The 57,671-nt window shown below is 70.9% G+C and carries 41 protein-coding genes (1 of these 41 running past the window's edge); 18 read left to right on the top strand and 23 right to left on the bottom strand.

The features are described 5' to 3' along the window. The 4 genes from ppgK to Manayef4_RS05380 all read left to right on the top strand — a co-directional run. On the top strand, positions 1–152 hold the 3' end of the coding sequence (ppgK, locus tag Manayef4_RS05395; RefSeq protein ID WP_011437870.1) for a polyphosphate--glucose phosphotransferase. 685 nt of this gene lie to the left of the window's left edge; only the last 152 of its 837 coding nucleotides appear in the window; its start codon lies off the left edge, out of view; its stop codon occupies positions 150–152. A gap of 264 nt (positions 153–416) precedes the next feature. Beyond that, a complete protein-coding gene (gene sepH, locus Manayef4_RS05390; RefSeq protein ID WP_070130848.1) occupies positions 417–2,207 on the top strand; it encodes a septation protein SepH in 1,791 nt (596 codons plus the stop codon). 158 nt (positions 2,208–2,365) lie between these two features. Then, on the top strand, positions 2,366–2,566 hold the full coding sequence (locus tag Manayef4_RS05385; protein ID WP_011437872.1) for a hypothetical protein: 201 nt from the start codon (positions 2,366–2,368) through the stop codon (positions 2,564–2,566). Positions 2,567–2,799: 233 nt separating this feature from the next. Then, positions 2,800–3,858: a YihY/virulence factor BrkB family protein gene (locus Manayef4_RS05380; protein WP_254665474.1), complete on the top strand. Its 1,059-nt coding sequence runs from the start codon at positions 2,800–2,802 to the stop codon at positions 3,856–3,858. Here the strand turns inward: Manayef4_RS05380 and Manayef4_RS05375 are convergent. Continuing rightward, the gene (locus Manayef4_RS05375) at positions 3,852–5,312 is read right to left on the bottom strand and encodes an LCP family protein (RefSeq protein WP_011437874.1); all 1,461 of its coding nucleotides are present in this window, start codon (positions 5,310–5,312) and stop codon (positions 3,852–3,854) included. The two genes, Manayef4_RS05380 and Manayef4_RS05375, sit on opposite strands and share 7 nt — an antisense overlap. Before the next feature lie 1,126 nt (positions 5,313–6,438). On the opposite strand from Manayef4_RS05375, the gene Manayef4_RS05370 reads away from it, so the two are divergent. After that, positions 6,439–7,845 carry an aminopeptidase P family protein gene (locus Manayef4_RS05370; RefSeq protein WP_070130883.1) on the top strand — a complete coding sequence of 469 codons (1,407 nt, stop codon included), beginning with the start codon at positions 6,439–6,441 and terminating at the stop codon, positions 7,843–7,845. A 221-nt stretch (positions 7,846–8,066) separates the two neighbouring features. Here the strand turns inward: Manayef4_RS05370 and Manayef4_RS05365 are convergent, their stop codons facing one another. Continuing rightward, entirely contained in the window at positions 8,067–8,408 is a 342-nt protein-coding gene (locus Manayef4_RS05365; protein WP_011437876.1) for an Lsr2 family protein, read from the bottom strand. Between the two features lie 664 nt (positions 8,409–9,072). Between Manayef4_RS05365 and Manayef4_RS25695 the strand changes: the two genes are divergently transcribed. Beyond that, positions 9,073–9,399: a hypothetical protein gene (locus tag Manayef4_RS25695; protein WP_049760977.1), complete on the top strand. Its 327-nt coding sequence runs from the start codon at positions 9,073–9,075 to the stop codon at positions 9,397–9,399. Positions 9,400–9,859: 460 nt separating this feature from the next. Here the strand turns inward: Manayef4_RS25695 and Manayef4_RS05355 are convergent, their stop codons facing one another. From Manayef4_RS05355 to Manayef4_RS05340, 5 genes are all read right to left on the bottom strand, one after another. Next, the gene (locus Manayef4_RS05355) at positions 9,860–10,684 is read right to left on the bottom strand and encodes an ABC transporter ATP-binding protein (protein WP_011437878.1); all 825 of its coding nucleotides are present in this window, start codon (positions 10,682–10,684) and stop codon (positions 9,860–9,862) included. Positions 10,685–10,887: 203 nt separating this feature from the next. Next, positions 10,888–12,282 (bottom strand): ATP-binding SpoIIE family protein phosphatase, encoded by a 1,395-nt coding sequence (locus Manayef4_RS25690; RefSeq protein ID WP_349257425.1) that lies wholly within the window; start codon positions 12,280–12,282, stop codon positions 10,888–10,890. Further along, entirely contained in the window at positions 12,177–14,294 is a 2,118-nt protein-coding gene (locus Manayef4_RS25685) for a PAS domain-containing protein (RefSeq protein ID WP_254665472.1), read from the bottom strand. The genes Manayef4_RS25690 and Manayef4_RS25685 overlap by 106 nt, the downstream gene beginning before the upstream one ends. A 590-nt stretch (positions 14,295–14,884) precedes the next feature. After that, the gene (locus Manayef4_RS05345) at positions 14,885–17,503 is read right to left on the bottom strand and encodes a bifunctional GNAT family N-acetyltransferase/acetate--CoA ligase family protein (RefSeq protein ID WP_070130845.1); all 2,619 of its coding nucleotides are present in this window, start codon (positions 17,501–17,503) and stop codon (positions 14,885–14,887) included. A gap of 47 nt (positions 17,504–17,550) precedes the next feature. Beyond that, a complete protein-coding gene (locus tag Manayef4_RS05340; protein WP_083282287.1) occupies positions 17,551–18,843 on the bottom strand; it encodes an acetoin utilization protein AcuC in 1,293 nt (430 codons plus the stop codon). 150 nt (positions 18,844–18,993) lie between these two features. Here Manayef4_RS05340 and Manayef4_RS05335 point away from each other — a divergent pair, with 150 nt between their 5' ends. After that, positions 18,994–21,087, top strand: coding sequence for an acetoacetate--CoA ligase (locus Manayef4_RS05335; protein WP_070130881.1), 2,094 nt, complete (start codon positions 18,994–18,996; stop codon positions 21,085–21,087). A gap of 189 nt (positions 21,088–21,276) precedes the next feature. On the opposite strand, the gene Manayef4_RS05330 is transcribed toward Manayef4_RS05335, so the two are convergent. Continuing rightward, positions 21,277–22,545, bottom strand: coding sequence for an RNA polymerase sigma factor (locus Manayef4_RS05330; protein ID WP_083282285.1), 1,269 nt, complete (start codon positions 22,543–22,545; stop codon positions 21,277–21,279). 575 nt (positions 22,546–23,120) lie between these two features. Between Manayef4_RS05330 and Manayef4_RS05325 the strand changes: the two genes are divergently transcribed. Beyond that, entirely contained in the window at positions 23,121–24,458 is a 1,338-nt protein-coding gene (locus tag Manayef4_RS05325) for a trehalase family glycosidase (protein ID WP_070130844.1), read from the top strand. A 113-nt stretch (positions 24,459–24,571) separates the two neighbouring features. Here the strand turns inward: Manayef4_RS05325 and Manayef4_RS05320 are convergent, their stop codons facing one another. The 3 genes from Manayef4_RS05320 to Manayef4_RS05310 form a co-directional block, all read right to left on the bottom strand. Further along, positions 24,572–28,417, bottom strand: a complete 3,846-nt coding sequence (locus Manayef4_RS05320) for a vitamin B12-dependent ribonucleotide reductase (protein WP_070130843.1) — start codon at positions 28,415–28,417, stop codon at positions 24,572–24,574. A gap of 324 nt (positions 28,418–28,741) precedes the next feature. Continuing rightward, entirely contained in the window at positions 28,742–29,287 is a 546-nt protein-coding gene (nrdR, locus tag Manayef4_RS05315; RefSeq protein WP_070130842.1) for a transcriptional regulator NrdR, read from the bottom strand. A gap of 329 nt (positions 29,288–29,616) precedes the next feature. Next, on the bottom strand, positions 29,617–30,015 hold the full coding sequence (locus tag Manayef4_RS05310; RefSeq protein WP_035909704.1) for a LysM peptidoglycan-binding domain-containing protein: 399 nt from the start codon (positions 30,013–30,015) through the stop codon (positions 29,617–29,619). A gap of 304 nt (positions 30,016–30,319) precedes the next feature. On the opposite strand from Manayef4_RS05310, the gene lexA reads away from it, so the two are divergent. Beyond that, positions 30,320–31,090, top strand: a complete 771-nt coding sequence (gene lexA, locus Manayef4_RS05305; protein WP_070130841.1) for a transcriptional repressor LexA — start codon at positions 30,320–30,322, stop codon at positions 31,088–31,090. A 65-nt stretch (positions 31,091–31,155) separates the two neighbouring features. Here lexA and hflX read toward each other — a convergent pair whose 3' ends face one another. Further along, positions 31,156–32,616 (bottom strand): GTPase HflX, encoded by a 1,461-nt coding sequence (gene hflX / locus Manayef4_RS05300; protein ID WP_070130840.1) that lies wholly within the window; start codon positions 32,614–32,616, stop codon positions 31,156–31,158. A gap of 238 nt (positions 32,617–32,854) precedes the next feature. Here hflX and Manayef4_RS05295 point away from each other — a divergent pair, with 238 nt between their 5' ends. Next, positions 32,855–33,733, top strand: coding sequence for a helix-turn-helix domain-containing protein (locus tag Manayef4_RS05295; RefSeq protein WP_011437890.1), 879 nt, complete (start codon positions 32,855–32,857; stop codon positions 33,731–33,733). Here Manayef4_RS05295 and Manayef4_RS05290 read toward each other — a convergent pair. From Manayef4_RS05290 to miaB, 6 genes are all read right to left on the bottom strand, one after another. After that, complete coding sequence (locus Manayef4_RS05290) at positions 33,664–34,107, bottom strand: VOC family protein (protein WP_049761117.1); 444 nt, start codon at positions 34,105–34,107, stop codon at positions 33,664–33,666. The genes Manayef4_RS05295 and Manayef4_RS05290 overlap by 70 nt on opposite strands. Before the next feature lie 52 nt (positions 34,108–34,159). Beyond that, positions 34,160–35,035 (bottom strand): diaminopimelate epimerase, encoded by an 876-nt coding sequence (dapF, locus tag Manayef4_RS05285; protein WP_035941213.1) that lies wholly within the window; start codon positions 35,033–35,035, stop codon positions 34,160–34,162. Between the two features lie 59 nt (positions 35,036–35,094). Next, positions 35,095–36,003, bottom strand: a complete 909-nt coding sequence (locus Manayef4_RS05280; protein ID WP_011437893.1) for an EAL domain-containing protein — start codon at positions 36,001–36,003, stop codon at positions 35,095–35,097. A 109-nt stretch (positions 36,004–36,112) separates the two neighbouring features. Then, on the bottom strand, positions 36,113–37,024 hold the full coding sequence (gene miaA / locus Manayef4_RS05275) for a tRNA (adenosine(37)-N6)-dimethylallyltransferase MiaA (RefSeq protein WP_023840375.1): 912 nt from the start codon (positions 37,022–37,024) through the stop codon (positions 36,113–36,115). Next, positions 37,021–37,821 (bottom strand): class III extradiol dioxygenase subunit B-like domain-containing protein, encoded by an 801-nt coding sequence (locus tag Manayef4_RS05270; protein ID WP_011437895.1) that lies wholly within the window; start codon positions 37,819–37,821, stop codon positions 37,021–37,023. Before Manayef4_RS05270 ends, miaA begins: the two co-directional genes overlap by 4 nt. After that, positions 37,818–39,440, bottom strand: a complete 1,623-nt coding sequence (gene miaB, locus Manayef4_RS05265) for a tRNA (N6-isopentenyl adenosine(37)-C2)-methylthiotransferase MiaB (protein WP_011437896.1) — start codon at positions 39,438–39,440, stop codon at positions 37,818–37,820. Before miaB ends, Manayef4_RS05270 begins: the two co-directional genes overlap by 4 nt. A gap of 455 nt (positions 39,441–39,895) precedes the next feature. On the opposite strand from miaB, the gene Manayef4_RS05260 reads away from it, so the two are divergent. From Manayef4_RS05260 to Manayef4_RS05245, 4 genes are all read left to right on the top strand, one after another. Next, positions 39,896–40,630 (top strand): amino acid ABC transporter ATP-binding protein, encoded by a 735-nt coding sequence (locus Manayef4_RS05260; protein ID WP_070130839.1) that lies wholly within the window; start codon positions 39,896–39,898, stop codon positions 40,628–40,630. A 199-nt stretch (positions 40,631–40,829) separates the two neighbouring features. Continuing rightward, on the top strand, positions 40,830–41,786 hold the full coding sequence (locus Manayef4_RS05255; protein WP_082456635.1) for a glutamate ABC transporter substrate-binding protein: 957 nt from the start codon (positions 40,830–40,832) through the stop codon (positions 41,784–41,786). A 176-nt stretch (positions 41,787–41,962) separates the two neighbouring features. After that, positions 41,963–42,610: an amino acid ABC transporter permease gene (locus tag Manayef4_RS05250; protein WP_070130838.1), complete on the top strand. Its 648-nt coding sequence runs from the start codon at positions 41,963–41,965 to the stop codon at positions 42,608–42,610. Next, the gene (locus tag Manayef4_RS05245) at positions 42,607–43,488 is read left to right on the top strand and encodes an amino acid ABC transporter permease (RefSeq protein WP_011437900.1); all 882 of its coding nucleotides are present in this window, start codon (positions 42,607–42,609) and stop codon (positions 43,486–43,488) included. Before Manayef4_RS05250 ends, Manayef4_RS05245 begins: the two co-directional genes overlap by 4 nt. On the opposite strand, the gene rny is transcribed toward Manayef4_RS05245, so the two are convergent. The 4 genes from rny to Manayef4_RS05225 all read right to left on the bottom strand — a co-directional run bounded on the left by rny (position 43,434) and on the right by Manayef4_RS05225 (position 47,728). Further along, on the bottom strand, positions 43,434–45,374 hold the full coding sequence (gene rny, locus Manayef4_RS05240; protein ID WP_011437901.1) for a ribonuclease Y: 1,941 nt from the start codon (positions 45,372–45,374) through the stop codon (positions 43,434–43,436). The genes Manayef4_RS05245 and rny overlap by 55 nt on opposite strands. 343 nt (positions 45,375–45,717) lie before the next feature. Continuing rightward, positions 45,718–46,326 (bottom strand): recombination regulator RecX, encoded by a 609-nt coding sequence (gene recX / locus Manayef4_RS05235; protein WP_011437902.1) that lies wholly within the window; start codon positions 46,324–46,326, stop codon positions 45,718–45,720. A gap of 3 nt (positions 46,327–46,329) precedes the next feature. Continuing rightward, complete coding sequence (gene recA / locus Manayef4_RS05230) at positions 46,330–47,367, bottom strand: recombinase RecA (RefSeq protein ID WP_070130837.1); 1,038 nt, start codon at positions 47,365–47,367, stop codon at positions 46,330–46,332. Between the two features lie 166 nt (positions 47,368–47,533). Beyond that, positions 47,534–47,728, bottom strand: coding sequence for a DUF3046 domain-containing protein (locus tag Manayef4_RS05225; protein ID WP_070130879.1), 195 nt, complete (start codon positions 47,726–47,728; stop codon positions 47,534–47,536). Positions 47,729–47,885: 157 nt separating this feature from the next. Between Manayef4_RS05225 and Manayef4_RS05220 the strand changes: the two genes are divergently transcribed. Continuing rightward, a complete protein-coding gene (locus Manayef4_RS05220) occupies positions 47,886–52,589 on the top strand; it encodes an ATP-dependent helicase (protein WP_083282284.1) in 4,704 nt (1,567 codons plus the stop codon). Here the strand turns inward: Manayef4_RS05220 and Manayef4_RS05215 are convergent. Next, on the bottom strand, positions 52,567–53,064 hold the full coding sequence (locus Manayef4_RS05215; protein ID WP_232235020.1) for a sigma-70 family RNA polymerase sigma factor: 498 nt from the start codon (positions 53,062–53,064) through the stop codon (positions 52,567–52,569). The genes Manayef4_RS05220 and Manayef4_RS05215 overlap by 23 nt on opposite strands. Before the next feature lie 661 nt (positions 53,065–53,725). Here Manayef4_RS05215 and Manayef4_RS05210 point away from each other — a divergent pair. The 3 genes from Manayef4_RS05210 to Manayef4_RS05200 all read left to right on the top strand — a co-directional run. Continuing rightward, complete coding sequence (locus Manayef4_RS05210) at positions 53,726–55,645, top strand: lantibiotic dehydratase (RefSeq protein ID WP_175443327.1); 1,920 nt, start codon at positions 53,726–53,728, stop codon at positions 55,643–55,645. Next, positions 55,642–56,925 (top strand): lanthionine synthetase LanC family protein, encoded by a 1,284-nt coding sequence (locus Manayef4_RS05205; RefSeq protein WP_070130834.1) that lies wholly within the window; start codon positions 55,642–55,644, stop codon positions 56,923–56,925. The genes Manayef4_RS05210 and Manayef4_RS05205 overlap by 4 nt, the downstream gene beginning before the upstream one ends. A 76-nt stretch (positions 56,926–57,001) precedes the next feature. Continuing rightward, positions 57,002–57,671: site-specific integrase (locus Manayef4_RS05200; protein WP_175443326.1), on the top strand; the 670-nt coding region annotated here is incomplete at its 3' end.

Below are 57,671 nucleotides of genomic sequence, written 5' to 3'. Positions count from 1 at the left end.
CCCGAGTGATCCCCGCGCAACTCCAGAACGAGGCAGGCATCGTCGGCGCCGCCATCTCCGGCCTGGTCGACCAGAACCGGCCCCGACCGGCTGCCCGGCCCGCCCGCCGCCGAGGTCCCGCGACCCGCCCCCCGGGCGGCAGGCGACCATAATCCACCGGTCGCGAGTCCACTCGTCCCGGATCCGGACGTTCCGGGACTGCCCGAACAGGCCCAACACGGTCAGACTGTGCGTGTCGCCCGCCGCCACGCCCGCGACCGACGCCATCGATGGCAGGCTGTCAGCTACCGGGACGCACAGGCCGAAGGCGGGTTGACGCATCATGCTGACATCCGCTCCCATGCGCGTCCGGCGCAACGGTCCGCCCGCCGCGGCACGGCGACAAGCGGTACGGCTTCGACGGAGGAGGAGGCGCCATGCGCGAGCTGCGGGCGGTCGCACTCAGCGAGGACGGCGGCTACCTCGTGCTCACCGACGCGAACGGCAGGACGGACGGCGAGCAGTTCCGGGTGCCCGTGGACGACCGGCTGCGCGCGGCCCTGCGCGGTGTGCGTCGCAGCGAGGTGCGTACCGAGAGCGCGCTCACCCCACGGGAGATCCAGGCCAGGCTGCGCGCCGGGGAGACCGCGGCGGAGGTGGCCAGGGCCGCCGGGATCCCGGTGGAACGGGTGGAGCGCTATGAGGGTCCCGTCCTCGCCGAACGTGCCAGGGTCGTGCAGGAGGCGCGGGCCGCGCTGCTCCCCAAGGATCCGGGGGGCGTGCCGGGACGGCCGTTGGGCGAGGTCGTCGACGCGCGGCTGATGGGAGCCCAGGACAATCCGGCCGCGGCGCAGTGGGACGCGTGGCGCCGCGTCGACGGCATCTGGCTCGTCCAGCTCACCTCGGAAAGCCGCTGCGCCCGCTGGACGTGGGATCCGGTGGTGCGCCGGGTGCGCCCACATGACGACGCGGCCCGCACTCTTGTGGCGCCGGAGACGGCAGAGCAGCCGGCGCCGGTGCCCGCACCGTCATCCGTACCATCATCGTCGGCGGYGCTGCGGGCGGCGGGGCCAGCGCTCACCCTTGTGCACGACCAGGGCATCCCCGCCACCCCGGCCACCCCGGTCCAGCCGATGGTCGCTGCGATGGCGGAATCGGGCCTGCCGCCGGGAACACCGGCCCCGCAGCACGGCCTCCCCGAGCGACAGTACCCTCCGCCCGCGGCCCTGCCCTCCCACCCGGCCGCGTCGTATCCCGGGGATAACGCATATCCCGGGGATAACGCGTATCCCGGGGACACCGCGGGCGGTGGGATCGCGCCCGGGGCACCCGGGTYGCCCGGGTCGCCCGGGTCGCCCACCCGTCCGGAGACGATCCAGGCGGCCGAACCGCAACCCGTGGTCGCGGACACCCGATCCGCGGACACCCGAGCCGTGACCCCCTGGTCCGTACCTGCCCGGTCCGCAGACCCAGCGGCCCCGGGAGACCCGCGCGCGGTGGAGCGGAAGGCCGCCCGGGCCGAGGAAGCCGAGTCCCTGGATCGTCCCGTCCGGCCCGAACCGATCCGCGGCGAGGTCGCTCGCCGGACGGCCGCGACGGGGCGAGGCGTTCCCGGCAGCCGCCCCAGGGTGGGGTCCGCGTCCGGGACCGGACGATCAGGAGTGCATTCCCGACCGGCCGTCGCGCCGGCCGGTCCGCAGCCCGTGACATCCGCCACGTCTCCCACCGGGGCAGCCGCCAAGCTGCCGGTCCCGGGCTCGGCGCAGGTGCCTCCCGTCGCCGGCGGGGAGCGGGGCGGGACAGCCGCCGCGGCCCCGGCCGGACCGGAGCCGTCGGCCCCAGACGTCGGTACGGCAGCGCGATCCGCTCCCGCCGAACCGGCCGCGCTAGCGGGCACCGATGCCGCCGCAGCCGCCGCGGCCGCCGTGACCTCGGCACCAGCCGCCCGAGCCGCCGGATCCGGCACAGATTCCACGCCCGGGGCGCGCCGCACGGCAGCCCGGCGGGAAGCCCGGCGGGAAGCCCCCGCCAAGGCTCCCTCCGCGCAGACGGAGGATGCGCCGGACGGGACCGACGAGATGACCGTAGACACATCGAGCGCCTCCGCTGCGTCACGGGCACGCCCGAGTAACACCGCCCGTGGGAACGAACGTCCGGCAGGCGGTCGACGCGGACGCAAGTCAGTGCCAGCATGGGACGACATCGTCTTCGGTGCCCGACGTCCCTGATCAGACGACCGGGCGTCCGAGACGGGTACCCGTTCGTGGTATGGAGGACCACGGACACCACGCCGCTCTGGATGCAACGACGCCACGAGAGCCGGCTGTGAGTAAACCGTCACATGGTCAGTTGGAACGTCTGACCGCCTAACACAGTTGGAGTAGATGTGACAGGGACTATCACGAAGCCGACKCTGACCAATCTTGATCGTTGCGACCGGTGCGGTGCCCAGGCCTACGTGCGGGTCGTGCTGCCCGGGGGCGGCGATCTCCTGTTCTGCCGGCACCACGCGAAGTCGCACGACTCGAAGCTGCGTGAGATGGCTGTTGAGTATCACGACGAGACCGACAAACTCAGCGTGTCCTGAACTCGGCCGCCCAGGCACCCTGAAGGGGCACATCACGATCTAGCGATGTGTCCCTTTTGGCGTATCCAGGATCCCTGACCACTTCCCTCGCCGCTGGCCGGCGGCCCATCCGTTACTCCGGGCGGCCTCCGCCGCGATCATCCACTCCGTTCCCGGGTGCCCTTCGGCACCCGGGAACGCCAGGCCATACGGTGGGGGCCGTGTCCGCCGCGGGAAACAAAACACCGGCTCCCGTGGCATCGTCCCCGGTGAGCGGCCGCTGGATGGTGTTGCTGCGCAGGGTGGTCGTCGAGGTGAATCCCGGGCTGCTAACGCGGGCCAGAGACCGTCACGCCGCGACCTGGACCGCCATCCGGCGCAGCACGCTGTTCCACCGGCTGGATCGCCAGCGCCGCCGGCTGCCCCGAGGACCCCTGCGACTGGCCCATCGGACCATCACCAATGCCTGGCGGCACCGGGTCCTGGGGCTTGYGGCCGAGGCGGGATTCTGGCAGCTGCTGTCCCTGCCCCCACTCCTGCTGTCGTTGTTGGGAACGCTCGGCTACGTCGGTGACGCCATCGGAGCCGACGCCCTCGACAGCGCCCGGCAGAGCATCCTTCACGGCGCCGGYGGCCTGCTGACCGAATCGGTGGTCGACGACGCGGTGCGCCCGACCATCGACCAGATCCTCTCCCGTGGCCGACCGGATGTGATCTCCATCGGTTTCGTGCTGTCCCTGTGGACCGGGTCGACCGCGATGGCGACCTTCGTCAACACCATCACCATCGCCTACGGCCAGCGCGAGCTGCGCTCGGCGGTACGCAGCCGGCTCCTGGCGCTGTGGCTGTTTCTCGCCCAAGTGGCCAGCGGGGTCATCCTCCTGCCGGCGCTGGTCCTGGGGCCCGAACTGATCTCGCGGATCTTCGACGCCAGTCGCCATCCCCTCGTCAGTACCCTGATCACACTGCTTTACTGGCCGGTCGTGGGACTCGTGGCCCTGGCGATGCTGACCTCGCTGTACCACCTCTCGCTGCCGGTACGCCGACCCTGGTGGCGGGCGCTGCCCGGAGCGATCCTCGCGCTCGTCTGCTGGCTCGTGGGCAGCGGCGTGCTGCGGTACTACCTGGAGATCGTGTTCAGTCACGAACTGGTCTACGGCTCGCTCGGATCACCGGTGGCGGCGCTGCTGTTCTTCTACATCACCGCGCTGGCCGTGTTGTTGGGCGCGGAGCTCAACGCGGCGCTGGACGAGCAGCCACCGCGCCGCCGGGGCAGCCACTCGGCGCTGAACGCCTTGAGGCCGCCTCAATAGGTGCAGGACACCCCGCCCGCGTCACCCGGGACGGACCTTCCCGCCGCGCTGGTCGGGGACCAGACCACCGGTACCGCGGCGGACACCGGTACCGCGGCGAAGGAGCCACCCCCCGCGCCGGCCGGGAGTGCGCCGGTGGAGCTCCCGTCGGCGACACGACCGCCGAAGGGCTTGAGGAAGGTGCCCAGCTGGGCTGGATCAGGAACTAGGACGCTCTGCCCCCCGCGGGTGCCAGCTGCCGCCGGCACCGTCGTGAACGCGACGCCGCCCGATCCGATCGACTGCATCCGCACCGCGAGAAACCGGAGGTCGGCGAGGGAGGTGGCCTCGTCGAGCGTCAGCGCCGAGGTGGCGGAGTCGACCACCCCGAGCAGCTTCGCCGGGTTGAGCAGGGTGTCCGTCGACGCGATCCGCTGGAAGACGGCACCGAGGAACTGCTGCTGGCGGCGGATGCGGTCGATGTCGCTCTCGGGTAGGCCATACCGCTGCCGGACGAAGGAGAGGGCCTGCGCCCCGTTCAGCGTGTTCTCGCCGACCTGACCGGAAAACCCGGAGTAATGGTCGTGCAGGTTGTCGAAACCCCGTGCCTTCAGCTCGGGGGGAAGCTCCTTGATGCAGACGGTGACCCCGCCGAGGGCGTCCGTCATCCCCTGGAAGCCGATGAAGTCGATCTGAACGTAGTGGTCGACCCGGATCCCGGTGAGGTTCTCGATCGTGGCCACGAGCAGGGACGGCCCGCCGTAGGAGAAGGCGGCGTTCAGCTTGGACCGCTGCGCCGCGTGCTGCGTGCCCGCCGCGTCGGTGTACGCGGGAATCCGCACCCACAGATCCCGGGGGAAGGAGATGAGAGTCGTCGAACCGTCGCCGTCGAGGTGGGCGAGGATGGTCGTGTCCGACCGCTGCCCCTCGACCTGGCCGAACTCGCCGTTGGTCCCCGTCCGAGTGTCCGACCCCACGAGCAGGATGTTCTGCGTTCCGCCCGATGCGGACGCCGGCCGGTCCGCGCTGGCGGAGAAGGCCAGCGGGATGTGATGCACCCTACCGTCGTAGTGCTTCAGCACGGCCCAGCCACCGGTCGCCAGGATCAGGACGAGGGTCGCCAACACCGCGGCCATGGCGGTGAGACCGCGCCGTAAGCCGCCCTGCCCGGGTGCCACGGGACCCTCCGGGGCCGGCCGGTCATACCGGGGCTCGGCCGCCGGGTGATCGATGGGGTACCGGCCGTAGGGATCGGGGTAGGCGCCGGGGGGTACGCGCGGCTCGTCATCATCGTGACCCCGCGGAGCGGGCCGGTGCTCCCGGCGCGGCCACTGCCCGACGGGCCAGTCCTCCTCAGGGGCCCGGCGTGGGTCCCGCGGGTCACGGACGGACCGGCCAGGCCGCTCGCCGTCCCGGCGTCCCGCCGTCGGCCCGTACCGTTCCGGACGATCCGGACGATCCGGAGGCCAGGTCATGGCCGCGTCCTCCTCCCTCATCCACCGGGATGAGATCATCCGCGCCAGTGGCGCCGCCCGGGGTCGGCACCGTCCACCACCGGCGCGAACCCGCCGGACCACCTTGGCACGACGTGGGCGCGGACGGACCGGAACCCTCCCGGACAGTCTTTTCGATGGTGACGGGTGACGGGCGTCATGGCATTCCCGAGGGGTTGTCGGATGTACGACCTCGCAGGCCCCCGGCAGGCCCGCGGACCGTGCGGACTCCGACGGTGCCGCCCGGACCGTCCCGGCCGAGCCGAGCGGCGGCGGACCCCGGCTGACGCCGAGCATCGAGACCGGTCGCGGGCCCGATCCCGATCCTGCGATCCCGACGACAGCCACCGGTATCGGGATGCGCAACAATGATGCCGGTACCCGATGGTGTTCGCGACACGCAGTGCAGTACCCGAATCGAGTGCAGTACCCGAATCGTGCACAGCACCCGAATCGAGCACAGCACCCGAATCGCACGATGCCGGTGGCTATCGGACCGGCATTACGGCACACCGAGGACGTCCGCCCCCGGACCGACTCGATCCGTGCAACGTGGACCCGCCTTCCCCGCCGACCGGCAGATGAGTTAACAGTCCACGACGGAAGGTCACAACCGATCGGATCCCCCAGATCTCCCACAACCGATTGCGTGCCCTCGTTAACTCACCCGAGGTGGGAGGAACAGTCTTCATGGAAGGGTCCGAAGGCGGCGAAGTGGGTAGCGGCGTTCGGGCCCAGGTCGCGACGCGACCGCCCACATCGGCCCGGCATCACCGCGGCGGCGCGATGCACCAAATGCCCGGCGGACCAACGACGAGAAGTCCGGCCAACGCGCCGGGCATGGCGGTGCGCCTCGCGCTACCCGCCGTCCGCAACGGGGCCTACCGTTAACGGTATGAGTGCCCAGTCCCACCAAAGCTCACCTCCACCGACCGGCACGGGGGTGCCCGAGAGCGCGCCGGCCGGGCGTGATCCGAACCTCATCACGACCGACGAGCCGGGCGTTGTCCCCACCGGGGCCAGTGAACCTCCGGCATCGGATGATTCCGTGYGCGAACCCGGACAGGCCAACCACGACGAGGAACCACACGCGGCGTTCCGGCGATTTATGTCGACCGGGTGGGCGCCGATTGACGACGCTGTGCCATCCCGCGATGACTGCGCACCCTACACCACGAAACGTCGCGCCTTGTTGGGTTCGCGGTTCCCGGCGGACGCGCTTGTGGTGCCGAGCGGCGGTCTGCGGGTACGGGCAAACGACACAGATTTTCCGTTCCGTCCCGGAAGTGACTTCTTCTGGCTGACCGGCTGCCATGAACCCGATGCCGTGTTGGTTCTGCTACCCAACGCGGCCGGTGAGCATGATGCGGTGCTCTATGTCGCCGGGCGGTCCGACCGGTCGAGCTCCGCCTTCTACACCGACCGGCGATACGGGGAACTGTGGGTCGGTCCCAGACCGGGGGTTCGGGAGACCACGGCACAGCTGGAGATCGAATGCCGGCCGCTCACGGAGCTCGCGGACGCGCTCGCGCGGTTGGCACCGGGAAACACCCGGGTACTACGCGGAGTCGATCCGGTCGTGGACGGTTCGGTGCTGCGCTGRTCCGGCCGGGGTGGACCAGGAACCGACCGCGATCTGGCCCTCGCACAGGCCCTTTCCGAGCTGCGGCTGCTCAAGGACGACTTCGAGATCGCCCGATTGGACGAGGCGATCGCCGCGACCGTGCGTGGCTTCACCGAGTGCGTGGGAGAAATCGGTCGGGCGATGGACCTGCCCAACGGAGAACGATGGTTGGAGGGGACGTTCTGGCGGCGGGCCCGGGTGGACGGCAACGACGTGGGATACGGTTCCATCGTCGCCTGTGGCCACCACGCCACGACGCTGCACTGGGTCCGCGACGACGGGCCGGTACGCGCCGGTGATCTCGCCCTGCTCGACATGGGGGTCGAGGGACGGTCCCTCTACACGGCCGACGTCACCCGCACGCTTCCGATCAACGGACGGTTCACCGAGGTGCAACGCCAGGTCTATGACGTGGTTCTTCGCGCCCAGCAGGCCGGGATCGACGCGGTCCGGCCGGGAGCGTCCTTCCTGGAGCCGCACCGGGCCGCCATGCGGGTCATCGCCACGGCGCTCGACGACTGGGGGCTCCTGCCGGTCAGTGCGCAGGAGTCGCTGACCGAGGACCCACGCTCCCCGGGAGCGGGCGTCCATCGCCGCTATACCCTGCACTCCACGTCGCACATGCTCGGATTGGACGTGCACGACTGCGCGCAGGCGCGCGACCAGACCTATCGCGACGCGGCGCTGGAACCGGGCATGGTATTGACGGTCGAACCGGGCCTGTACTTCCAGCCGGACGACCTGATGGTTCCGCCGGAACTGCGAGGCATCGGCGTCCGGATAGAAGACGACATCCTGGTCACCAGGGATGGAAGGCGGAACATGTCCGCCGCACTTCCGCGAACCGCGGAAGACGTCGAAAACTGGATGGCCCGGCAGCTGCCGAACTGACGGAACGAACAGATCTGGCGACGGACTGCGTCAGCGGCAACGCCAATAGTTCCTGCCACACCGGCCCGGTCGGTGTGGCAGGAACCTGACCATGCAAAACCTGATCACACGATCTTCGGTCCGCCGGATCGCGCGGCCCGTCGTCCAATACCACGGGCACTACCGCTACAAGGGGTTCCACTGCTCCGGTCCCTACCCCGGAAAAGCAGTCAAGACCAGGATCAGTGGGCCTTGTCGTACGCCTCGACGATGTTGGAAGCGATACGCCCCCGGTCACTCACCGTGTAACCGTTGCTGCGCGCCCACTCACGAATGTCGGCGGTACGGTCGGTTCCGCCGGTACGGCGCGAAGCGGCACGCACACCACGCCGGCCACCCGCCGCCCGACCGCCGGAACGGCGAGCCGCGGTGACGAACGGAGCCAACGACTCACGCAACTTCGTGGCGTTCTTCTCCGACAGGTCGATCTCATACTGCGCACCGTCGAGTCCGAACCGGACGGTCTCGTCGGCCTCTTCTCCACTGAGATCGTCAATCAACGAGACGATGGTCTTCTGGGCCATGCCACTCTCCTTCAGGTCAGCGGACCGCAGAACTCACGCGTCTATTATTACCACGAGAACGCGGGGAACTGTCACGCCTGGTTCGTCGGGCTCGCAGGCTTGGGTCGCCGAAGACGAAGTCAGCGCTCAACGCACGCCGCCCTGGCAGTCGGAGTGCGGAACCCAAAGACAGGGAGCAAGCTCCACATGATAGAGGGATGATCATGTTCTGCGAATCACACCTTCCCAGTCGAAAGGCCGACCGCAAGCGGACAGTTGGGCAGGCGTGGACCGAGCGGCGTCCATGTCCTCCGACCTTGGGACACCGATCGTGTTCGTCTACCGACTCCCGTGGACGATTGCCCGGCAAACGGCGGGCAACAGCCGCCGGCGCCTTTGGGGTGGTGGTGCCGCGAGCGGAACCGACCGGTACGAATGCCAAAGGGGATCGCCGCGCCGGATGAGTACCCCTGATTCCGGCGCCGCCGGTATGAGCCGACCCACGGACGAGTACCCGCGCACGTGGGTGKTAGACGGTGCCAACGTGATTGGCTCCCGGCCCGACGGGTGGTGGCGGGACCGCCCAGGAGCGGCCGGACGGCTGGTCGACGCTATTTCGGCGCGGATCACCCGTCCCGGCACGCACCCGCGGCCATCATCGAGGCCGGAATGGCCTGAGCGGATCGTGGTCGTTCTCGAGGGTGCGGCACGGGCCGGAGTTCCCGAGGGAACCGTACGGCCCGGAAAGATCACACCCGAAAAGGTCCGGCCCGCGGACGTCGCGCCAGAGAAGGGCCGCCACGTTCCAGCGAGGGCGGACCGCGCGGCACCGACCATCGTCGTCGTGCACGCCCCCGGGCACGGCGACGACGCCATCGTGGCGGCGGCGCGCGACGCGGTCGCGCCCGTGGTCGTCATCACCTCGGATCGGCAACTTGCCGGCCGGCTGAGGTCGCTCGGCGCGGGTGTGCGACGGTCGGGATGGTTGTGGGAGCTGCTCGACGAACGATGAACGACGGCCAACCAGCGACGGGTCCGGGGGCAACCGGCGGTCAGCGTCCGTCCGGGTCGCCGGCCGGCCCACGAACGGACGAGCCTCGGAGAGGGAGCACGACGGCCGCCGCGAAAAAATACACCGGCGATACCGGAAAAGGCGCGCTACGACGGGCTGAGGCCGCTTGACGGGGATGGACGGCCCACCGGACCATACGCGAAACGCCGGGACCGAGCGGTGACTCGGGACCGGATCACGTCGGGACGGTCACCGCACCCCGCCGATCGTGGTCATCCGACCATCGACCGACCCCGTCCGACCATCGACCGACCCCGGTCACGGCCGATCGGCCCCTGAACGGACAAACACCCCGCGGCACAGACTCAGCCCCGCGGCACAGACTCAGCCCCGCGGCACAGACTCAGCCCCGCGGCACAGACTCAGCCCCGCGGCACAGACTCAGCCCCGCGGCACAGACTCAGACCGAGGCGGATACCGGATGCCGGGGAGGCGGTCCAGCGGCAAGCCGGGCGGTGTAGCGACCGGCCGCCACGCCGACCTCCAACGGAATCCCGAAGCAGGAGGACAGCGCCTGCGCGGTGAGGACCTGCGCGACCGGACCGGCCGCAAGCGCCTGGCCGCCGCGCACCAGCAACGCGTGGGTCACCCCGACCGGGATCTCCTCCACGTGGTGGCTGACGAGGACGAGGACAGGAGCGATGGGGTCGGCCGCGAAGCGGGTGAGCCGCCGCATCAACGCCTCCCGCGCACCCAGATCGAGCCCGGAGGCGGGCTCGTCGAGCAGGAGGAGTTCCGGGTCGGTCATGAGGGCCCGGGCAATGAGCACGCGCTTGCGCTCTCCCTCGGAGAGGGTTCCGAACCGACGGTCGACCAGTCCACGGCACCCGAACTGGGTCAGCAGGCCGGCCGCGCGGGTGAGATCGACCTCGTCGTACTCCTCGTCGGCGCGGCCCAGCACGGACCAGCCGGCGGTCACCACCGCGTCGAGTACCCGCTCGTCGGCGGGTGGCGTCTCCACCAGCGCCGGGCTGACGACACCCACCCGGTATCGTAGATCGAGAAGGTTGACCTTGCCGAGACGGGCGCCGAGCAGGTCGACCGTGCCCCTGGTGGGAAACAGCCGGCCCGAGGCCACCTGCAGCAGGGTCGTCTTCCCGGCGCCGTTGGGACCGAGGACCACCCAGCGCTGGCCAGGGAACACCGCCCACGACACGTTCCTGAGCAGGTATGACCCATCTCGCACGACATTGACATTGTCGAGGCGCAGCACCGCGTCCGGCATGCAGCTCACGTTACGCGACACCAGACTTCCTGATGCCGCCGGGACGGCCGGTCCACCCGTATCAGGCCGTCTCGTGCCGTAGCCGGCAGGTCAGCCCGTCACCCGGGCAGCCCCGCCCCGGCCGTCCGGACGGATTCACCCGCCGGACTGAGGTAAATCGGACAGATATAACAGACCACGCAATTGACCCTCTGGCCATGGCGTCAGTCCGGTTCGGGCGGGGTCGTCCCGGTCAGGTCGATCTCGGCCCACACGGCCTTCCCGTCGGGGACCGGACGGACGCCATGCCGAACGGCGAGCTGGGAGACCAGGCCGAGCCCGCGGCCGGCCTCATCCTCGGCCGCGGCGTGGCGCCGCCGCAGCACCCGGCCGCCACCGTCGGCGACCTCGACGACGGCCCGGTCGCCCAGCAGCCGCAGCCGCACCGACAGTGGTGGGCGACCGTGCCGCACCGCGTTGCTCGCCAGCTCCGACAGCACCAGAACGATGGTGTCGACGACTTCCGAGGCCAGCGGCGCGTTCTCCAGCGCGAGCCTGGCCTGAGCCCGCACGGCGCGCAGGCTCGCCGCACCGTCGAAGGTGACGTCCAGGAGGGCCGCCGCGGCCGTCGGTTCAACGGGCAACCGGGCGAACAGAAGCGCGACGTCATCGGCCGCCACCTCGTCGGCCGCCCCGTCGGCCGCCCCGGAACCCACTGGGCCGGGGGCGACGGCGGGACCGAGACCGGCACACGCCGTGGTGACCAGGTCGTCCAGATTCGCGGTGAACCTGTCGCTGGCGCGGGCGAGCGCGGCCGCGAGCTGCGAGACCCCGGCGTCGAGGTCGCGCGCACGTCCCCGGACGAGCCCGTCGGTGAACAGGGCGATCAGATATCCCCGTCCCAGTCGCACCGTGTACTCGGTCACGTCCGACCGGGCCACCCCGAGTGGAGATCCCACCGCCATGTAGAGCCTGGAGACCAACCCGTCCGGCGCGACGACCAGGGGCGGCGGGTGCCCGGCACTCGCCAGCGTCAGCACCCCACTGTCGATCTCAACGACCGCGTAGATGCAGGTGGCGATCTCCTCCCCGGGCAGGTCCGCGACGATGCCGTCCAGCAGCGTCAGCACCTCGGCCGGGGGAAGATCGAGACGGGCGCAGGTGCGGGCCGCCGCGCGCAGCTGCCCCATCACCGCGGTCGCCCGGATCCCTCGGCCCATCACGTTGCCGATCATCAGGGCGACTCGCCCGRCTCCCAGGTCAATCACGTCGAACCAGTCGCTACCGGCGTCGTCATCGACCCCGCCGGGCAGGTAACGGGTGGCCACCTCGAGCCCGGACGGGACGGCGGGTGGAGAACCGCGCAACGCCTCGCGCAGTGCCAGCGCATTGCTGCGCTCGGCGGCCCCCCGATCGATCCGGTCCAGGACGACCCCCACCCGGGCGGCGAGTTCGGTCAGCAAGAGCAGATCCGCTTCGGTGAACGGAGGTCGATCCGCAACGGCGGTCACACTCAGTACGGCGACGACGTGGCCGACCCGTACCACGGGTACGACAGCCATCGTGTGGGCCCCCACCTGGCGGATCCACCGCTCGGCGTCGGCCGGCGGATCCCCCACTCGCCCGCTGTCAGTGCGACGATCAGCCGTTCGCCCCGGCGGGCGGCCCGGGCGAACGGACTCGCCGGCGACGTCGCCGCGCCGGCCCCCGAGGCGAACGGAGGCACCGTGCCAAGCCCGTCACGGGCCAGGACGACGAGTGGACGCAGCTCGGGCACCGGCTCTGCCGCCCGGTCCCCCGCCGTCTCCTCGGCCCCGGCCTTATCCCCGGCCGCGTCCCCGGCCTTATCCCCGGCCGCGTCCCCGGCCCGGACGGACACCGCGGCAGCGCTCCAGGACGCCGGGACGGGAGCGGGTGTGCCAGTGACGAGCTGGACAACACACAGGTCGGCGACCTCCGAGACGATCAACTCGGCCAGGGAGCGCAGGGCGACGGGAGGCTCCACGGCCGCGGCCACGATCCCGGTAGCTCGCCCCAGCAGCTGAAGGCGTCGATCGGCGAGTGYCAGGGCGGCCTGCGCCTCGCGCGTCGCAGCCAGGGTCCGATGACCGCGCGCGGCGTCGGCGGCGAGCTGTTCGTAGCCGGTGGCCCGTTCCAGGGCCTGCGCGCAGGCGTCGGCGATCGCGATGAGGGACGCCTGATCAGCGGCGGTGAACTCCCGCGCCTGGCGGAACCCGAAGGTCACCACGCCGAAGGGGGCGCCGCCCCCGACGGCCAGCGGCAGCATCGCCCAGGCATGCTCACCCGCCGCGGCGGCGACGTCGGCGACCTCCGGCACCGGCCAGCGGGCGAGCAGCTCGTCGCGGTCGACGAGAAACAGCGCACGACCGCCCCGCATGACCTCCGCCACCGGATGTACCGCCCCCAGCGCCACCTCCGACCAGCGGGCGAGGCCGTCGGCGGGACCCGGCGGGGCGTGGAAGAGCAGCCGGTCGTGCGCCTCGTCCACGAGCGCGACGCCCCGGCCGGCGGCCCCGGCCATCCGCCCCCCGACGTCGAGGACGGTGGCGACGACGTCGTCCACGGTCAGGGTCCGGGCGAGCGCCACGGCCAACGTCGCGGTCTGTTCGGCCCGTTCCGTCGCGATCCGGGCCCGCTGGTCGGCCGTGGCCCGGTCGGCCTCGGCGGCGCGTACCTCGGTGAGGTCGCGGATCACCCCGAGCCACTCGCTGGGCCGGCTGTTCGGCCGGCCGGCCGCCGGCATGGGAACGATGCGGGCCTCGACCACCCGCATGGCGGTGCGGTCGCCTCCGCCACCGGAGATCCGGAACTCGGCCTCGAAGGTCTCACCGTGCTCGATCGCCCCGTGCCAGGCGCGCCCGACCCGCTCCCGGTCGTCGGGGTGGACCACGCCGAGCCAGCCGAACCCGGCCAGCTCCGCCGGATGCCGCCCGGTGAAGGCCCGCAGGCGGGGCAGATCGGCATCGAGTGCCCCGTCGCCTTCGGCGTGGAACACGTCCACCGCGGCGGCGTCCACGAGGCCGAGGTAACGTGCGTCGGCCCGCGCCCGCTCCCCCTCGACCGCCCGCGTCCCGCTGGCGTCGATCGCGACGAACGCCACGCCCACCAGCCCGACCTGAGGGTCGTTCACCGGATACCAGCTGGCGAGCCACGTCTGCGGCGGCCCGGAACCATCGGTGGCGACCATGACCTCCAAGTCCACCACCGGCTCGCCGGTGCGCAGTACCCGTGCCAGCAGAGCGTCGAGTTCCTGGCCGGTGTCGCCGAGGAGCTCGGAGACGGTACGGCCGAGGTGCTCGTGGACCGGCCGGCGGTCGAACCGGGCAAGTGTGTCGTTGACCCGCAGGAACCGCCCGGCCCGGTCGAGCAGGGCGAGACCGACCGGGGCCCACGCGAACAGCGCGTCCAGCATCACGAACGTGGCCGCGGGGTCGGTTCCCGGGGCGTGTCCGGGCAGGGGGAAAGCGGACCGGACACGCCCCGGCAGCCCCGCCGGATCGGACCGGCGCATCCCTGGCGCCTCCGGCGCGCGGCGCGGCTCGGTGCCGTCGATGACGTCCCGCGTGACCGGCTCGGCGGTCACGGCCGAAGCGGCCGGCCGGGCGACCATGGGCCAGCCCTCGGGTAGTCCGGGTAGCTCGGGGTCGGCTCCCCGGTCTTGACCGGGGCCGGTCTCCGGGCCGGGAGCGTGCTTCGGGCCGGGGACCTGGTTCGGRCCGGGATGCGCGCGTGGGGCGGGGTTGGTGTGTGGGGCGGGGTTGGTGTGTGGGCCAGCCGACGGTCCCCCTTGGGATCGGGTGACCGGATTCGGTCCCGGGGAGACATCCCCCTGGCCGGACGGAACAACGCCCGATGACGGGGAGGCGGATCCCGGGGGGCTCACGGAGAAGCGCGCACCCGCGGGCCCCGCGGCCACCGACCCCAGATCCACCGACCCCAGATCCACCGACCCCAGATCCACCGACCCCAGATCCACCGACCCCAGATCCACCGACCCCAGATCCACCGACCCGAGGTCCCCCGGCAGCGCCTCCGACAGCCCAACGTTCGCCGGCCGGTACATCGGCACGAGAGACGCCTGCCCAGGCATCCCCTCTACGGGGGTACCAGGCGTCCCGGCAACTCCCGCAGAATCAGGGGAGAGCATCGGGAATGCGCCGGAAGCGGGCCGGACAGGCGGCTGCGCGGAGTGCGGCGACGTCATGGGAGACGATTGTGGACGGCGTGCGCATGTTGTGCTGAACCACCCCGGATAGTCGCCCCGTCCGGAGTCGGGTGGTTCGGTGTCCAGAACCGCCGAGGTCCGACGTCCGCGCGGGGCGCCGACGGTCCAGCAACGATCTCCACGGACAGCACGGTCACCCGCCCGGTCGACACGATCACTGGATCCAACGTGAGATGAACCACCTCCGGCACGTCGTCGGCGAGCCGGGCGATCTTGAGGAGCAGGTCCTCCAGCGCGGMGATGTCGACCGGCGTCGAGCCGAGGTATCCCAGCAGCAGCGGCRCCGCCCGCACCGAGCGCACGAGGCGCGCCGCGTCAACGTCGGTGAGGGGAAGGATGTGATGTGCGCGGTCCTCCAGCAGCTCGGTCGCGGGGCCCGAGAGGCCGAACGAGACCAGGGGACCGTACCGGGGATGCTCCTCGGAACCGACAACCACCGACACGCCGACCGGGGCCATCCGCTGGACGACAATCGGCACCTCCGCCCCGAGCTGGGAGCGCAGCGACGCCCATGCCGCCCGCACGGCTGCCGCGTCGGGCAGGTCGAGACGCTGACCGCGCAGGTCCGGACGATGCCGGTAGGGCCGCGACCGCGCCTTGAGCGCCACCGGATAGCCGCGCTGGCCCGCCGCCTCGACGGCCCGGCGCGGGGACGTCACCAGGACGGCCGGCTCCACCGTGACGCCGTAGCAGTCCAGCAGGGCGGCAGCCCGATCCTCCGGAAGGCGACCGGTGAGTCCGGCGACGAGCGAACGCGCCTCGTCTGCTCGCACCGTCGTCGTCGGCACGGTGCCGATCGGGCGCGCCCACCACTGGGCGTAGCCCACCACCCGGCGCAGCGCGGCGACGGCAGCCTCCGGCGACGAATAGGCCGGGATGCCAGCGAGCTCGCCGGGCATCTCGACCCCCTGCACGGCGGCGAGAACCGGGATCTCGATGGTCGCGGCAGCCGCGACGGCGTCCACCGCGATCGGCCCGGCCGGGGAGGGCGGCAGCCGGACCAGCGTGGCGATCAGCGCATCCGCCCGGTCCGCGGCGGAGGTCAACGCCCGGGTGAGGTCCCCGGGGGAGCTGCCAACCGGGAGGAGCACCTCCTCGACTCTGAGCCCGGCCGCGTCGGCGGCGCGGGCCGTCAGCCGGACCAGGGCCCGGGAGTCGCCGACGACGGCGACCCGACCGCCCGCGGGCAGCGGCTGCGTGGTGAGCAGCAGCGCGACGTCGAACGCCTGGGAGACCTGGTCGACGCCGATCACCCCGGCCTGCCGCAGAAGCGCGTCGTCAAGGGTCGAACGGCCGGAGTACACGACGATCACTGGTTTACGCCGACCCACCCGCCGGGCCAGCCGGGCGAACTTGCGGGGGTTACCGAAGGTCTCCAGATGCATGATCACCGCGTCGGTCTCGGGGTCCTCCTCCCAGTACTGGAGCAGGTCGTTGCCGCTCACGTCGGCCCGGTCCCCGGCGGAGACGAAGACCGACAGACCGACCCCGCGCGCGGCCGCCGCCGCCAGGATGGCCCCGCCGAACGGACCCGACTGGGAGTAGCAGCCGATGCGGCCGGCCGGGGGCATCCGGGGYACCATCGAGGCGTTCAACCCCGCCGCCGGATTCTGGATGCCCATGCTCGCCGGRCCGACCACCCGCATGCCATCCGCCCGGGCCTCAGCCACCAGGGCCGCGTCTGCGGCGGCGTCGCGCTGGTCGGTGAGGACGACCAGCCCCCAGACTCCCGCCCGCCCGCAGGCGGCGACGACGTCGGGCACCTGCGCGGGCGGCACGCACACCACGGCCAGGTCGACCGGACGCGGCACGTCCTCGATGCCGGCGTAGGCCTGGATCGACGCCACCGCGCCGCCGGCCGCGGCCGCCGCCGGGTTCACCGGGTAGACGGGGCCGTCGAAACCGCCGGCGAGCAGGTGACGCAGGACCGCGTTGCCCACGGAYGCGGCAGACCGCCCCGCACCGATGACGGCGATCGCGCGCGGATGCAGCAGCCGACCGATCGAGGCGGCCTCGGCATGGTGCTCCCGGGCCCGCATCACCCCGACCGACTTCTGGGTGGGGGTGATCTCGAAGGACAGCCGGACCGCGCCCGAGTCCCAGGTCCTCGAGACCGTGTAACCGGCATCGAGGAAGACCCGGATCATCTGCTGGTTCTCCCCGAGCACGTCGGCGTCGAAGCGGCGGATCCCACGGTCCCAGGCCGCGGCGGCAAGATGCTCCAGCAGCACCGAACCCAGCCCTCGTCCCTGCTGGGCGTCCTCCACCAGGAAGGCGACCTCCGCCTCGGTCGGCCGTGCGGCGGTGCTCTCCCAGTGGGAGACCGCGACCAGGTCGTCGCCGATCATCGCGACGATGGCGCCGCGCAGCCGCTGGTCCACGGTCGTCATCCGGTGGATGTCGGCGTCGCTCAGGGCACGGCGCACGGCGAAGAACCGGAAGTAGATCGACTGGGTCGACAGCCGGGTCCAGAAGGTMCGCAACAGCGGGCCGTCCGTYGGCAGGATCGGGCGGATGTGGGCGGTGCCGCCGTCACTGAGGATGACGTCGGCCTCCCACTCGGCCGGATAGACGACCGGAGGCTCGGTGCTCACGCGGCRCTCACCCGGTTCTCACGCAGTGCTCAGCTCTCACRCAGGGCTCAGCGGTCGACGGTGGGGTCGAGGCCGTGCAACGGCAGCACCTGACGCCGGGTCGCCGCCACCGTCCGGTCCAACGGATCGTCGGGGTCTCCCTCTCCCGCGTCCCAGGGACGATACCGGACACTCACCCCGTCCCCGAGCGTCCGGGGCATGGCGGYGGCTCCGACGGACTTCTGCCCGGTCGCCGCCCGCACCCGTCCCGGCGCCGCGGAGCGCCAGTCCTCCGGCAGGGCGCGGCCGGCATCCAGGGGCACGTGGCCGGCGATCGCCAGCAGCTGCGTCCAGGCCCGCGGCACGACCGTGTCCAGCGCGTACCCGCCACCGCCGCAGGCCAGCCAGCGTCCGTCGCAGACCTCGTGGGCCAGCGCGTGCAGCAGGTCGTAGGAGGCCCGTTGGCCGTCCACCGACAGCGCCAGATCGGCCAGCGGGTCGAAGGCGTGCGTGTCGCAGCCGTGCTGGGTCACCAGCACCTGCGGCCGGAAGGACCGCAGGAGCACCGGCACCACCCCGGAGAAGGCGCGCAGCCAGCCGGCATCGCCGGTGGCGGGGGGCAACGCCACGTTCACCGCGGTGCCCTCCGCGGCGGGAGCACCCACCTCGGTCGGGAATCCGGTGCCCGGGAAGAGGGTACTCCCCGTCTGGTGTAGGGAGATGGTGAGCACCCGCGGATCGTCGTAGAACGCCGTCTGCACGCCGTCGCCGTGATGCACGTCCACGTCGACGTACGCCACTCTGGCGGCTCCGGCGGAGAGCAACCAGGCGATYGCGATCGCCGGGTCGTTGTAGATGCAGAATCCGCTCGCCATTCCCGGCATCGCGTGATGCAGCCCGCCGGCGATCGACACGGCGTGCCGCGGCGGCCCGCTCCACACCGCCCGTGCCGCCTCGATCGTGCCACCGGTGATGAGTGCGGCGGCCTCGTGCATCCGTTCGAAGATGGGGTTGTCGGCCGTGCCCAGGCCGAACAGGGCCGCGAACCTGGCCTGCGCCGGGTCGGGCGCGGCGCGGACCGCGCTCAGGTAGACCGGATCGTGGATCAGGCCGATGAGGTCGTCGGAGGCGAGGGTCGGCCTGGAGATCCGGATGCCCGGCGCGTCGAGAACACCGAGACTCATGGCGAGGTCCATGGTGAGCTCGAGCCGCACGGGATGCAGCGGATGCGTCGGCCCGAAGTCGTAGCCGGCCATGACCGGATCCCAGGCCACGACCGTCGGCTCGACCTGCGGCTYGACCTGCGGCTCGACCTGCGGACGGYCGTCGGYCCGCCGCTCGGAATCGCCCGGGACACCCATCTGTCGACCGTAGCCCGATCACGCTCCCAGAGATAGCGGTGGTGTCGATGACGAGGATCCGRGGCCATCGGTGAGGCACGTAGATCTGCCCGGAATGGCCTAGGGTCAGTGCCCGTGGCAGCAGACCGAGTGACACCGGACCATGCGGCGATGGAAGACGGGCGGCAGCCGGCCGGCCGTGATGGTGGGTCGGTGGCTGCCGGCACGCCACTGTGGGAACCGCCTCCCCGTCGGATCAGCCAGGCCGCGGTGACCAACTACCGCGCCTGGCTCGCCGCCGAGCGGGGGGTTGAGCTCGCCGACGACACGCGCCTGTGGGAGTGGTCTGTCACCGACCTGGACACGTTCTGGGAGTCGATCTGGGATTTCTGCGCGGTCGAGGGGGRCCGCGGCACCGGTCCGGCGCTCGCCGACGCGGCGATGCCCGGCGCGGTCTGGTTTCCCGGTGCCCGGGTGAACTACGCGGAGAACGCGCTCACCCGGCGCGGGCCGGCCCCGGCCGTCATCGCCGTGCGCGAGGACGGTGCCACGGCCGTGGTGTCCTGGGACGAGCTGCGCCGGCAGGTGGCGAAGGCGGCGGCGGGACTGCGGAGCCTGGGTGTCGCCGAGGGTGACCGGGTCTGCGCCGTGCTGCCGAACACCGTCTACGCGATGGTGGGGATGCTGGCCACCGCCAGCATCGGCGCGGTGTGGTCGTCGTGCTCGCCGGAGCTCGGCCCGACGGCCCTGCGCGCGCGGTTCGGCCAGATCGACCCGAAGGTCCTGATCGGCGTTGACGGCTACAGCTACGGCGGGAAGAGCTACGACGCCCTCGACACCCTCGCCGCGCTCGCGGGCGACCTGCCGGGACTCGGGGCAAGCGTGATCGTGCCGTACCTGTGGCCGGACGCGCTCTCCCGGGCCCGGGCCGCGGGGCTGCCGGGGCTGCTCACCTGGGACGAGCTGATGGCTTCGGAGACCTCCGAGCCCGAGTTCACCCGGGTCGCCTTCGACGCGCCGCTGTGGATCCTCTACTCGTCCGGCACGACCGGCCCCCCCAAGGCGATCGTGCACGGCCACGGCGGTATCCTGCTGGAGCATCTGAAGTCGCTGGCGTTGCACCTCGATCTCGGTCCGGACGACCGGTTCTGCTGGTTCACCACGACCGGCTGGATGATGTGGAACTATCTGGTCTCCGGTCTGCTCGTCGGCGCGACCGTCGTGCTCTACGACGGAGCGCCCGGCTATCCGGCGCTCGGCACCCTGTTCGGTCTGGCGGAGGCCCTGGAGCTCACGTGCCTGGGCACGTCCGTGGGCTACCTGCAGGCCTGCGAGGACGCCGGGCTGGTCCCGCGCGAGTTCGCCGATCTGTCCAGGCTGCGCACCGTCGGATCGACCGGATCGCCACTGTCCGCAGCCGGCTATGCCTGGGTGTACGAAGCGGTGAGCCCGACCGTGATGCTGTCGTCGATCAGCGGTGGCACCGACGTCTGCACGGCGCTGGTGGCGGGCCTGCCGACGATGCCGGTGCGGGCCGGGGAGATCGGATCACGCGCGCTGGGCTGCGCGGTGCGCGTCTTCGACGAGGCCGGCGAGGAGGTCGTCGACGAGGTCGGTGAGCTTGTCGTGACCGCGCCGATGCCGTCCATGCCGCTGTGCTTCTGGGCTGACCCGGACGGCGGCCGGCTGCGGGAGAGCTACTTCTCCGTCTACCCCGGCGTCTGGCGCCACGGGGACTGGGCGAGGATCACACCTACCGGTGCCGTCGTCATCCAGGGACGTTCGGACGCGACGTTGAACCGCGGCGGCGTCCGGATCGGTACCAGCGAGCTCTACAGCGTGGTCGAGCGGGTCCCCGGGATCGCCGACAGCCTCGCGGTCGACACCGCGGACGAGCGCGGGCACGGCGAGCTGCTCCTTTTCGTCGTCCTCACCGAGCCCGGCCTGACCGAGGCGGTGGCCGCTCGGCTGCGCGAGGTTCTGCGCGCCGAACTCAGCCCACGCCACGTTCCCGACCGGATCATCGAGATCACCGAGGTCCCTCGGACCCACACCGGCAAGAAGCTCGAGGTACCGGTGAAGCGCCTGCTCGCCGGGACCGCCCTGGACGAGGCCGTGAGCCTCGACTCGGTCGCCAACCCCGATGCCCTGCTGCCCTTCGCCGCCGCCTCGGCCCGGTCGCGGCGGTCGGCGTCGGAGCCGATGACGGGAAGCGCACTGGAACCCGGCACCGGATCCGACGGAGAAGCCGAACCCGGAGCTTGATACAGCAAAGTCGGATCTTCACCCGRCAAAAACGAAGATCCGACTTTCATCGATCCCGCGATCATGACGTGACCGCCATGATCGCGGTACTCCTGTCTTCCACCCGTGCCGCACCGTGCACCCGTACCGCACCGTGCACCCGTGGACGTGCCCCCGCGGACTCGACCGCAGGTGCGCTCGCCCGATCGATCAGTCGAGGAACTCGCGCAGCCGACCGGCGACGGCGGGCTTGCGCAACTCCCGAAGCGTGTCCCGCYCGATCTGACGGATGYGCTCACGGGTCAGGCCGAGYCGGTTGCCCACCTCGGCGAGGGTGTGCTGCTTGCCGTCGGCGAGACCGAAGCGCAGCCGCATCACCTCGCGCTCCCGCGGGCTCAGGCCACCGAGGACGTTCTCGATCTCGTCCTGCATGGCGCCGTAGGAGGCGGCGTCCGCCGGGGAGGTCGCGTCGGAGTCCTCGATGAAGTCACCGAGCACGGAGTCACCATCGTCACCGACCGAGGTCTCCAGGCTGACGGTGTCCTGCGCATACCGGCGCAGCTCCACCACCTGCTCGATCGGCATGTCCAGCTCGAGGGCGAGCTCCTCGTCGGTCGGCTCACGGCCGAGCGTGGAGACAAGCTGGCGCTGCAACCGGGTGATCTTGTTAATCTGCTCGACCACGTGGACCGGGATGCGGATCGTCCGCGCCTGATCGGCGAGCGCCCGGCCGATGGCCTGGCGGATCCACCAGGTCGCATAGGTCGAGAACTTGTAGCCCTTGGCGTAGTCGAACTTCTCCACCGCGCGGATAAGACCGAGGTTGCCCTCCTGGACCAGATCCAGCAGGGTCATCCCGCGACCGCTGTACTTCTTGGCGACGGAGACCACCAGCCGCAGGTTCGCCGAGACGAGCTGCTGCTTGGCGGCATGGCCGTCCTTGACCAGCAGACCGAGATCACGACGAAGGTCGGCGGGCAGGTCGGGGACGCTCTCGAGCTTGTACTCAGCGAACAGGCCCGCCTCGACCCGCTTGGAGAGTTCGACCTCCTGGGCGGCGTTGAGCAGCGGCACCTTGCCGATCTCGCGCAGGTACATGCGCACGAGGTCGGCGGTACCCGCGTGTTCGGCGGTGGACCGGCTGGCGGCGGTGGCGTCGTCGCTCGCTTCCTCCTCGTCGAGGAGTTCGATGCCAACGGCGTTGAGGCGCGCGATGAGAGCGGGCAACAGTTCAATACCGATGTCCGCGGACTCGAGCACATCACGCAACTCGGAGCGGCTGATCTCGCCGGCCTCGCGACCACGGGCGATGACCTCGGCCACCGCGCTCACATCGAGCTCGTCGGTATCGTCGGGAACAGCGGCCAGCGAACGGCTGGGAGCGGTGCGGACAGGAGGAGCGGCCCGACGAGCACGCCGCGGGCTACGCGGGCGGTTGTCGTCGGTGCGCTCGGCAAGTTCCAGAGCAGGCAGCGTCATCAGTGGCAAATCCGATGGTCGGTGCGGGTGGGTCGTCTCGTTCTGTGCACGTGGGAGGTAACGAACGAAGACGCGGAACCATTCCCCGTGCAGGCACACCCGGACATCAGCGATCGCCGGGCCTACCAAGCAGTGTAGACCCTAGCCCTCGAGACGCTGCACTCGCTGCCGCGAAGACTACCTGGCAGATTCCACCCTGTGGYGCGAACCGCGAACTCTCCTGAGCTTCTCTGGTGGCCGAGCAGCCTGCGGATCAGGCCAACGGCAACTTTAAGTAACAGATCCACTACTCACCGTAGAAGTTTTTTGCGTTCCACCATCCGTGCCATATTTTCTGACGATCACCAGTCGGTGCTAACCCGTAACGGTAGTCGGCAAGCCGACACCCGCGACCCGGCCCGGACCCGGGCTCTCCACCGGGACGGAAGGACCGGCGGGCCGACGCGGGCGCCGCCGCCGACGCCACCCCGACGCCACCCCGACGCCGAGGCGCTCGAGAACGGCGATTCCGTTAGGCGGGCCACACCCGACGGACCCTGCCTCTGTGCACAGCGTGTAACCGCTACTCTCACACGATGTCCGTCCCCAGCCTTCCCGCAGACCTGGCGGCACTACGGGAAACCGCGATCGACGTGCTACGAGACAACGACCTCGGCGACATCACCCGGCCCTCCCCGACGCTCTACCCGCACCAGTGGCTCTGGGACAGCTGCTTCATCGCGATCGGACTGCGCCGTCTCGACCCGGGACGGGCCGCCAAGGAGGTCCTCTCGCTGCTGCGAGGCCAGTGGCCGAACGGCATGATCCCCCACGTGATCTTCGCGGAGACCTCGGACTTCTACCACGCCGGTCCGCAGCGCTGGCGCTGCGACCAGGTGACCACGACCGCCGGCGGAGTGCAGAGCACGGGGGTCACCCAGCCGCCGATGATCGCCGAAGCCRCCGTCCGGATCGCAGCCATGATGACGCCATCCGCCCGCGACGCCTTCTACCGCGCGTTGTTCCCCGGCCTGCTGCGCTTCCACACGTGGCTCTACCTCGAACGCGACCCCGACGACGACGGTCTCGTCACCCTGGTCCACTCCTGGGAGTCGGGGATGGACAACACGCCGGCCTGGATGGAGATCACCAGGCCGGCGGCTCCGCTGGGAGTGCGGGCACTGCGCCGGATCAACGGCGGCGACGCCCTGGACGCGCTGCGGCGCGATTCCAAGGAGGTTCCCCCCGACGAGCGGCTCACCTCGGGAGACCTGTTCACGCTCTACCGGATCGTGCGTGAGCTGCGGCGGGCGCACTACAACTTCCGCGAGATCCGTCGGAGCATCGTCCCCCTCGTCCAGGACGTCGCCTTCAACGCGATCCTCATCCGGGCCAACGAGCACCTCACCGCCATCGCCGCCGAGATCGGCCAGACCATCCCCGCCTGGCTGTGGCGGTCCATGCACAGGACGCGCGAGGCGATCGAGCGGCTCCACGCCGACGGCACCTACTACAGCCGCGACTTCCGGACGGGAACGCTGCTGCGCCACGAGACGATCTCGGGGTTCCTGCCGCTCTATGCCGGGGTCGTGCCCGAGGACCGGGTCGACGAGATGGTCAAGACGCTCACCTCACCGCGCTACTGGTCCCGGTTCGGCATCGCGAGCGTGCCGCTCGACGACCCGGGCTTCCTTCCCCGGTGTTACTGGCAGGGTCCCGTCTGGGTCAACATGAACTGGCTGATTGCCGACGGGCTGGAGCGTTACGGTCGGCTCGACGCCGCGKAGAACCTGCGCCAGAACACGATCGACATGATCGCATCGTCCGGGGCGATGTTCGAGTACTACTCACCCCTCGACGGTTCCGGCGCGGGCAGCAACCGGTTCTCCTGGACCGCGGCGCTCCTGGTCGACCTCCTCGCCGCCGAGCACTGAGCCACACCGCCGAGCACTGTCTCGGAGCAGGGACCCGATGCGGAGCAGGCACCCGATGCGGACCGCGTGCCCGATGCGCATCGGGCACCCGGTCGGACCGGCCGCCGCGACGCCTAGCTGCAGCCGCTGGTCGAACCGCACTGCTCACAGACGTAGCAGCTACCAGCTGGCCGCATGGTCACCCCGCAGGTGAAGCAGAGCGGAGCATCGACCACGGTCTGCGCGACGAGCGACTCGCCGGGCGGTGCCAGCCGCAACTCCCGTGCCACGTACGCCGGGCCGTTCCCTACCGCCGGACCGRGCGGGACGCCCGGGTCACCCCGATCGGCGACGGAAGCCGAGGATCCGGTCACCGCGGCCCCCTGGGATCCGGCCGGGCCGTCGATCCCGGCGGGCTGCGCCGATCGCGCGGCCTCCACCGCCGGCGCTGGACCGTACTGACCCGCGACCCGACGGGCCCGGTCGGCCGCGGTCGAGATGCCGAGTTCGGCCCGCTGATCGGCGTCGAGATAGTCGAGCGCGAGGCGACGGAACAGATAATCCATGATTGACTGGGCGATCCGCACGTCCKGGTCGTCGGTCATCCCAGCCGGCTCGAACCGCATGTTGATGAACTTGCTGACGTACGCCTCCAGCGGCACGCCGTACTGCAGGCCGATCGAGATGGCGATCGCGAACGCGTCCATCACGCCCGCCAGGGTGGACCCCTGCTTCGACATCTTGATGAAGACCTCACCGAGACCGTCGTCCGGGTAGGAACCGGCGGTCAGATAACCCTCGGCCCCGCCGACGGAGAAGGACACCGTCCGCGACGGGCGGGTCTTCGGCAGCCGGCGGCGCACCGGTCGGTACTCGACCTCCACCGGGGCGGGTCCGACGGAGCCGGCGGTCCCGACCGCGTCTCCCGTGCCGACCCCGACTCCCGTGCCGGTCCGGGTGGCRGCCAGCTCGGCGGCCTGCTTCGCCCCCTTGACGTCGGTCAGCGGCTGGCCGACCTTGCAGTTGTCCCGGTAGATGGCGAGGGCCTTCAGGCCCAGCCGCCACCCCTCCAGGTAGATCTGCTCGACCTCGGCGACCGTGGCGGTCGACGGCATGTTCACCGTCTTCGAGATCGCGCCGGAGAGGAACGGCTGTACCGCGKCCATCATGCGGACATGGCCCATCGGGGAGATCGCGCGCTCCCCGATGGCGCAGTCGAACACCTCGTAGTGCTCCGGACGCAGGCCGGGAGCGTCGATGACGTGCCCGTACTCGGCGATGTACTCGACGATCGCCTCGATGGTCTCCTCGGGGTAGCCGAGCGCCTGCAGGGCCGCCGGGACCGTCTGGTTCACGATCCTCATGCTGGCGCCGCCGACCAGCTTCTTCATCTTCACCAGGGCGAGGTCCGGCTCGATGCCGGTGGTGTCGCAGTCCATCGCCAGACCGATCGTGCCCGTCGGGGCGAGCAGGCTGGCCTGCGCGTTGCGCCATCCGTGCTTCTCGCCGACGGTCTGCGCCCGGGCCCATTCCCGGGACGCGACGGCGAGGATCCGGGAGTCCTCGGCGTGCACGCTGCGCACCGCGTCGTTCGCGGCGGCATGCTTGCGCATCACCCGCCGGTGCGCGTCCGCGTTGCGGGCGAAGCCGTCGTAGGCGCCGACGATCCCGGCGAGTTCGGCGGAGCGCCGGTAGGCGGTGGCCGTCATCAGCGAGGTGATCGATGCGGCCAGCGCCCGGCCGCCGTCCGAGTCGTAGGCCCGGGCGCTGGCCATCAGCAGGGCACCGAGGTTGGCGTAGCCRATGCCGAGCTGCCGGTAGGCCCGGCTGACCCTGGTGATCTCCGGCGTCGGGAAGTCGGCGAAGCAGATCGAGATGTCCATCGCGGTAATGATCAACTCGACCGCCGCGACGAACGCCTCGGCGTCGAAGCTGCGGTCCGGGCGCAGGAACTTCAGCAGGTTCAGCKAGGCCAGGTTGCAGCTGGAGTTGTCCAGGTGCACGTACTCGCTGCACGGGTTGGAGGCGCTGATCCGGCCGCTCTCGGGGCAGGTGTGCCAGTCGTTGATCGTTCCGTCGTACTGGATGCCGGGATCGGCGCAGGCCCACGCGGCCTCGGCGATCGTGTGGAACAGCCCGCGGGCGTCCACCGTCTCCAGGACACGGCCGTCGAGGCGGGCCCGCAGGTCGAAGCCGCCGCCGTCGACGACCGCCCGCATGAACTCGTCGGTCACCCGGACGGAGTTGTTGGCGTTCTGGTATTGCACGGAGGCGATGTCGCGCCCGCCGAGGTCCATGTCGAAGCCGGCGTCCCGCAACGCCCGGATCTTGTCTTCTTCCCGGGCCTTCGTCTCCACGAACTCGACGATGTCGGGATGATCGACGTCGAGCACGACCATCTTCGCCGCCCGCCGGGTCGCGCCACCGGACTTGATCGTACCCGCCGAGGCGTCGGCGCCGCGCATGAAGCTCACCGGCCCGGAGGCGGTGCCCCCGGAGGACAGCAGCTCCTTCGAGGACCGGATGCGGGACAGGTTGAGCCCGGCCCCGGAACCCCCCTTGAAGATCAGCCCCTCTTCCCGGTACCAGTTCAGGATCGACTCCATGGTGTCGTCCACGGAGAGGATGAAGCAGTTGTGCACACGGAGGCCGGCGGAGAGGTACTCGCCGCTGTCGGTCTGGATGTCGTAGACCGGCATCGGCCCGCGCGGCTCAATGCGCTCGATCTGCAACCGCTTCACCGGCTTCGCGRCCTGRCCGGGCTGATCGAACGACGCCTCCAGCTTCGCGGCCTTCACCGGATCGAGGAAGCCGATCTCGTCCGCGAACGTCCGCCGGTCACCGGCGTTCTGAATGCCCAGGCTCCAGAGGTCGTGGCGGTCGGGTCGCGGATCCGCCTCGCGGCGTACCCGCGCGAAGATGCCGAACCGGGCGAGCAAACCCTGCACCCCGCGAATGAGGCCCTCGCTGATCATGTCCAGCCCGATCAGCGTCGAGCGCTCCCGGCGGGACACGTAGCCATCGGCCTGGAACAGGCTGCGCAGATAAGCCGCGACAACGGGTAGCGGAGCATCATACAGCCGGGTCGGCACAGTCATCGCCTCGATGGTCAGCGAGGCGTTCGTACCGGCGTACCGACCAACAAAACCGTCCGCCTGCAGCCGGCCCGCGAGCGCCGCCTCGGCGATCTCCCGTGAAGTGATCTCACCCTCGCCCGGGGYGATGGTGCGATGCCACTCGAGGGTGTCCCCGGCCCGCAGCGCGCCGGCGGGGACGAAGGCCCCGGCAYCCGCGGAGGTGCTCCGCCACACCAGATGATCGGCGGTGACGTCGAGCGCGTGACCGGCCCTCGTCCAGATCCGCAGGACGTCCTTGACGCCGTTGGACTTGGTCGCGATCACCTGGGTCAGACCGTGYGCGTCGAAGACCTTCATCCCCACCGCGTCCGTCTCCACCAAGGCGCCGATGGGAACCAGACCGGATGGCGTGCTGACGAGGGCGTCATAGGGCTGGCACGCCGAGACCTGCTGCGGCGCGGGGGTTCCCACGTTGAACCAGACCGGCGAGTTGAAGCTGAAGACCTGGTGGAGCAGCATCCAGGTCAGTTCGTGCTCGAAGATCTCGGCGTCGGTGTCCGAGGCGAAGTAGCCGTGCTCGCGGCCGGCCGCGCCGTAGGCGTGCACGACCCGATCGATCAACTGCCGCAGCGACCACTCCCGCCCCGGCGTGCCGGGCGCCCCACGGAAGTACTTGCTGGTAACGATGTTGGAGGCGTTCACCGACCAGAACTGCGGGAATTCCACTCCCCGCTGCTCGAAGTTGACCGAGCCGTCCCGCCAGTTGGTCATGACGACGTCCCGGGACTCCCAGGTGACCTCGTCGTACGGGTGGACGCCGGCGGTGGTACGTGACCGCTGGATCTTCAACCCACTCGCTTTCGCCGCTGACCTGCTCGGCTTCGTGCCGCGGCTGTCGGTCATGACGCTCCTCGTCTTCACTCGTCAGCTTCAACCTTCAACAATGTGTTGTGGGCATCCCCGCCCCAGGCCGCAGCCAGTGGACGTCGGGACGGTGCGGGGCCGGACCTCGACGCACGGCGGTGCCCGCGGGGACGAGCACGCGCACGGCAAACACACGCACGGCGAACGGCACCAGCCAGGTCGAGCCGGRCCGCATGCGTGCCGTCCGGGAGGTCCGCGGTCCTCGCACGGCCGCGACGCGGGATGTCACCCGTCGCCGGCGGGACCGGGCCGGCACGGCGAGCCAGGGCGATGTATGACGCTTTCGGTCGAGCGGTCCCGGCCCTACCTGCTATGCACCTGCTGGGTGCCGATCACCGGCGAGACATCGACGGCGCCACGCGGGACCGGTCGTGCTGGTCCATCCCGCGTGGTGGGAGGTCCGGCGGCCTCGGAGCGCAACGCGRCGATCGCGGACTCGAAGTCAGTCAACGACTCGAAGGCCAGGTACACCGAGGCGAAGCGGAGATAAGCCACCTCGTCGAGCTCACGGAGCGGACCGAGGATCGCCCGGCCGATCGCCTCCGCGGGCACCTCCGCCGACCCCGACGAGCGGACGGCGTCCTCTACCCGCTGCGCCAGAAGCGMGAGATCATCATCCCGCACCGGCCGGCCCTGGCAGGCCTTGCGGACACCGGCGATGACCTTGGCCCGGCTGAACGGCTCGGCCGCCCCACTGCGCTTGCGAACCTGAAGGGACGCCTCCTCCATCGTAGTGAACCGGCGACCGCAGGACAGGCAGGACCGCCTGCGGCGGATCGCCGAACCCTCCTCGGCCTCCCGACTGTCAACGACGCGACTGTCCGGATGCCGGCAGAACGGGCACCGCACGCGCTACGCCTCCTTCGCCCGCGCCGGAGCCGACCGCCCCGGACCGGGGATGAGGGACACCGTTGAGGACCCGGCATCCACGCCGGACAGACCACCTTGTGGATGGACCGCCAGCTCCCCGCGGAAGACCTGTGGAACAACCTGTGGATGACTTACACCCCGGTAAGCACCAGATGTTGTGTCCAAGGTAGCGCACGGCCCCAGAGATGAGGACAGCACCCCCGTATGGTCCGTGTGGTCCGCATCGCACGTGGCACCGCACGTGGACGAAAGACGACGGTGCGCGAGAACCCTGCGCCGAGACACTCGTGGACCCGGGAAGCCGGGCGTCAGGGAAGGAGTAACGACTGGCCCGGGGCGATCAGTGGTGACCGCAGGTGGTTCAGCCGCATCAGCCGGTCCACCATGACCCGGGTGTCGGCGCTCTCGTCGAGCGCCACTGCCACCTCCCACAGCGTCTCCCCCGGCATGACCAGATGGTGCCGCGGCGCCTCCGCGGTATCCGGCCCGGCAATCGACACCCCAGGCATGATCATGATTGCTACCGCCACGACGACCGCCACGACGATCGATACCACCACCACCCGACCCCGCCGGGTCAGCCGGAGCGGCGGGGGTGCGGGCGGGCGACCCGGCGGGGGTGCGGGCGGGCGACCCGGCGGCCGATGACCCACCCGGTCCCTGGCCATCGACAGGTCGACGACCCGCGCCCTGTGTGCGGATCCCACGGCACCCTCCCGTTCCGACGACACCGAACACCGAAGATCGAACCTTCGTTCGATCGAACGCGTGGTCGATTGTCGCATCGGGAACCGGAAACCGCCAGGGACACGCTCGAACAGACGTTTGAGATTCTGCGACCCGCCGGTTACCGTCGAGTCGGTCGGGTGTGAACCGGGCGGTTTCCCCCGGTCACGGACGGCGGCGAGTCGGTGGGTGACCGCTTCCGGAGCGGGACGGTCCGCCGTGCGGTCGCCGGCCGGCCGGTGGCCGCACGGCGGAAGAAAAACGCGACGAGGAGAGCGGTAAGCGATGACTAGCCAAGGCAGGGGTACGCGCCGGGGCGGAACCCGCGGCAACGTGCGAGCCTTTCCCGAAGGCCCCACGGACGCGGGCCTGACCCCCCGGCAGCGCAGGGTGCTGGAGGTCATCCGGGCCGCGGTGGAGCGGCGCGGATATCCGCCCAGCGTGCGGGAGATCGGTGAGGCGGTCGGCCTCACCAGCACCAGTAGTGTGGCTCACCAGCTCAAGGTGCTCGAGGAGAAGGGCTACCTGCGGCRGGACCCGAACCGCCCGAGAGCGATGGAGGTGCTGACCGTCGAGCACCCCCGGCAACGCGCGGATGTGGGCGCGGGCGCGACGACGGTGGCGGGCACGATTCCCATCGTCGGTGAGGCGGCGCCGGGCACCACCGAAGGAAGCAAGTCGGACGCGGCCTACGTGCCGGTGCTGGGCCGGATCGCCGCCGGTGGCCCGATCCTGGCCGAGCAGGCGGTCGAGGACGTCTTCCCGCTACCCAGGGAGATCGTCGGCGAGGGCACTCTGTTCCTGCTCCGGGTCGTCGGCGACTCGATGATCAACGCGGCGATCTGCGACGGTGACTGGGTGGTCGTCCGCCAGCAGCCGGTCGCGGACAACGGGGAGATCGTCGCCGCAATGATCGACGGGGAGGCGACGGTCAAGCGTCTGCGGGTTCGGGACGGCAAGATCTGGCTACATCCGGAGAACTCGGCCTTCGCCGACATCCCCGGTGAGGATGCGACCATCCTCGGCCGGATCGTGGCTGTGCTCCGCAGGGTTTGATGTGGATCGGCCGGCCGCCCGGCGGGCGGCCGGCCGGGTTGCCTCGCGTCTGATCGCTCCTGGGCTCAGGCCCGGTAGGCGTGCAGCTCCGCCGCGAGTCCCGAGGAAACCCGGGCGGACAGCCGGGTACCGGTCTCGGTGTGCTCCATCGTGAGCACCTCGCCGTTCGCGTGCACCCGGGAGACCAAGTCGCCCCGGGTGTAGGGCACGAGYACGCGCATCTCCACGTCGGGATGCGGCACCCGGGCACAGAGCGCGTCGACCAGCGCGGCCAGCCCCTCGCYCGTGCGTGCCGAGACGAACACGGCGTCCGGGGCGAGCTGGCGCAACCCCGCGACGACCGTCGGCTCCACGGCGTCCACCTTGTTGACGACGATCAGCTCGGGAACGCCGCCCGCGTCGATGTCGTTGAGAACCTCGCGCACGGCGGAGATCTGCGCGGCCGGCTCCGGCGATGATCCGTCCACAACGTGCAGGATGAGATCGGCATCGGCGACCTCTTCCAGCGTCGAGCGGAACGCCTCGACGATCTGATGCGGCAGATGCCGGACGAATCCGACGGTGTCGGTCAGGGTGAAGGCCCGGCCGTCCGGCAGGGTCGCCCGCCGCACGGTCGGATCAAGGGTGGCGAACAGYGCGTCCTCGACCAGGACACCCGCGCCGGTCAGCCGGTTGAGCAGCGACGACTTACCGGCGTTGGTGTAACCGGCGATCGCCACGCTGGGGACCTCACCCCGCCGCCGGGCGGAACGCTTGGTCTCCCGCACGGTCGTCATCGCGGCGAGCTCGCGGCGCAACCGCGCCATCCTGGCCCGCAGCCGCCGACGATCGGTCTCGATCTTCGTCTCACCGGGACCACGGGTACCGATGGGCGCCCGGCCGCCGCCACTGGCCGCGGCCCGCGACATCGACTCACCCCACCCACGCAGCCGGGGCAGCATGTACTGCAACTGCGCGAGCTCGACCTGGGCCTTGCCCTCGCGAGAGGTCGCGTGCTGGGCGAAGATGTCCAGGATGAGGGCCGTCCGGTCGATGACCTTTACTTTGACGACCTCCTCCAGCTGCCGCAGCTGACCCGGGGTGAGCTCGCCATCGCAGACCACCGTGTCCGCGCCGGTCGCCGCGACGACCTCGGCGAGCTCGCGGGCCTTGCCCGAACCGACGTAAGTCGCGGCATCCGGCCGGTCGCGACGCTGCACGAGCGCGTCGAGCACCACCGAACCGGCGGTCGTGGCGAGCGCCGCGAGCTCCGCCATGGAGCTCTCGGCCGACCGCGGGGAACCCGACGTCCATACGCCGATGAGGACGACACGCTCCAGCCGCAGCTGCCGGTACTCGACCTCGGTGACGTCGTCGAGCKCGGTGGCGAGACCGGGAACCCGCCGCAACGCGGCGCGATCCTCCAGGTCGAAACCGTCCCCAGAATCGTCGAAGAAGTTCGGCAGGTAAGACGAATCGGCTTCGGTCAGCTTGATGAGGGATCTGTCGAGAGTGGACGCATCGAAGGCGTCAGCAGGAAGTGTCATACCATCCGTTCTCAACGCGGCCCGCTACCGCACCATTCCGCGATCATTCCGTGCCGCTTGCTCCGGCCGGGCCCCACGACCCGGTGGCCCGAGGAGGATCCGCYGGACCGGAAGACCCTGCCGCACTCGTGGCGCGCCTCCCCCTCGTTTCCCGGCGAATCCCGTCGCCAACCAGGGTCCCACGTCACCACGTCGATCGCGAACCGTTTTGCCGCCCCGCCGACGTAGCCTCTGCGACGTGTACCACGAGTACCACGAAAGACGGGCCCACCGCCTCGCCGCGACGATCTGGGACAGCTCGGGCCGCCCGACTCCCCCTGGACACCCCCCGGACACCACGCGGACGACGGCGGACCGGCATCCGGACCGCACCGGACCCTCGGACCGCACCGAGCGCACCGAGCGCACAGGTGTGGTGGGCAGTCGGCGAGTGTTGCCGGACGGATGCATGGACATCATCTGGAGTTCCGACGCCAATCTGATCGTCGCGGGGCCGGACACGGCGGCGAAGCTGGTGCGCTGGGCACCAGGCGTGCGGCACGTCGGGCTCCGCTTCGACTCGGGCTCTGGACCATCCCACCTCGGAGTGGCCGCGGACGAACTGCGCGACCAACGCGTCCCGCTCGCCGACCTGTGGGGCGACGGACCGGCGCAGCGACTCGCCGAGCGGCTCGCCATGGCCGCTGATCCCCTGGTCGCATTCGAGTCGTCGATCGCCGCCCGGCCCGTTCACCCGGCGCTCGTGGACCGGTTGGTTCCCGCCGTTCTGGCGGGTGCCCGCGCCCGGGCGCCTGTGGACGACCTCGCGCGCACAGTCGGGCTGAGCGAACGCCAGCTGCTGCGTCGCTGCCGGCGTGTCTTCGGATATGGCCCGAAGACGCTCGCCAGGATCCTCCGGATGCAGGACGCCCTGCACGCGGCGCGGGCCGGCATCCCGTTCGCGGTCGTGGCGGCCGAGGCCGGCTACGCCGACCAGGCGCACCTCGCCCGGGAGGTACGCGCGCTCGCCGGAGTTCCGCCGACTCACCTCATCCGAAATGTCAACGTTCAGGACGAGCTGGACGTCTCGGTGTCGGATGTCGCGGATGTCGCGGCCGCTACGGGCAGTGGGGCGTAGAGGTCGACGTGGTTGCCGTCTGGATCGAGCACGACCGCGTACCGCTGGCCCCAGAAGGCGTCCCAGGGCGGAAGGTGGCCGGCGTGACCGGCGCCGACGAGGTCGGCGTAGACCTCGTCGACCTCGTCCGGCGTGTCGCAGGCGAAGGCCAGCCCGACCCGCGGCGAGCCGGTACCCGCCGACCAGCGCGGATCAAAGGATCGGATGGTCGCCTCGCTGTCGAACGCGAGGCGCGGACCGCCGGGCAGCTGCACCTCGACGTGCGGCTGGGCGTCGGCCCCGGCGGGCAGGTCGAGGCCGAGCCGGCGGTAGAACGCCAGGGACCGGGCCATATCAGCGACGATCACACCGGTCAGGGTGAACGATGGTGGCATGAGGGCACCGTAGGGCAGGYAGGCGGGCCGGGTCTTGCAGGAAACGGACACCTCACCCGACCGGGTCGTGGGCCTCCGCACGGCGCAGCACGCCGTCGAAGACCAGCTCGGCGGGCCCTCGCAACAGCACGGTCTCCGGCTGCCAGATCACGACCAGGCCGCCGCCGGGCACATCCACCTCGACCTCGACCGGCGCACCCGCCGGCCGGGCACCTCGCCGGGCCGCCCAGGCCACCGCGACCGCGCAGGCACCGGTGCCGCAGGACGCGGTCTCCCCGACCCCACGTTCGAACACCCGCATCGCCACCCCAGCCGGCCGGTCGACGACGATCTCCACATTCACCCCGTCCGGGAAGTCAACCGGGGAGAAGGACGGTGGTCGGGTCAGGTCGAGCCGACGCAGCCCGGCGACGTCCAGGTCGCCGGCGAAGCAGACCGCGTGCGGATTACCCATCGAGACCGCGGTCGCGGTGAAGTCACGATCGGCGACGGTGACCGGGGCCCCGGGTCCGTCGATGATCCGCGGCGGTCCCATGTCGACCGTGACGTCACCGTCCACCGCGGCCTCGACGAGCCGCAACCCGGCGCGGGTCGCGACGTGGAACCGTCCGGGCTGGGCGTATCCGGCGTCGACGAGGTAGCGGGCGAACACCCGGGCGCCGTTACCGCACATCTCGGCAACCGAACCGTCAGCATTGCGGTAGTCCATGAACCAGCGCGCCCGGCCGGCCAGACCGGCCGCCTCGGGAACCGCGGCGCAGAGCACCACCCGCAGCACCCCGTCGCCCCCGATGCCGGTCCGTCGGTCGCACAGCGCGCGCACCAGGTCCGCGGTGAGGTCGAGGTCCCCGTCGGGATCCGGCAGCAGGACGAAGTCGTTGCCCGTCCCGTGGCCCTTGACGAATCGCAGTTCCAGCTCGTCCCGCACGTCGCCGATCGTACGGGGGATGCCGCTCGGCACCTGACGACCGGGCTCCCGCGGCGGCGTCAGCCGGCTGCGGCCCGCGCCCACTCCCGCATCCGGTCGTCGGAATGCGACGGCTTGTACCAGCGGTCGGGCCGGCCTCGCCCGAGAGCGATCATCCGAGCGTCCTCCACCGGCACCGGCGGACAGAACACCGGTCCGATGGCGCGATCGCAGTCGAGATCCACCACCCGGGACGCCAGGCGCGCGGTGTCGACATCGTCGGCGACGACGGGCAGGCCGCGTTGGTGGGCAAGCCGGACGATGGCCGCGAGCACGGCCTCACCCTCGAGGTCCTTCATCGTCGCCCGCAGGAACAGACCGTCGATCTTGACGAGGTTCAACGGCAGCTGGTCGAGCACGGCCAACGAGCCCAGCCACGTGCCGAAGGACCCGACGGCGATCGCCACCCCGAGGGCACGCAGCCGGGTCAGCAACCGGGGCACCATCGGCGCGGCGAGTCCGAGGGTCTGCTCGCTGAACTCAAGGCCGATCGCCCCGGCCGGCAGCACCCGGCCCGAGACGAGCCGGTCGACCTCGGCCGCGAAGGCGAGGCTGGCAAGCTGGCGGCCATCGATGTTCACCCACAACCGGGGCGGGCGGATCGGCGTCCCGACCGCCATCCGATGCCAGGTGCGCGCCTCGGTCACGGCCATCCGCAGCACCCACTGGTCCACCTGATGGACGAGGCCCGCGGCCGCGGCGATCGGCATGAAATCCGCCGGACCCAGCACCCCGCGTTCCGGGTGCAGCCACCGCGGATGGGCCTCCATCCCCGGCACCGACCCGTTGCGCAGGTCGACCTCCGGTTGGAAGTGCAGCCGCAGAGAACCATCGTCGAAGGCGGCATAGAGCGCGGGGACGAGAGTCAGGTCGGGTGGGGTACCAGCATCGTCGGGTGGGGTACCAGCATCAGAGGTGGGCGCGGTCACATCGATCTCTCCAGACGCCGTGCKGGACCGGCCGCCGCGCACCGGTCACCGGCGACGCCGCGCATTGGCGGCGGCCCGATCGACCCCGACCCGGTCGGCCGATCACCCGTCAGAGCGAACCCACCAGCCGTCGCACCTGGGTGACATCTGGTTGGTCCAACCAGGCTATCCGGTTATCCCGCCGGAACCAGGATCTTTGTCGACGGGCAAAGCGCCGCGTCGCCGTAATTGTGGCGAGCTTGGCCTGTTCGGCGGAGTCCATTGCGCCGTCGAACCAGGCCAGAACCTGGGCATATCCCAGTGCGCGAGACGCGGTTCGGCCTTCCCGCAGGCCGCATTCCACCAACCTTCGCACTTCGTCAGGAAAACCAGCACCCCACATTTTCTCCACCCGGTCCGCAATCCGTTGGTCGAGATCGGGGCGATCCACGCCGATCTGCACGACCTCATAGACCGAGCGGTGCTCCGGCAGGGTGGCCGTGAAGGTTCCGGTGAGCTCGACGACCTCCAGGGCACGCACGATCCGCCGGCCGTTGCTGGGCAGGATCGCCGCGGCGGCCTGCGGCGCCCGCGCGGCCAGCCGGTCGTGCAGCGCCGGGGCGCCGACGCGGGCCAGTTCCTCCTCCCACCGCGCCCGGACGCCCGGATCGGTCCCCGGGAAGGCAAGATTGTCAAGAACCGCGCGGACGTAGAGCCCGGAACCGCCGACCAGCACCGGAATGCGCCCGGCGGCGAGCAGGCCGTCGATTATCCGGCGGGCGTCCGCCTGGAAGCTCGCGACGTCCGCGGGATGCGTCACGTCCCACACGTCGAGCAGATGGTGGGGCACCCCGCGACGCTCCGCCTCGGGAACCTTGGCGGTACCGATGTCCATCCCACGGTAGAGCTGCATCGAGTCCGCGTTCACCACCTCGCCGCCGAGGGCGAGCGCGATCTCGATGCCGAGGTCACTCTTGCCGCCGGCGGTCGGCCCCACGACCGCCACCACCGGTCCCCGGCGCGGTTCCTCCTGCCCGTTCATCCTCGCTCGGCAACATCCCGTGTCCAGAGGGCAACCAGATAGCCGACACCATACGGCGCGTCGTCATACCGGAGGTCACTGTTCCATGACCCCGGGCCCAGGGACCCCGGGCCCGGGGACGCCGGGCCCGGGCCGTCCCGGGTCGCGGCGAGCAGGGCGCCGGCCAGGACCTGCCAGGACGCCCGGCCCGCGGCGAGCAGCTCCCGGGCCAACCCCGGGTCCAAGGCGAGCAGGCCGGCCGGATCCCCTGCGGCCAGCGCCGCGGCGGCGGTCGCGTCGAACGCCGCGGCCCGTGGGTCCAACCCGCCGGGAGCCTTCAGCGTGCGACAGGCCGAGCCGTCGCCCATCACGAGCAGGGCGAGGCGCTCCTGCGGAGCGGAGCCCGCGACCAGCCGCGATCCGAGTGCGACGGCCCCGTCCGGGGAGATCTCCGCGGGCACCCCGACGGCGGTGCGGGCGCCGGGCCAACCGACGACGCCCAGCAGCCAGGCGCCGATCGTGATCGACAACGGTAGAGCGGGCGACGACAGGACGGACGACGGCTCGGGGGCCGGCGCGGTCGGGCCAAGATCCACCCGGAGATCCACCCCGAAGCCGGCCAGCGACCCGGACGCGGCGGGGCCGTAGGACACCTCGGTCGCCGCGTCACCCACCACCACGATCGTGTCCGGCTCGGCGGCACACAGCAGGCGCACCGCGTCCACCGCGACGGCCCGCGCCTCGACCGGCTCACCACGGCCGACCTCGGGAACCAGCAACGGAGGATGAGGACAGACCGCGGCGGCGACGAGGGTCATCGACGTACCGGAGTACAGCAGGCGTCCGCGCCGGCCGACGCCGCGTCGGCCGACGCCGGGCCGACGGGATCGGGCGAGGACGGCCGCAGGGACGGGATGCCCAGGGTGACGATCGGCCGTCCGTCTGCCGGCTGCTGCGCGGCTGCCGCACCGCCACCGTCACCGTCACGCCCGAGCGCCCACGCGTCCCCCGCACGGGTCGCCCGGTGGGACCGCAGGGGGCCGTCGGCGGTGAGGTGATGGGGTGCTGCCCGCGTCACCACCGTCTCGACGACGTCGCCCGGGCGCACCGTAGGCGCGACCGCCACCGCGACCGCGGGCGCGGCGCCGCCCGCCCTCGGGCCCGAGCCGGTGGACGAGCTCGCGGCCTCGTCCGCGCGGAAGTGCACGAGCCGTCCGTCCCGAGCCCGGCCGGACATCCGGCCGGTGGCGCCGTCCTTGCGCCCCTCCCCCTCCGAGACCAGCACCTCGACCCGCCGGCCGACCAGGGCCCGGTTCTCCGCCCAGGAGATCTCGTCCTGCAGGGCCACCAGCCGGGTATACCGGTCGGCCACGGTCGCCCGGTCCACCTGGGCGTCCATGGTCGCTGCCGGGGTGCCCGGGCGAGGCGAGTACTGGAAGGTGAAGGCGCCGGAGAACCGGGCCGCCCGCACCACGTCGAGGGTATCGGCGAAGTCCGCCTCGGTCTCGCCAGGGAAGCCGACGATGATGTCGGTGGTGATGGCCGCGTCGGGCATGGCCGCCCGCACCCGCTCGACAATGCCGAGGAAACGGTCCCGACGGTACGAGCGGCGCATGCGGCGCAGCACGGTGTCCGACCCGGACTGCAACGGCATGTGCAGCTGGTGGCACACGTTCGAGGTGGTCGCCATGGCCTCGATGACGTCGTCGGTGAAGTCGCGCGGATGCGGTGAGGTGAATCGGACACGTTCGAGACCGTCGACGCGACCGCAGGCGGCCAGCAGCTTCGCGAAGGCACCGGGATCGCCCAGCGAGCGCCCGTAGGAGTTGACGTTCTGTCCCAGCAGTGTGATCTCCAGGGCGCCCTCCGCGACCAGGGCCTCGACCTCGGCGAGCACGTCGCCCGGCCGGCGGTCACGCTCGCGGCCACGCAGGCTGGGGACGATGCAGAAGGTGCAGGTGTTGTCACATCCCACGCTGATGCTGACCCAGGCCGAGTGATGGCTGGCCCGCCKGGTCGGCAGGGAGCTCGGGAAGACCTCCAGGGCCTCGGCGATCTCGACCTGGGCCGCCGCGTTGTGCCGCGCGCGCTCCAGCAGCACGGGCAGTCGGTGCAGGTTGTGCGTGCCGAAGACCACGTCAACCCAGGGCGCCCGGTCGAGGATCGCGGCCCGGTCCTTCTGGGCGAGGCAGCCCCCGACCGCGATCTGCATGCCCGGATGGCCCTTCTTCACCGGGACTAGCTGGCCGAGGTTGCCGTACAGGCGGTTGTCGGCGTTCTCCCGCACCGCGCAGGTGTTGAACACGACCACATCCGCCTCGCCGCCGGGATCGACCGGGGAGTAGCCGGCGGATTCCAGCAGCCCACAGAGCCGTTCGGAGTCGTGGACGTTCATCTGGCACCCGAACGTGCGGACCTCGTAGCTGCGGCCGTTCACCCGACCAGCCTACGGCGCGTGCACCGGGCCGTAGCCGGGTCCGGGGTCGAGTCTGGGGTCTGGGTTGGGGTCTGGGCTGGGTTGGGGTCTGGGCTGGGTTGGGGTCTGGGCTGGGTTGGGGTCTGGGCTGGGTTGGGGTCTGGGCTGGGTCCGGCGGGGACGGGATCGCGTCGCGGGCCGCCTCTCCTGCGGGGCCGGGACCCTCCCCGTCGGGAGCTGAGGCGCCCCACCCCGGCCTGGACACCGCCCGAGATATCAGGCAACACCCCGCTCGATATATTTGCATAGCTGCAGGGATACTATTCTCGAATGTTCCCGTCAGTGCGCCGAAATCCGCGCGAGACGACCGCTCCAGCTGTCGGCTCCACGACTGATCCGCGCGCCTGGCCGTTCCATCATGAGGCCGCCGGGACGCTCGGCCCAACACCACACCGCCATTGTGTCGGGAGGTCGACATGCCTTTGGTGACTCTGGAAGGCGTCGGGAAGTCGTTCGGCGACAACCGGGTCCTGGCCGACGTCGACCTGTCYGTCGAGGCGGGCGAGGTCGTCATCATCATCGGGCCCTCGGGGTCGGGGAAGTCGACCCTGTGCCGCTGCGTCAACCGGTTGGAAACGATCGACGAGGGCCGGATCCTCTTCGAGGGCCGTCCCCTGCCCACGGAGAGCCGTGAGCTCGCCCGGATGCGATCACGGGTTGGAATGGTGTTCCAATCGTTCARCCTCTTCGCGCACAAGACGGTGCTCGAGAACGTCACCCTGGGACCGGTCAAGGTCCTGGGGCACAACCGCTTGCAGGCCCGCGCCCGGGCCCAGGAACTACTGGAACGCGTGGGGATCGCCGACAAGGCGGACCGGTTGCCCCGCCAGCTCTCCGGCGGCCAGCAGCAGCGCGCCGCCATCGCCAGGGCGCTGGCGATGGATCCCGTGCTCATGCTCTTCGACGAACCGACCTCGGCGCTCGACCCAGAGATGATCTCCGAGGTGCTGGACGTGATGAGGTCGCTGGCCACCAGCGGCATGACCATGATCGTCGTCACCCACGAAATGGGATTCGCGCGCTCCGCCGCGGACCGGGTGGCCTTCATKGCGGACGGTYGCATCCTCGAGATCGCCCCGCCGGAGAGTTTCTTCGCCGCGCCGCGGACCGAGCGCGCCCGGGACTTCCTGGCCCGGGTCCTGCAGCACTGAACCTCCAYCGACCCGACCCGGTCACGCCCACCGCCCACCGCCCACCGCGCCGCCGGCACCCGGAGGCACACCAGCAGGCACGCACCACCAGCAGGCACGCACCACCAGAGGGACGCAGTTCCTCAGGGGGACACACACCACCCGACGCCAGATCACCTGCTCCGGACCCGCGGTCCGGAGCACTGCGAGAGGATCGGTCATGCGTACACCGTTCAGCCGGACGCGACGCCCCGCCGCCGGGCATCCCAACGGGAGCTCCGGCGGGATGTCACGCGAACGCCGCCGCAGGCGCGGCGGCGCGCTCCTCGCCGGCGCGACGCTGCTCGCCGCCCTCGGACTGAGTGCCTGTGGGAGCAGCGGCGATGACACCTCGACACCCACCCCCTCGGTGACCTTCACCGCCGGCACCACCATGGCCCGGCTGCACGACGCCGGAAAGATCATCATCGGGACGAAGTTCGACCAGAACCTGTTCGGGCTGAAGAACCTCAGCGGCCAGCCCGAGGGCTTCGACGTCGAGATCTCGAAGATCGTCACGGATGCCCTGGGCATCCCGCGCGACAAGGTCTCCTACGTGGAGACAGTGTCGGCCAACCGTGAACCCTTCATCCAGCAGGGCCGGGTCGACCTCGTGGTGGCCACCTACACAATCAACGACAAACGAAAGAAGGTCGTCGACTTCGCGGGGCCGTACTACGTCTCCGGCCAGTCCATCATGGTCTCGAAGAACAACACCGACATCACCGGCAAGGACACCCTTGCCGGCAAGAAGGTGTGCTCGGTCAGCGGATCCACGCCGGCCGAGAACATCCGCCGGGTGGCGCCCACCGCCCAGCTCGTGCTGTTCGATGTGTACAGCAAGTGCGCCGACGCGTTGAAGAACGGTCAGGTCGACGCGGTCACCACGGACAAGGGCATCCTGCTGGGTCTCGTCGACAAGGACCCTGACGCCTTCAAGGTGGTGGGTGGCACCTTCACGAAGGAGCCCTACGGCATCGGCCTCAAGAAGGGTGACGACGCGTTCCGGAACTTCATCAACGACACGCTCGAGGCCGCTTACAAGGACGGGCGCTGGGAGAAGGCGTACACCTCGACCCTCGGCAAGGTGGAGCCGACCGTGCCCACTCCCCCGGCCGTCGACCGGTACACGTCCTGATCCGCTCCGCGGGTCGAGGGCCGTTGAGCGGCGGCCGTTGACCGGTAGCAGGTGATCGATATCAGGTGACCGGCACCGGCTGAACGGCATCCGCCGATCATCGCTCGGGGCACGACCGGTCGGCCTCACCCGCGCCGACCGGTCGTCCACCCGCCACCGCATGAGGGAGGACAGCGATCGACGCCGTCATCGACAACCTCGACATCTTCGCCGAGGGCTTCCGCCGGACGGTCGGGCTAAGCCTGTTCGCGTCCGTGGCTGCGCTGATCCTCGGTACCGTCCTCGCGGCGATGCGGGTCTCCCCCGTGCCCCCGCTGCGCTGGACCGGCACCGCCTACGTGCAGACGGTCCGCAACACCCCGCTRACCGTCGTGTTCTTCTTCGTGGTGTTCGTCCTGCCACAGCTGGACATCGTCTTCTCGTATTTCATGTTCGCGGTGGTCGCGCTCTCGATCTATCACGCCGCGCTGGTCTGCGAGGCGGTGCGTTCCGGGATCAATGGGGTCGACCTCGGTCAGGCCGAAGCGGCTCGTGCGCTGGGCCTGACCTTCTCCCAGACACTACGAATGATCATTCTTCCGCAGGCGTTCCGCAACGTGCTGCAACCGCTGGGCAGCGTGGTGAGCGCACTGATCCGCAACACCTCGATCGCCGCGGCGTTCGGCGTCCAAGAGCTGACCGGCATGGTCCAACGGCTCACGACCGCCAATCCGGACGCGGTGATCGCCGTGCTGCTCGGCGGCGTGGTGGCATACTTGATCCTCACCGTGGTGCTGGCAGCCGGGCTGTCCCTGGCCGAACGACGGGTGGCGAGGGCGCAATGAGCACCGAGATCATCCTGGCCGATCCACCGGGTCCGCGTGGTCGGCGTCGCATCCTGATCGCGAGCGTGGTGGCCGCCGCTGTCCTCGTCGGGCTGGTCACGCTGGCGGTGCTCCGCCTCGCCGACTCTGGCCAGCTCGACGGCAAGCGCTGGAGTGTCTTCGTCGATCAGCCGGCGCTACGCACCCTGCTGTGGAACGGGCTGCTCGACACGCTGCGCGCCGCGCTGACCGCGATGCTGTTCGCCTCGGCGGTGGGGACCCTGCTTGCCCTGGCCCGGCTGTCCCGGCGCCGGGCGGTACGCATCCCGGCCACGCTGCTGGTGGAGCTGTTCCGCAGCCTGCCCGTCCTGATGCTCATCCTGTTCGCCTACCTCGGTCTGCCGGCGCTCGGCTGGCGGCTCTCGGCGTTCTGGGCCCTGGTCATCGGGCTGACCGCCTACAACGGGGCGGTGCTCAGCGAGATCTTCCGCGCCGGGATCCAGTCGGTCGACCGGGGGCAGACGGAGGCCGCGGCGGCGGTCGGGCTGCGGCCGGTCCAGATCTTCCGCCTCATCCAGTTTCCCCAGGCGATCCGGCGGATGAGCCCGACGCTGGTGAGCCAGCTGGTGACGTTGCTCAAGGACACCTCGCTGGGCTACGTCATCGCCTACAGCGAGCTGCTGCGGTCGGGGCGCGGGGCGGTCGAGTATCTGGGCAGCAGGTACGCCCTGCCCATTTACACCGTCATGGCGGTGATGTACATCGTCACCAACGGGCTGCTGTCGCTGCTGGCCCGATGGCTGGACCGCAGCCAGGACCGCCGCCTCGGCGGCCGCGTTCCGGCTCAGCGGGCGGTGCCCACCGCACGGGTCTCGCGCACGACGGTCACCCGGATCTGACCCGGATAGGTGAGCTCCTCCTCGATCTGCCTGGCGACGTCCCGGGCGAGCAGATGGGCGGCGAGATCGTCGATCTCCTCGGGCACGACCATGACACGCACCTCCCGGCCGGCCTGCATGGCGAACACCTTGTCGACACCCGGACGGTCACCGGCGATCTGCTCGATGCGCTCGAGCCGTTTCACATACGACTCCAGGCTGTCGCGGCGGGCGCCAGGCCGGCCACCGGAGATCTGGTCGGCGGCCTGGGTCAGCACCGCGCAGATCGAGCGGGGTGCGACCTCGTTGTGATGGGCCTCGATCGCGTGCACGACCTGCTCGTCCTCACCGTAGCGACGGGCCACATCCGCCCCGATCAACGCGTGAGAGCCCTCGATCTCGTGGGTGAGCGCCTTGCCGAGGTCGTGCAGCAGAGCCGCTCGTTTCGCGAGTGGAAGCGGCATGCGCAGCTCGGCGGCCATGATTCCGGCGAGGTGGGCGCTTTCGATCAGGTGCGCGAGCACGTTCTGGCCGTAGCTGGTTCGGTAACGCAACTGGCCCAGCAGGTTAACCAGCTCGGGGTGCATCTCGGAGATGCCGGTCTCAAGCAGGGCGTCCTCGCCCGCCCGCACGCACCGCTCGGCCACCTCGAGCTGGGCGCGGGCGTACTCCTCCTCGATGCGGTGCGGATGGATCCGGCCGTCGGACACCAGAGCCGCCAGCGTGATGCGACCGACCTCGCGACGCACCGGATCGAAGCAGCTCAGCAGCACCGCCTCGGGCGTGTCGTCGATGAGCACGTTGACCCCGGTGACGGACTCGAAAGCCCGAATGTTGCGCCCCTCCCGCCCGATGATCCTGCCCTTCATCTCATCGCCGGGAAGATGCAGGACCGTCACGACGGACTCGGTGGTCTGGTCGGACGCGACCCGTTGGATGGCGGTGGTCACGATCCTGCGGGCGCGTTCCTCACCCTCCTCCTCGGCCCGGGCCTCGATCTCGCGGACCGTCAGCGCCGCCTCCCGCCGGGCCTCCTGCTCGATGACGGCGATCAGCTCTCCCCTGGCCTGCCCGGCGGTGAGCCCGGCCACCTGCTCCAGCGCGGCATGACGGGCACGTTCGAGGTCGGCCACCTCGGCCGTCCGACGGGTCAGGTCGTTCTCCCGGTCGAGCAGGTCGCGGTCGCGGTCCGCCAGCCGGCGACCATGATCGTCGAGGCTGGCCATCCGGTCCTCGACGCGCTGTTCCCGGGCGGCTATCGCAACCTCCCGGCTCTGCAGTTCCGTCCGCCAGGCCTGCTGCTCACCGTCGAACGCCGCCCGAGTCGCGGCGATCTCGGTCCGGGCGGCCTCCTGCTCGGCGCGGACGGACTCTCTCGCCGCGGCCTGGACTCGCGAGGTTTCGACCGCCGCCTCGGCGAGCATCCGCTCGCGCAGTAGGGCGACATCCTCCTCGCCGCGCCGCCGGATCTCGGCGGCATCCCGCTCAGCCCGCGCCAACCGTTCCGCCGCCTCCCGTTCGGCTCGGGCCACAATCTGCGCCGCCTCCTCCGCGCTACCACCATGAGCCGCGCGGAGGCCGCCGTCGGAGCGACCGGCGGTCACCGCCGAATCCCCGGTCCGCGCGGCGGTGCCGTCCCGATCGGCGGGTGAGTCGGCGTCCGTCGTGGCCGGAGCACCGGAACCCTCCCAAGGGGCGGGCAGGACCCGGACCGTCGGCTCCTCGTCAAAGTCCGCCGGACCCGTCACGTCCCCGACGCCCCGGGCGGCCGGGGTTCGGGGCACCACCGGAGCGGGGTCGGGTACCTTGTCGACCCGGGTCGCCCGGACCAACCGCGCCACGGCGAGGATCAGAACGCTCAGGACAACAAGTACGAGTGACAACAGGACGACGAGGACGCCCTCCATCGCTGCTCCCTCCGCTTCCGTCGGACCCGCACAGGCGGGCTGGAGCGGCGAAGGACCCTCGTCTCGGCACGATCACAGCCGTAGAGGGGCAGCACGCGGATTACGCCATTGCGATATGGAGCCCGGACGGCCTCCCGAACCGGCCAATCCAACGTCGACCGGCCGGCGGGCATACCGCCTTCGAGCACCCACGCGCAGCGGCTGCCTCCGTGTGAGTTGGACGAGCTATCAAGACCGCGTCGCCGCGGGAGTCCTGTCACCTTTCAAGAAAGACTAGGTCTCGCACAATCCCTGGTCAAGAAATAAGGGCACATTGACGGCCCAGGCTCAATCTCCCCACCACTCACACCGAGCCGTCGTCTTCGTCGCCATCGACCACCCAGCCCATCCGACCTCCGCCGTCGGGCCCCTGAGCGACCTGCTCGCTCACGACCCGGACCGCCAGTTCGACCGGATAGCCCTTTCGGGTCAGCATGGCGAGGAGCCTTCGGGTACGAACCTGCTCGGGCAGGCGGTCCATCGACCGCAGCCGACGAAGGACGAGCTCGCGGGCGCTCTCCTCCTCGTCGTCCGCTCCGACCAGCGCCATGGCGGCCTCGACGGTGTCCGGATCCACTCCCCGCTTACGCAGCTCTGTGGCCAGGGCCTGCCTACCCAGCCCACGACGGGCCCGAGCGGAGGAGACGAAGGCGGCAGCGAAGGCCTCGTCGTCGATTAGACCGACGGCGGCCAACCGGTCGAGGACCACAGCGGCGATCTCATCGGTGACCCCCCGTCGCCGCATGGTCGCCGCAAGCTCCGCTCGGCTCCTCGCTCTGGTCGCCAGCTGATGCAGACAGATCTCCCGCGCGACCGAGATCGGATCCTTCGGCCGCGGCCCCCCGTCCACCACGACCACCGTCCGGGCGAATGACGGACCGGCCGCGGCATTCCCCGGATCTGCTCCTGCCATCGGCTACAGATCGACCGGAACGGGCGCCACGGCATCGGATTCGAGACTGGGCAGGATGCCGAGCTTCTCCTTGATCTTCTTTTCGATCTCGTTGGCCAGATCGGGGTTGTCCCGCAGAAAAGACCGGGCGTTCTCCTTGCCCTGGCCGAGCTGATCGCCGTCGTAGGTGTACCAGGCACCGGACTTACGAATAATGCCGTGCTCGACACCCATGTCGATCAGGGAACCCTCCCGACTGATACCGCCTCCGTAGACGATGTCGAATTCGGCGGTCCGAAACGGCGGCGCCACCTTGTTCTTCACCACCTTGACGCGGGTCCGGTTACCCACGGCCTCCGTGCCGTCCTTGAGAGTTTCGATACGACKGACATCGAGGCGCACCGACGCATAGAACTTCAGTGCCTTACCACCGGTCGTGGTCTCCGGGGAGCCGAACATCACCCCGATCTTCTCGCGCAACTGGTTGATGAAGATCGCGGTCGTACCGGAGTTCGCCAGCGCCGCGGTCATCTTGCGCAGGGCCTGGGACATCAGGCGGGCCTGGAGGCCGACGTGACTGTCCCCCATCTCGCCCTCGATCTCGGCCCTCGGGACCAGCGCGGCCACCGAGTCGATGACGATGATGTCCAGCGCGCCAGACCGGACGAGCATGTCCGCGATCTCCAACGCCTGCTCGCCGGTATCAGGCTGGGAGACCAGCAGACCGTCGGTGTCGACGCCGAGCTTTCCCGCGTACTCGGGGTCGAGCGCGTGCTCGGCGTCGATGAACGCCGCGATACCACCAGCCGCCTGCGCGTTCGCCACCGCGTGCAGGGCGACGGTCGTCTTCCCGGACGACTCCGGGCCGTAGATCTCAATGATGCGCCCCCGCGGCAGCCCGCCGATGCCGAGCGCGACATCCAGAGCAATCGAACCGGTGGGGATGGCCTGGACCGGCGGCCTGGTGTCGTCCCCCAACCGCATGACCGATCCCTTGCCGAACTGCTTGTCGATCTGCGCCAAGGCGTTATCCAACGCCTTCTCACGGTCGAGTCCTGCCATTGGAGTTACTCCATGCTGAGGTCGTCGAGTCTTGGCCACGAGGATGACGTTAGGCCGTGGGTCCGACAGTTTCGAGAGTCGAGGATGATCTGTGGACAAGTAGCCGCACGAGGACGACTCTAGACGAACATGCGTTCGACGACCCGACGACACGCCGGACGGTGGCTCAGCGCTCCCGCGCCGGCACATCGAACTCCTCGCACACGGCCCGCCAGACGGTCTTGGCATCGTCACCACGGGCCAGGRCCACCTCGACCGTCGCGCCACCGAGACCGGGCAGCACATGATCACGCGCAAACGACTCCGCGTACGCGGAACCGAACCGTGTGTTCATCTTCGCCCAGAACTCGGTCAACCGCACTTCGCCAGTGTGCACCGTCCGGACGGGACGGGACCACCCAAGGGGGTCCTGGTCGGGGATCCCCACCGGGGGTCCCCACCGGCGGAACCGCGGCCACGGGAAGCACGACCGCGGGAAGCACGACCGGGTCGAGGCCGGGCCCCACGGCGGGCCCGTCATGAACCACACCGGCGGAAGGTTGTCGGTCCCTCGACGCAGACTGGTCAACGTGCCCAGCTTCGCTTCCCCCGATCCGCCGGATCCGCTCACGGCGTTCTCCGCCCCGACCCGGAGCTGGTTCGGCGCGGCCYTCACCGCCGCGACCCCCGCCCAGCGGGGCGCGTGGGAGGCGATTCGCACCGGCGGCAACGCGCTGGTCGTCGCACCCACGGGTTCGGGGAAGACACTGGCCGCCTTCCTGTGGTCGCTGGACACCCTGGCCCGCTCGGCGCCGCCGGCCGAGCCCACCCGGCGCTGCCGGGTGCTGTACGTCAGCCCACTCAAGGCGCTGGCCGTCGACGTCGAACGGAACCTGCGGGCACCGCTCGCGGGGATACGCTCCGCCGCGCAACGGCTCGGTCTGCCCCAGCCGGACGTGACCGTGGGTCTGCGGTCGGGCGACACCCCCGCCGCCGAACGACGCGGTTTCGGCACCCGGCCCCCCGACGTCCTGATCACCACCCCGGAGTCGCTCTTCCTCATCCTCACCAGTGCCGCGCGGGAGTCGCTGCGCGGCGTCCGGACAGTGATCGTCGACGAGGTCCACGCGGTGGCGGGCACCAAGCGCGGCGCCCACCTCGCGCTGAGCCTGGAGCGTCTGGACGCCCTGCTGGACACCCCGGCCCAGCGGATCGGCCTGTCCGCCACGGTGCGGCCGGTCGAGGAGGCCGCCCGATTCCTGGGCGGAACGGCCCCGGTGGCGGTAGTCCGCCCGCCCGCGGCCAAGACCCTCCAGATCGACGTCGTGGTGCCGGTCGAGGACATGACCCAGCTCGGCGGACAGCTCCTCGACGGGTCCCCGGACGGCTCGGCGGCCTCCGCCCCGCACCGAGCGTCGATCTGGCCGGCGGTCGAGCAGCGTGTCCTCGACCTCGTGTTGGCTCATTCCGCCAGCATCGTCTTCGCCAACTCGCGCCGGCTCGCGGAGCGACTCTGCGCCCGGCTGAACGAGCTGTACGCCGAGYGGCTCGCCGCGGCCACCGCCGCGGACGAATCCGTGGCCGGGGACGGGCCGGGGGAAGCCGGCCGGACGTCCCCCGCGGCGCTGATGGGCGCCTCGGGCCAAGGCGGCGGCACGGCGGGCTGGCCGGAGATCGCGCGGGCCCACCACGGCAGCGTGAGCCGCGAGCAACGGGCCGGAATCGAGGAGGATCTCAAGGCTGGCCGGCTGCCCGCGGTCGTCGCGACCTCCAGCCTGGAACTCGGCATCGACATGGGAGCCGTCGACCTGGTCGTGCAGATCGGGTCCCCGCCGAGCGTCGCCGCCGGGATGCAGCGCACCGGCCGCGCGGGCCACCAGGTCGGCGCCGCCAGTCGCGGCGTCATCATCCCGAAGCATCGCAGCGACCTGCTCGAATGTGCCGTGGTCGCCGAGCGGATGCGCTCGGGGGCGATCGAGCGGCTGCGGTACCCGCGCAACCCCCTCGACGTGCTGGCGCAGCAGATCGTGGCAATGACGGCGATGGAGGACTGGCACGTTGACGAGCTCGGCGCGCTGGTCCGGCGCACCGCGACGTTCGCGACGCTGCCGACCTCCGCCTTCGAGGCGGTCCTGGACATGCTCGCCGGCCGCTACCCCTCCGACACGTTCGCCGAGCTGCGTCCCCGCATCACCTGGGACCGCGTCACCGGGATCCTCACCGCCCGCCCGGGCGCCCAGCGGCTCGCCGTGACCAGCGGAGGCACCATTCCCGACCGGGGCATGTTCGGCGTCTTCCTCGTCGGGGAGCGCTCCAGCCGGGTCGGGGAACTCGACGAGGAGATGGTCTACGAGTCGCGGGTCGGCGACGTGGTGCTCCTCGGCTCATCCAGCTGGCGCATCGAGGAGATCACCGCCGACCGGGTCCTGGTGACGCCGGCTCCGGGACGGCCCGGCCGGCTCCCCTTCTGGCATGGCGACGCCCCAGGCCGACCCGCCGAACTCGGCCGCGCGCTMGGCGCGTTCCTGCGCGAGATCACCAGGTTGCCGGCGCAGGCGGCGGCCGACCGCGTCCGGGCCGCCGGCCTCGACGATCGGGCCACCGCCAACCTGCTGCGCTACCTCGACGAGCAGAAGGCTGCCGTCGGCCGTCTCCACGACGATCGGACGATCGTCGTGGAGCGTTTCCGGGACGAGATCGGCGACTGGCGCCTGGCGGTGCACTCCCCGTTCGGTGCTCCGGTGAACGCGCCCTGGGCGCTCGCCCTGGGCGCCCGGCTGCGCGAGCGGTACGGGGTCGACGTCCAGATCATGCACACCGACGACGGCATCGTCGCCCGGATCCCGGATGCCGCCGAGCCGCCCGGCGCCGATCTCGCGCTGTTCGAGCCGGACGAGATCGACGCGATCGTACGGGCGGAGATCGGGAGCAGCGCCCTGTTCGCCAGCCGGTTCCGCGAGTGCGCCGGGCGGGCCCTGCTGCTGCCCCGCCGGACCCCGGGGCGGCGGACCCCGCTGTGGCAGCAGCGCCAGCGCAGCGCAGCGCTGCTGTCCGTCGCCGCGACGTTCGCCAGCTTCCCCGTCGTGCTGGAGACCATGYGAGAGTGCCTGCAGGACGTGTTCGACGTTCCGGCGCTCGCGGAGCTGATGCGCGAGGTGTCGGCCCGCACGCTGCGGGTGGTGGAGGTGGAGACGCCGTCCCCGTCTCCGTTCGCCTCCGCCCTGCTGTTCGGCTACGTCGCCGCCTTCATGTACGACGGGGACGTACCGTTGGCCGAACGCCGGGCGCAGGTGCTGTCGCTGGACAGCTCCCTGCTGGCCGAGCTCCTCGGCGAGGCGGACCTGCGGGAGCTGATCGATCCAGCGGCGCTCGCGCAGGTCGCCGCCCAGCTCACGCGGCTCGCCCCGGATCGCCACGCCCGCGATGTCGAGGGAGTGGCCGACCTGCTGCGAATGCTCGGTGACCTCACGACCGAGGAGGCGGTCGCCCGGGGTGCCACCCCGGGCTGGCTCGCCGAGCTCGAACAGACCCGCCGGGCCCTGCGGGTCCGTATCGCCGGCGAGGAGCGGTGGGTCGCGATCGAGGACGCCGGCCGGCTGCGCGACGCCCTGGGCGTACCGCTGCCGGTGGGAGTTCCCGACGCCTTCACCGAACCGGTGCGTGACCCTCTCGGCGACCTGATCTCCCGCTATGCCCGTACCCACGGACCGTTCGACACCGAGGAACCGGCCGCCCGGCTGGGGCTGGGCACGGCGGTGGTCGCCGGTGTCCTGGACGGGCTGGTCCGCAGCGGCCGCCTCGTCCGCGGTGAGCTGCATCCCGACCGCGGCGGTGAGCAGTGGTGCGACGCGGGCGTGCTGCGGGCGCTGCGACGACGCAGCCTTGCCGCCCTGCGCAAGGAGGTCGAGGCGGTGCCGCCCCGGACCCTCGGTGCCTTCCTGCCGGCCTGGCAGTCGGTCACCAGCGGACGTGGCCGGGGGGTGGACGGTGTGCTGCGCGCCGTCGAGCAGCTGCAGGGCGCGCTGATCCCGGCGAGCGCATGGGAACAGCTCGTCCTCCCGGCCCGCGTCGCCGACTACTCACCGACGATGCTCGACGAGCTGTGCTCCGCCGGCGAGGTGCACTGGGCTGGCGCCGGCGGGCTGCCCGGGGACGACGGCTGGTTGACCCTGGTCCTCGCCGACACCGCGCCCCTGCTGCTGCCTCCGCCCGACCCGGAGATCGCCTCGGGTCCGCTGCACACCGCGATTCTCGACGCGCTCACCGGCGGGGCGGCCCTGTTCTTCCGGGCGCTGTCCGACCGGATGGGCTCGCTCGACGACACGGCGCTCGCTACCGCGCTCTGGGATCTCGTCTGGGCGGGGCGGGTAACCAACGACACCCTCGCCCCGCTGCGTGCCCTGCTGGGTTCCGCCGGCCGTCCGTACCGTGCCCCCCGTCCCCGGGCGGCACGGTACGGACGGCCGGCGATGCCGCGGCGGGCCGGCCCCCCGACGGCCGCCGGCCGCTGGTCGCTGCTGCCCGAGCGGGACACCGACCCGACCCGGCGCGCCCACGCGCTGGCCGAGGCGCTGCTCGAGCGCCACGGCATCGTCACCCGCGGCGCGGTGACCGGCGAGCGGCACCCGGGCGGGTTCGCCGGGGTCTACCGGGTCCTCAGCGCCTTCGAGGACGCCGGCCGCGCCCGCCGGGGCTACTTCGTCGAGTCCCTGGGCGCGGCCCAGTTCGCCGTCCCGGGAGCGGTCGATCGGCTGCGCTCCATCGCCGCGGCACAGCGGGACGCCGAGGCGGCCCCGGCCTGGGCGCAGCCGGCGGCCGGCCCACCGAGCTCATCGTCCGCGCAGGCCGTCGTCCTGGCCGCGGCCGATCCGGCCAACCCGTTCGGTGYCGCGCTGCCCTGGCCGACCCGACCGGGGGATGACGCGGACGGCGCCGCCGGCCACCGGCCGGGGCGCAAGGCGGKCGCGATGGTCGTCATCATCGACGGGGAACTCATCCTCTACGTGGAACGCGGGGGCCGTTCCCTGCTGTCATGGACCGAGGACGACCATCGGGTGGCCCCGGCGGTGGAGGCGTTGGCCCGCGCCGTGCGGGACGGCCTGCTCGGCAGGCTCACGGTGGAGAAGGCGGACGGCCAGACGATCGTCGGCAGCACCCTGGGTGCCGCCCTGGAGCGCGCCGGTTTCCACCCGACCCCGCGGGGCCTGCGGCTGCGGAGCATCAGTTCCGAGAGAAGGAAATAAGACGGGCGCGTCCGCGGGTGAACGCTCCCTCGGCCGCCTTGAGACTGATCTCCAGATCCGCGGCCGCCTCCCGGGTACTCTTCCCGGCCGCCCGAGCCATGATCACCTCACGCTCCCGGCCCTGCAGTCCCCCGGCCCGGGCCAGCAGCCAGCGGGCTTCCGCACGGTCACAGACGGCGTCGTCCGGGGCCGGCTCCCACGGCTGCAGATAGCCGCGCACGACCGCCCGCTCCGCACGCTGACGAGCTCTATGGTGATCAACGCAGAGACGTAGCACCGTCGTCGTCAGAAACTGCCCGACCCGGCTCGCGTCGAGATCCCGAAATCCGGCGGCGCGGATGAATGCCTCGTGTACGCAGTCCTCCGCGTCGGCCTTGCTCGGCAACCGCCTACGGGCTATGTGGATGAGCCGATCACGGTGCGGGAGCATCAGCGACCAGCGCTGCTGGCTGTATGGCCGGTCCAGCTCGACCACGGGCGCAGCGGATACAAAATCAACCGAGGGCGTGTCCCCGGCAGGGCATGTCACGGTTTGCTCCACCTGTCATGCTCAGACCGCGCCACCCCCCASCACGATCGCCTACCTTCCCGGAGCGCGCCAGCACCGAGAACCGCGATGTGCCTTGGTCAGTTGGACCCGCTGCTTGCCAGAACAGCGGACTAGGACAAGGCGGACATTACCATCCGCTCCCGGGTAGGCCAGCAGCGGCATATCCCGGTGGGCGACGTACCCGCCCGATCGATACGCACCGTGTTATCGCCTGGCCGTGACCCGAGCTTATCGAGAGCCGCATTGGCGCCATCAACCGGTCAGTACACCGCCAAAACGGGCGAGATAATGACGTTCTGCTTCGTAAGCTCTTATGGAGTCACTCGCCCTCGGTCACTGTGGGTACACGAAGGAACTGGGCGGAACGTCTCGACGACCTACCCGATGGCGCTACCCGGTCTGGTACACGACGCCTGATACACGACACGAGGTACGACAGCCCGTCCCCGCTGTCGGGTGTCATCGAAGATTTTAGTATGACATCCTATTTTCGGCCTAGATTTCAATAGGAAGCCAAAGGTTTTACTAGCTGACCCGGTTTGGTGACGGCACGGCGCGGTGCAGGCCCGGAGCGGGAGCCGTTCAGGTGCGACTGCGTGGGTATCCGGTGGGGTATCGCGGGAGCGTGCTGCCCACGCCRCCACCGGGGATCTCCGAGCGCGACGAGCKGCTGCTGGTGCTGACCTGGCAGGCGATRGCCGACGGCACCCGCGAGATCATCCTGACCGACGACGTGATCGGCGAGCTGACCGGCGAAACGTTTGACGACYGGTACATCCCGCCACACGTAGAGTTGTCCGCCCGCATCCACGCCGCCACCACCCAAGCACTGGATCGGGGCGACTTCCTGCTCACCGTCGCGCCCGCCCGCTCCGCCGGCACCCTCACCAGCCGGTTCACCCCGACGGCCACCGGGTCCGGCCTGGCGCGGGCGTACCGGGCACTGCCCGCCGCCACCGCCGGGGCGCTGCGGGTGCAGATGTCCTTCGGGCCGCTGTACCCGCACGCGGAGAACGTCTGCCGCGTCCCGGCCTACCTCGACCACGTGCTCCCGCTGGGCGAACACCGCCAGCCCGGCGACGACAGCCTGCTCACGATGGACGACCTGGCCATCACCGCGACCCGCGACCGGCTGCACCTGGTCAGCATCTCGCGTCGTCAAGTGGTTGAGCCGCAGGTGTTCCACGCGCTCGCACGGGACAAACAGCCCCCGCCGCTGGCCCGGTTCCTGGCACACCTGCCAGGGCGTTCTCCGCCGCCTGGTACCAGTTCGATTGGGGACCGCGCGTCSGGCTGCCGTTCCTGCCACGGGTGCGCTACCGGCGCACCGTCCTGTCCCCGGCCCAGGGGCGGCTTGCCCCCCGACGACCTCCCACCCGGCCAGGCCGGTCCCGGCCAGTGGAGGCAGGTACTCGACCGGTGGCGGCGCCGCTGGGACTGCGCTGGGACTGCCCTGACGTGGTCGAGCTCCGCGACGCGGACCGCACGCTGCGCCTCACCCTCAACGAGCCCGCCCACGCCACCCTCCTGCACGCCCACCTCAAACGGCACGGCCAGGCGATCCTGTACGCGGCCACCCCGGCGGCCGACTACGGGTGGATCGACGGCCACGCCCACGAAATCGCGCTGCCCCCGGTCACCATCTGCCCCGCTGCACGGCCTCCTACCCGTCGTGACGAACACACACGGGCACCTGCCCGGCGCCCCGGACGCCACCTGGCTCTCGGCGAAGCTGTTCACCCATCCCGAACGGATCGGCGAGATCGTCGCCGAGGCGCTTCCCGGCCTGCTGGCCACGCTCGACACACCCGCGTGCTGGTGGCTGCGATACCGCAGCCGACAGGAGACAGACCACCTGCGCCTGCGGCTGCGCACTACCCCCGACTGTTATGCGCAGTACTCGAACGCGGTCGGGGAGTGGGCGCAGCGGATGCGCCAAGCAGGACTGGYCGGGCGGCTGGTGATCGACACCTACTCCCCGGAAGTCGGCCGCTACGGGCATGGCGAGGCACTGGACGCCGCGGAGAACGTCTTCGCCGCCGACTCCGCCACCATGGCCGCCCTGCTGCGGCACCAGCCCACCACCGAGGTCGACCTCGGGCTGGTGGTGGCGAACATGGTAGGCATCGTCAGCGGGTTCTTCGGCGATCCCAACGAGGCGATGGACTGGCTGGCCGCCCGGCCGGCCCCGGCTGCCGCTGCGGMCCTCGACCGGGCGGTGGCCGAGCGAGCGACCCAGCTCGCCACCGACCCGGCCGGGCTGTGGTCGCTGTCCGGCTGGACCATCGACATCGGGCCGGCGTGGGACAACCGCGCCGACGCGCTGGCCAGCTACCACAAGGCGCTGCCACCGGAGGCGAACACCGACGTGGTGCCGGAGTCGCTGCTGCACATGCACCACAACCGGGCCGTCGGCATCAACCGGGACAGCGAACGCACCTGCCGCCGCCTGGCCCGGCAAGCCGCGCTCACCTGGCGAGCCCGCCGTAGCAGTGGTGCCCGGTGACCTACACCGACCCGTACACGCCACCGCCCGAGCACCATCCCGCACCCGGCGGGGGTCAATCCCTGGCAGACGGGGCCGCCGGGCTGGCGCTGCTGCACATCGCCTATGCCCGCGCCGGGATCGGAGACTGGGCCACCGCCCACCAATGGGTCAAGGCCATGACCGCCGAACCCGTGGCCGCGGACAYGGGCGCCGGCCTGTACCGGGGCGCCCCGGCGGTCGCATTCGTGCTGCGCACCGCCGGCCAGCCCGTCTACACCGGCGCACTGCACACCCTCGACGAGCACATCGCCGCGATCACTTGCACCCGCCTGGAGGCAGCGCACGAGCGGATCGACCGCGGCGAACTGCCCGCGCTGCGGGAGTTCGACCTGATCAACGGGCTGACCGGACTCGAATGGGTCAACRCCGCCGCCGACCAGCCGGGTCCGCAACGCCCGTCCTGGTGCTACGGCGCCCCCGGCCTGGCCCGCGCCCGCCACCTGACCGCCCAGGCACTGGACACCCCGAACAGGGTGGCCGACGCCAAGGCCACGCTCGTCGCGTGTCTCACCGACGAGGCTCAACTCGCCCAACTCGGCGACGACTCGCYGTGCCACGGCTGGGCCGGGCTGGTGCACGTCTCCCGCCGGATACTCGCCGACACCGAACCCGGCGGCGAATTCGCCGAGGTCCTGTCCCGGTTGGAACACCGCTGGCGTCACCGCCGCGCCCAGGCGGCCCGAAAACTATCGGAGGTGAGGGGGATGCTGGAAGGCGACGCCGGAATCGCGCTCACCGATCTGCCGCCGGGCACCGGATGGGACGCCTGCCTGCTCACCGTCCCGCCCACGGCCGGACCAACGCACTCGCCCGTATCCGCAAGTACACACACGAAGGAACCGGATGACCAACGCCACCAGCACCCGCCCCGAGGACCTGCGCGAGCAGATGATCAGCAACATCCGCACCGCTGGTCACCTGCGCTCCGAGCGCATCGAGCAGGCGTTTCGGGCCGTTCCCCGGCACCGGTTCGTTCCCGCGGCCTCGGTCGAGGAGGCGTACGCCAACAAGGCGATCACCATCAAGCCCGGCGCAGACCGGCCCGCCAGTTGCATCTCCGTGCCGACCGTGGTGGCGATGATGCTCGGTCAGCTCGAACTGACCACGCCCGCCGCGCCCTGGCCGAGACCAGCTACGACCGAGTGCGGGTGGTCACCGGCGACGGCGCCATCGGCGACGCGGACCACGCCCCCTACGACAAGATCATCGTTACGGAACTGTTGACCGGACTTTCCTGAGGTCGAACGGCGTGTCGTAGGGCAGGGTCGGACAGGTCGGAACAGTCTGCATCTCTCTGATCTTGGAGGGTGCTGGGTGTTTGAGGACAGCGATCATCGGGTGATCGAGGCGATCCGGCTTCCGCTGTGGGGAAGCGTGGTCGCGTCCGACGGCGTGGTGCCGTGGAGGCTGGTCGACGGCCTCGGTGAGCCGGTCGAGCCGGTCGAGGTCTTCCTACGGGACTTCGTCGCGCAGGGCCGGTCGGCGAACTCGGTGCGCAGCTATGCGCTGGCGTTGCTGCGGTGGTGGCGRTTTCTGGTCGCGGTTGGAGTGGCCTGGGACCGGGTGAGTCCGGCGGAGGTCCGGGACTTCGTGCTGTGGCTCGGGCAGGCGACCAAGCCGGTCGCGGCGGCGCGGGTCGGGTCGCGGGCGACCGTGGGGCAGGTCAACCCGGTGACCCGTAAGCGCCACCTCGGGGACGGCTACGGGCCGGCGACGGTGCGGCACAGCAACGCCGTGCTGCGGACCTTCTATGAGTTCTGGCTGGAGCGTGGTGAGGGGCCGCTGGTGAATCCGGTTGTGCTTGCTCGGGCGGGCCGGGGCCGGGCGCACGCGCACCACAACCCGCTGGAGGCATTCCGTCCGGAGGGGCGGCTGCGTTATAACCCTCGGCTGCCGAAGCGGAAGCCGAGGGCGATGCCGGACGAGCGGTGGGACGCGCTGTTTGCGGCGATGGGCCGTAACCGGGACCGGGCGATCCTGGCGC

Source organism: Frankia sp. CgMI4, assembly GCF_001756285.1.
Lineage (GTDB): Bacteria > Actinomycetota > Actinomycetes > Frankiales > Frankiaceae > Frankia > Frankia casuarinae.
The sequence above is the reverse complement of the archived record's forward strand: the minus strand, read 5'-3'. Positions and strand labels throughout refer to the sequence as shown.

Bases quoted from the DNA above. Each gene is read 5' to 3' on its own strand.
- Manayef4_RS05375 (WP_011437874.1), bottom strand. From the start codon at position 5,312: ATGACCTGGCCTCCGGATCGTCCGGATCGTCCGGAACGGTACGGGCCG.
- Manayef4_RS05365 (WP_011437876.1), bottom strand. From the start codon at position 8,408: ATGGCCCAGAAGACCATCGTCTCGTTGATTGACGATCTCAGTGGAGAA.
- Manayef4_RS05355 (WP_011437878.1), bottom strand. From the start codon at position 10,684: ATGCCGGACGCGGTGCTGCGCCTCGACAATGTCAATGTCGTGCGAGAT.
- Manayef4_RS05290 (WP_049761117.1), bottom strand. From the start codon at position 34,107: ATGCCACCATCGTTCACCCTGACCGGTGTGATCGTCGCTGATATGGCC.
- miaA (WP_023840375.1), bottom strand. From the start codon at position 37,024: ATGAACGGGCAGGAGGAACCGCGCCGGGGACCGGTGGTGGCGGTCGTG.
- Manayef4_RS05270 (WP_011437895.1), bottom strand. From the start codon at position 37,821: ATGACCCTCGTCGCCGCCGCGGTCTGTCCTCATCCTCCGTTGCTGGTT.
- Manayef4_RS05255 (WP_082456635.1), top strand. From the start codon at position 40,830: ATGCGTACACCGTTCAGCCGGACGCGACGCCCCGCCGCCGGGCATCCC.
- Manayef4_RS05245 (WP_011437900.1), top strand. From the start codon at position 42,607: ATGAGCACCGAGATCATCCTGGCCGATCCACCGGGTCCGCGTGGTCGG.
- rny (WP_011437901.1), bottom strand. From the start codon at position 45,374: ATGGAGGGCGTCCTCGTCGTCCTGTTGTCACTCGTACTTGTTGTCCTG.
- recX (WP_011437902.1), bottom strand. From the start codon at position 46,326: ATGGCAGGAGCAGATCCGGGGAATGCCGCGGCCGGTCCGTCATTCGCC.